General features: G+C 69.9%; 55 protein-coding genes, 1 tRNA gene and 1 pseudogene. 29 read left to right on the top strand and 28 right to left on the bottom strand.

Annotated features, from left to right (window positions below):
* The 3 genes and pseudogenes from VB738_RS15030 to VB738_RS15040 all read right to left on the bottom strand — a co-directional run.
* A pseudogene (locus tag VB738_RS15030) lies at positions 1–201 on the bottom strand (DUF4912 domain-containing protein); the annotation flags it as partial.
* 60 nt (positions 202–261) lie between these two features.
* Positions 262–540 carry a hypothetical protein gene (locus VB738_RS15035; protein ID WP_323306522.1) on the bottom strand — a complete coding sequence of 93 codons (279 nt, stop codon included), beginning with the start codon at positions 538–540 and terminating at the stop codon, positions 262–264.
* Between the two features lie 108 nt (positions 541–648).
* Positions 649–1,146 (bottom strand): cupin domain-containing protein, encoded by a 498-nt coding sequence (locus VB738_RS15040; RefSeq protein ID WP_323306523.1) that lies wholly within the window; start codon positions 1,144–1,146, stop codon positions 649–651.
* A 93-nt stretch (positions 1,147–1,239) separates the two neighbouring features.
* Between VB738_RS15040 and VB738_RS15045 the strand changes: the two genes are divergently transcribed.
* Entirely contained in the window at positions 1,240–1,731 is a 492-nt protein-coding gene (locus tag VB738_RS15045) for a LexA family protein (RefSeq protein ID WP_323306524.1), read from the top strand.
* A gap of 19 nt (positions 1,732–1,750) precedes the next feature.
* Here VB738_RS15045 and VB738_RS15050 read toward each other — a convergent pair whose 3' ends face one another.
* Positions 1,751–1,954: a hypothetical protein gene (locus VB738_RS15050; RefSeq protein ID WP_323306525.1), complete on the bottom strand. Its 204-nt coding sequence runs from the start codon at positions 1,952–1,954 to the stop codon at positions 1,751–1,753.
* A gap of 137 nt (positions 1,955–2,091) precedes the next feature.
* On the opposite strand from VB738_RS15050, the gene VB738_RS15055 reads away from it, so the two are divergent.
* On the top strand, positions 2,092–2,373 hold the full coding sequence (locus VB738_RS15055; RefSeq protein WP_106222706.1) for a hypothetical protein: 282 nt from the start codon (positions 2,092–2,094) through the stop codon (positions 2,371–2,373).
* 25 nt (positions 2,374–2,398) lie between these two features.
* On the opposite strand, the gene folP is transcribed toward VB738_RS15055, so the two are convergent.
* From folP to VB738_RS15070, 3 genes are read right to left on the bottom strand one after another with little or no spacing between them, the layout of a single operon-like run.
* On the bottom strand, positions 2,399–3,262 hold the full coding sequence (folP, locus tag VB738_RS15060; RefSeq protein ID WP_323306526.1) for a dihydropteroate synthase: 864 nt from the start codon (positions 3,260–3,262) through the stop codon (positions 2,399–2,401).
* A gap of 25 nt (positions 3,263–3,287) precedes the next feature.
* Positions 3,288–4,049, bottom strand: a complete 762-nt coding sequence (tpiA, locus tag VB738_RS15065) for a triose-phosphate isomerase (protein WP_015108454.1) — start codon at positions 4,047–4,049, stop codon at positions 3,288–3,290.
* A gap of 10 nt (positions 4,050–4,059) precedes the next feature.
* A complete protein-coding gene (locus VB738_RS15070; RefSeq protein WP_323306527.1) occupies positions 4,060–4,278 on the bottom strand; it encodes an RNA-binding S4 domain-containing protein in 219 nt (72 codons plus the stop codon).
* Between the two features lie 39 nt (positions 4,279–4,317).
* Here VB738_RS15070 and VB738_RS15075 point away from each other — a divergent pair, with 39 nt between their 5' ends.
* Both VB738_RS15075 and VB738_RS15080 read left to right on the top strand, forming a co-directional pair.
* On the top strand, positions 4,318–6,057 hold the full coding sequence (locus VB738_RS15075) for an ABC transporter ATP-binding protein (protein ID WP_323306528.1): 1,740 nt from the start codon (positions 4,318–4,320) through the stop codon (positions 6,055–6,057).
* 71 nt (positions 6,058–6,128) lie between these two features.
* Positions 6,129–6,359, top strand: a complete 231-nt coding sequence (locus tag VB738_RS15080; RefSeq protein ID WP_323306529.1) for a DUF6447 family protein — start codon at positions 6,129–6,131, stop codon at positions 6,357–6,359.
* 12 nt (positions 6,360–6,371) lie between these two features.
* Here the strand turns inward: VB738_RS15080 and VB738_RS15085 are convergent, their stop codons facing one another.
* Positions 6,372–7,049, bottom strand: a complete 678-nt coding sequence (locus tag VB738_RS15085) for a DUF3386 domain-containing protein (RefSeq protein ID WP_323306530.1) — start codon at positions 7,047–7,049, stop codon at positions 6,372–6,374.
* Between the two features lie 22 nt (positions 7,050–7,071).
* Positions 7,072–10,395, bottom strand: a complete 3,324-nt coding sequence (gene carB, locus VB738_RS15090; RefSeq protein WP_323306531.1) for a carbamoyl-phosphate synthase large subunit — start codon at positions 10,393–10,395, stop codon at positions 7,072–7,074.
* 122 nt (positions 10,396–10,517) lie between these two features.
* On the opposite strand from carB, the gene VB738_RS15095 reads away from it, so the two are divergent.
* The 6 genes from VB738_RS15095 (at position 10,518) to VB738_RS15120 (ending at position 15,015) form a co-directional block, all read left to right on the top strand.
* The gene (locus tag VB738_RS15095) at positions 10,518–11,153 is read left to right on the top strand and encodes a DUF3318 domain-containing protein (RefSeq protein WP_015108460.1); all 636 of its coding nucleotides are present in this window, start codon (positions 10,518–10,520) and stop codon (positions 11,151–11,153) included.
* Positions 11,146–11,532, top strand: coding sequence for a ribosome silencing factor (gene rsfS / locus VB738_RS15100; RefSeq protein WP_323306532.1), 387 nt, complete (start codon positions 11,146–11,148; stop codon positions 11,530–11,532). Before VB738_RS15095 ends, rsfS begins: the two co-directional genes overlap by 8 nt.
* Before the next feature lie 11 nt (positions 11,533–11,543).
* The gene (locus VB738_RS15105) at positions 11,544–12,062 is read left to right on the top strand and encodes a CGLD27 family protein (protein WP_323306533.1); all 519 of its coding nucleotides are present in this window, start codon (positions 11,544–11,546) and stop codon (positions 12,060–12,062) included.
* Positions 12,063–12,093: 31 nt separating this feature from the next.
* Positions 12,094–13,077 carry an asparaginase gene (locus VB738_RS15110; RefSeq protein WP_323306534.1) on the top strand — a complete coding sequence of 328 codons (984 nt, stop codon included), beginning with the start codon at positions 12,094–12,096 and terminating at the stop codon, positions 13,075–13,077.
* Positions 13,078–13,141: 64 nt separating this feature from the next.
* Positions 13,142–13,218 (top strand) — tRNA-Met (locus tag VB738_RS15115).
* Between the two features lie 114 nt (positions 13,219–13,332).
* Positions 13,333–15,015 (top strand): GMC family oxidoreductase, encoded by a 1,683-nt coding sequence (locus VB738_RS15120; RefSeq protein WP_323306535.1) that lies wholly within the window; start codon positions 13,333–13,335, stop codon positions 15,013–15,015.
* A 239-nt stretch (positions 15,016–15,254) separates the two neighbouring features.
* Here the strand turns inward: VB738_RS15120 and VB738_RS15125 are convergent, their stop codons facing one another.
* Together VB738_RS15125 and VB738_RS15130 are read right to left on the bottom strand one after the other, a co-directional pair.
* Positions 15,255–15,488 carry a DUF2811 domain-containing protein gene (locus VB738_RS15125; protein ID WP_323306536.1) on the bottom strand — a complete coding sequence of 78 codons (234 nt, stop codon included), beginning with the start codon at positions 15,486–15,488 and terminating at the stop codon, positions 15,255–15,257.
* A 405-nt stretch (positions 15,489–15,893) separates the two neighbouring features.
* Complete coding sequence (locus tag VB738_RS15130) at positions 15,894–17,009, bottom strand: sirohydrochlorin chelatase (RefSeq protein WP_323306537.1); 1,116 nt, start codon at positions 17,007–17,009, stop codon at positions 15,894–15,896.
* A 97-nt stretch (positions 17,010–17,106) separates the two neighbouring features.
* Here VB738_RS15130 and VB738_RS15135 point away from each other — a divergent pair, with 97 nt between their 5' ends.
* Positions 17,107–17,757 carry a ParB-like protein gene (locus VB738_RS15135; protein ID WP_323306538.1) on the top strand — a complete coding sequence of 217 codons (651 nt, stop codon included), beginning with the start codon at positions 17,107–17,109 and terminating at the stop codon, positions 17,755–17,757.
* A 19-nt stretch (positions 17,758–17,776) separates the two neighbouring features.
* Here the strand turns inward: VB738_RS15135 and VB738_RS15140 are convergent, their stop codons facing one another.
* Positions 17,777–19,084, bottom strand: a complete 1,308-nt coding sequence (locus VB738_RS15140) for a Rieske 2Fe-2S domain-containing protein (RefSeq protein ID WP_323306539.1) — start codon at positions 19,082–19,084, stop codon at positions 17,777–17,779.
* A gap of 128 nt (positions 19,085–19,212) precedes the next feature.
* On the opposite strand from VB738_RS15140, the gene VB738_RS15145 reads away from it, so the two are divergent.
* The 3 genes from VB738_RS15145 to VB738_RS15155 are packed head-to-tail and all read left to right on the top strand — an operon-like array spanning position 19,213 to position 24,643.
* On the top strand, positions 19,213–21,294 hold the full coding sequence (locus tag VB738_RS15145) for a cation:proton antiporter (RefSeq protein ID WP_323306540.1): 2,082 nt from the start codon (positions 19,213–19,215) through the stop codon (positions 21,292–21,294).
* A gap of 53 nt (positions 21,295–21,347) precedes the next feature.
* The gene (locus VB738_RS15150) at positions 21,348–21,794 is read left to right on the top strand and encodes a universal stress protein (protein ID WP_323306541.1); all 447 of its coding nucleotides are present in this window, start codon (positions 21,348–21,350) and stop codon (positions 21,792–21,794) included.
* Positions 21,791–24,643 (top strand): bifunctional acetate--CoA ligase family protein/GNAT family N-acetyltransferase, encoded by a 2,853-nt coding sequence (locus VB738_RS15155; RefSeq protein ID WP_323306542.1) that lies wholly within the window; start codon positions 21,791–21,793, stop codon positions 24,641–24,643. The genes VB738_RS15150 and VB738_RS15155 overlap by 4 nt, the downstream gene beginning before the upstream one ends.
* Here the strand turns inward: VB738_RS15155 and VB738_RS15160 are convergent.
* The gene (locus tag VB738_RS15160; RefSeq protein WP_323306543.1) at positions 24,546–24,770 is read right to left on the bottom strand and encodes a Nif11-like leader peptide family natural product precursor; all 225 of its coding nucleotides are present in this window, start codon (positions 24,768–24,770) and stop codon (positions 24,546–24,548) included. The genes VB738_RS15155 and VB738_RS15160 overlap by 98 nt on opposite strands.
* 205 nt (positions 24,771–24,975) lie before the next feature.
* On the opposite strand from VB738_RS15160, the gene VB738_RS15165 reads away from it, so the two are divergent.
* Positions 24,976–25,428, top strand: coding sequence for a hypothetical protein (locus VB738_RS15165; protein WP_323306544.1), 453 nt, complete (start codon positions 24,976–24,978; stop codon positions 25,426–25,428).
* 9 nt (positions 25,429–25,437) lie between these two features.
* Here the strand turns inward: VB738_RS15165 and VB738_RS15170 are convergent, their stop codons facing one another.
* Positions 25,438–26,388 carry a hypothetical protein gene (locus VB738_RS15170; protein ID WP_323306545.1) on the bottom strand — a complete coding sequence of 317 codons (951 nt, stop codon included), beginning with the start codon at positions 26,386–26,388 and terminating at the stop codon, positions 25,438–25,440.
* Positions 26,385–26,951, bottom strand: a complete 567-nt coding sequence (locus VB738_RS15175; RefSeq protein WP_323306546.1) for a hypothetical protein — start codon at positions 26,949–26,951, stop codon at positions 26,385–26,387. The genes VB738_RS15170 and VB738_RS15175 overlap by 4 nt, the downstream gene beginning before the upstream one ends.
* A gap of 146 nt (positions 26,952–27,097) precedes the next feature.
* Between VB738_RS15175 and VB738_RS15180 the strand changes: the two genes are divergently transcribed.
* Both VB738_RS15180 and VB738_RS15185 read left to right on the top strand, forming a co-directional pair.
* Positions 27,098–27,472: a hypothetical protein gene (locus tag VB738_RS15180; protein WP_323306547.1), complete on the top strand. Its 375-nt coding sequence runs from the start codon at positions 27,098–27,100 to the stop codon at positions 27,470–27,472.
* Between the two features lie 3 nt (positions 27,473–27,475).
* Positions 27,476–28,369 carry a transglutaminase family protein gene (locus tag VB738_RS15185; protein ID WP_323306548.1) on the top strand — a complete coding sequence of 298 codons (894 nt, stop codon included), beginning with the start codon at positions 27,476–27,478 and terminating at the stop codon, positions 28,367–28,369.
* On the opposite strand, the gene VB738_RS15190 is transcribed toward VB738_RS15185, so the two are convergent.
* From VB738_RS15190 to VB738_RS15225, 8 genes are all read right to left on the bottom strand, one after another.
* A complete protein-coding gene (locus VB738_RS15190) occupies positions 28,348–28,560 on the bottom strand; it encodes a hypothetical protein (RefSeq protein ID WP_323306549.1) in 213 nt (70 codons plus the stop codon). The genes VB738_RS15185 and VB738_RS15190 overlap by 22 nt on opposite strands.
* A 190-nt stretch (positions 28,561–28,750) precedes the next feature.
* Complete coding sequence (locus tag VB738_RS15195) at positions 28,751–29,089, bottom strand: RNA-binding protein (RefSeq protein WP_323306550.1); 339 nt, start codon at positions 29,087–29,089, stop codon at positions 28,751–28,753.
* A 222-nt stretch (positions 29,090–29,311) separates the two neighbouring features.
* Complete coding sequence (locus VB738_RS15200) at positions 29,312–29,638, bottom strand: hypothetical protein (RefSeq protein ID WP_015108481.1); 327 nt, start codon at positions 29,636–29,638, stop codon at positions 29,312–29,314.
* Between the two features lie 25 nt (positions 29,639–29,663).
* Positions 29,664–30,428 carry a fatty acid desaturase gene (locus VB738_RS15205; RefSeq protein WP_323306551.1) on the bottom strand — a complete coding sequence of 255 codons (765 nt, stop codon included), beginning with the start codon at positions 30,426–30,428 and terminating at the stop codon, positions 29,664–29,666.
* Positions 30,429–30,523: 95 nt separating this feature from the next.
* Positions 30,524–31,480 (bottom strand): orange carotenoid-binding protein, encoded by a 957-nt coding sequence (locus tag VB738_RS15210; protein WP_323306552.1) that lies wholly within the window; start codon positions 31,478–31,480, stop codon positions 30,524–30,526.
* 191 nt (positions 31,481–31,671) lie between these two features.
* Positions 31,672–32,439, bottom strand: coding sequence for a phycobilisome rod-core linker polypeptide (locus tag VB738_RS15215; RefSeq protein WP_323306553.1), 768 nt, complete (start codon positions 32,437–32,439; stop codon positions 31,672–31,674).
* A gap of 73 nt (positions 32,440–32,512) precedes the next feature.
* Positions 32,513–32,827, bottom strand: coding sequence for a hypothetical protein (locus VB738_RS15220; protein ID WP_323306554.1), 315 nt, complete (start codon positions 32,825–32,827; stop codon positions 32,513–32,515).
* A 284-nt stretch (positions 32,828–33,111) separates the two neighbouring features.
* Positions 33,112–33,939 (bottom strand): transglutaminase family protein, encoded by an 828-nt coding sequence (locus tag VB738_RS15225; RefSeq protein ID WP_323306555.1) that lies wholly within the window; start codon positions 33,937–33,939, stop codon positions 33,112–33,114.
* A 225-nt stretch (positions 33,940–34,164) separates the two neighbouring features.
* Between VB738_RS15225 and VB738_RS15230 the strand changes: the two genes are divergently transcribed.
* The 5 genes from VB738_RS15230 to VB738_RS15250 are packed head-to-tail and all read left to right on the top strand — an operon-like array spanning position 34,165 to position 37,979.
* Positions 34,165–34,449 (top strand): galactose oxidase, encoded by a 285-nt coding sequence (locus VB738_RS15230; protein WP_323306556.1) that lies wholly within the window; start codon positions 34,165–34,167, stop codon positions 34,447–34,449.
* A 58-nt stretch (positions 34,450–34,507) separates the two neighbouring features.
* Positions 34,508–35,506, top strand: coding sequence for an ATP-binding cassette domain-containing protein (locus VB738_RS15235; RefSeq protein ID WP_323306557.1), 999 nt, complete (start codon positions 34,508–34,510; stop codon positions 35,504–35,506).
* Positions 35,503–36,315 carry an ABC transporter permease gene (locus VB738_RS15240; protein ID WP_254992156.1) on the top strand — a complete coding sequence of 271 codons (813 nt, stop codon included), beginning with the start codon at positions 35,503–35,505 and terminating at the stop codon, positions 36,313–36,315. Before VB738_RS15235 ends, VB738_RS15240 begins: the two co-directional genes overlap by 4 nt.
* Positions 36,315–37,103, top strand: coding sequence for an ABC transporter permease (locus VB738_RS15245; protein ID WP_323306558.1), 789 nt, complete (start codon positions 36,315–36,317; stop codon positions 37,101–37,103). The genes VB738_RS15240 and VB738_RS15245 overlap by 1 nt, the downstream gene beginning before the upstream one ends.
* Positions 37,104–37,979, top strand: a complete 876-nt coding sequence (locus tag VB738_RS15250) for a PfkB family carbohydrate kinase (RefSeq protein WP_323306559.1) — start codon at positions 37,104–37,106, stop codon at positions 37,977–37,979.
* On the opposite strand, the gene VB738_RS15255 is transcribed toward VB738_RS15250, so the two are convergent.
* Positions 37,966–38,373 carry a VOC family protein gene (locus VB738_RS15255; protein ID WP_323306560.1) on the bottom strand — a complete coding sequence of 136 codons (408 nt, stop codon included), beginning with the start codon at positions 38,371–38,373 and terminating at the stop codon, positions 37,966–37,968. The two genes, VB738_RS15250 and VB738_RS15255, sit on opposite strands and share 14 nt — an antisense overlap.
* A gap of 51 nt (positions 38,374–38,424) precedes the next feature.
* Between VB738_RS15255 and VB738_RS15260 the strand changes: the two genes are divergently transcribed.
* From VB738_RS15260 to VB738_RS15270, 3 genes are all read left to right on the top strand, one after another.
* On the top strand, positions 38,425–39,078 hold the full coding sequence (locus tag VB738_RS15260) for a methyltransferase domain-containing protein (RefSeq protein ID WP_323306561.1): 654 nt from the start codon (positions 38,425–38,427) through the stop codon (positions 39,076–39,078).
* A 7-nt stretch (positions 39,079–39,085) separates the two neighbouring features.
* The gene (locus tag VB738_RS15265; protein WP_323306562.1) at positions 39,086–39,679 is read left to right on the top strand and encodes a pyridoxamine 5'-phosphate oxidase; all 594 of its coding nucleotides are present in this window, start codon (positions 39,086–39,088) and stop codon (positions 39,677–39,679) included.
* Positions 39,680–39,749: 70 nt separating this feature from the next.
* The gene (locus VB738_RS15270) at positions 39,750–39,962 is read left to right on the top strand and encodes a DUF2973 domain-containing protein (RefSeq protein ID WP_323306563.1); all 213 of its coding nucleotides are present in this window, start codon (positions 39,750–39,752) and stop codon (positions 39,960–39,962) included.
* Positions 39,963–39,968: 6 nt separating this feature from the next.
* Here VB738_RS15270 and VB738_RS15275 read toward each other — a convergent pair whose 3' ends face one another.
* The 3 genes from VB738_RS15275 to VB738_RS15285 form a co-directional block, all read right to left on the bottom strand.
* Positions 39,969–40,745, bottom strand: coding sequence for a hypothetical protein (locus tag VB738_RS15275; RefSeq protein WP_323306564.1), 777 nt, complete (start codon positions 40,743–40,745; stop codon positions 39,969–39,971).
* An 82-nt stretch (positions 40,746–40,827) separates the two neighbouring features.
* Entirely contained in the window at positions 40,828–40,971 is a 144-nt protein-coding gene (locus tag VB738_RS15280; RefSeq protein ID WP_254957045.1) for a chlorophyll a/b-binding protein, read from the bottom strand.
* 76 nt (positions 40,972–41,047) lie between these two features.
* A complete protein-coding gene (locus VB738_RS15285; RefSeq protein WP_323306565.1) occupies positions 41,048–41,254 on the bottom strand; it encodes a hypothetical protein in 207 nt (68 codons plus the stop codon).
* A gap of 182 nt (positions 41,255–41,436) precedes the next feature.
* Here VB738_RS15285 and VB738_RS15290 point away from each other — a divergent pair, with 182 nt between their 5' ends.
* From VB738_RS15290 to VB738_RS15300, 3 genes are read left to right on the top strand one after another with little or no spacing between them, the layout of a single operon-like run.
* Complete coding sequence (locus VB738_RS15290) at positions 41,437–41,574, top strand: hypothetical protein (RefSeq protein WP_323306566.1); 138 nt, start codon at positions 41,437–41,439, stop codon at positions 41,572–41,574.
* Between the two features lie 22 nt (positions 41,575–41,596).
* The gene (locus tag VB738_RS15295) at positions 41,597–43,138 is read left to right on the top strand and encodes an FAD-binding domain-containing protein (protein WP_323306567.1); all 1,542 of its coding nucleotides are present in this window, start codon (positions 41,597–41,599) and stop codon (positions 43,136–43,138) included.
* A gap of 32 nt (positions 43,139–43,170) precedes the next feature.
* The gene (locus tag VB738_RS15300) at positions 43,171–43,839 is read left to right on the top strand and encodes a DoxX family protein (protein WP_323306568.1); all 669 of its coding nucleotides are present in this window, start codon (positions 43,171–43,173) and stop codon (positions 43,837–43,839) included.
* Between the two features lie 56 nt (positions 43,840–43,895).
* Here VB738_RS15300 and VB738_RS15305 read toward each other — a convergent pair whose 3' ends face one another.
* Complete coding sequence (locus tag VB738_RS15305) at positions 43,896–45,341, bottom strand: hypothetical protein (protein WP_323306569.1); 1,446 nt, start codon at positions 45,339–45,341, stop codon at positions 43,896–43,898.
* A 549-nt stretch (positions 45,342–45,890) separates the two neighbouring features.
* Here VB738_RS15305 and VB738_RS15310 point away from each other — a divergent pair.
* Positions 45,891–52,309, top strand: a 6,419-nt coding sequence (locus tag VB738_RS15310; protein ID WP_323306570.1) for a cadherin-like domain-containing protein, incomplete at its 3' end; no start/stop codon positions are given.

The raw sequence follows: 52,309 nt of genomic DNA on the forward strand, positions 1-52,309 counted from the left end.
GGCGGCCACCGGCCGGGGGGCAACCTCGGGCGTCACCGCCGCCGCCATTTCGGCACGCCCAGCCGAGCGATCAGCGATGGACTCGGCCAGGGAATCCCTGTCCTGGGCGCTGTAGCGCTGGATCCCCAGGGTCCTGGCGAGCTCGCGCAACTGGCGCATGCTCAGGCTGGCCAGGTTCGCGAGCGGGTTGGTCCTGGCCATGCTATTTCAAGAATCGTTACAGGCCATGATCGCCGACGGGATCGAGCGGGATCGCTCCCGTCAGCGGATCGCGACATCGCCGGAATGGGCCGGATCCGCCGGGCGCAGCAGCACCACCCCCCGCATGGGTTCGGCCGACGGTCGCTCCGGGGGCCGGGTCGGACGTTCCGGCAGCGACGCCAGCACGGCCGAGACCGCCAGCAGCCCCCCCAGCAACAGCCAGAGGCGCCAGCGACGCGGCAGGACCAGGGCGCTACGCCCCCCCCTGCCCCCGGCGCCGTGTGCCGTCGGCGATCCGGCGGGCCCTGCCGAGGCCCAGCGGCTCTCCGCAGCGGGCACAGACCATGCGACCCGCCAGGCTGCGGTCGGCTCGCACGGCCCAACTGCCGCACCTCGGACAGCCCATTCCTCACCCGATCCATCAGTTCCCCATGGTGACGGAATGACCTAGAGCAACGACGGATCGGCGCCGGCGGGCCGCTCGGCCGGTGGGAGATCGGCCATCAGCCGGAAGTCCTCGAACGCGAAACCCGGCCCCACGCAGCAGTGCAGCAGGCTCCATCGCCCCCGGCTGCGTGCCGCCTGCCACCAGAGCGCCGGCACGATCTGCAGGGGCCCGGCCCCCGGTTCACCGGCGACGTCGGTGGCGGTGAGCGGGCCCAGCAGCAGCCGCTCGGCCGTGCCGCCAGCGGGCGGCAGCCGCCAGAGGTCGAGGGGATCGCCGCCGGCGTGGTGCCAGACCTCATCCGCCCCCGCCACCTGATGCCAGCGGCTGAGCTGGCCCTCCGTCAGCAGGAAGGCGATCACCGTGAGTCCGGCGCGCTGCCGCCCGTCCTCGGCCCGGCACACCTGGCCGGGTGAGCGGTGCAGCTCCCGGTACCAGCCCCCCTCCGGGTGGGGCTGCAGGTCGAAGCGGGCGATCAGCGCCTCCGGAGTGGAACGCATGGCCGGGCAGGCGGGAGAGGGTCGCTGCCGATGATCCCGCGGCGACGGCCAACCGGAGTAGAACATATGTACCACTTCTTTTCTCTCGGCCCGATGCGTCCCCTGCCTCCCCAGGCACCGCTGCCCCTGCGGGAGGGGGCAGAGGCCCTCTTCTGCCTGCTGGCCACGGAGGCCGTCAGCGCCGGTTTCCCCAGCCCCGCCGACGACTACGTGGAGGCCCGCATCGACCTCAATCTGGAGCTGATCCCCCGCCCGCTGTCCACCTTCTTCATGCGCGTCAGCGGCGATGCCATGCGGGGCGACGGCATCGTCGACGGCGACCTGCTGGTGATCGACCGCAGCGTCGACCCCCGGCCCGGCATGGTGGTGGTGGCGGTGCATGCCGGCGCCTTCCTGCTGCGCCGGCTGGCCCGGCGCGGCGCCGCGCTATGGCTGGTGGCCAGTGACGGCACCAGTCCGCCCCTGGTGCTCACCGGCGACGAAGGGGGCGGCGCGGAGGGTCGCGACGGCGGTGGCGCCGAACTCTGGGGCGTCGTGATCCACGCCGTGCATCACCTGGCGGGTGCCCCCTCCCGGCGTCACTGATCGGCGTCAGCCAGCGGCGTCAGGGGTCGGCGCGGCGGGGCAGGGCGCGCGGATCGGCGGGCAGCACGGGGGGGGCCATCAGCAGGCCGCGCCGGCGCAGCTCACGGCGGAACTCACCGGCCAGTCCGTCCGCCATCCAGAGCTTGCGCAAGTGGCCGAAGATCACCACACAGCGCAGGGCGATGGTGACGCAGACGAGCACCTGCAGGCAGAGTTTCAGCACGGTGGGAGCAGGTGCGGCGCTGTGCTGCGGGCAGCCTAGGGGCGCCGGCGGCGGCCGGCAGCACCGGAACGGCGGCAACGGGCCATCCAGGCGTCATGCTGGGTCGGTGGGCGGCAACGCCGCCGTGACCTGCTTCGATGATCGAGCCCCTGCCGGAGCTGAGCACCGCCGAACTGGAGACCCTGCTGGCGGCCCTCGATCCGCTCCTGGACGGCTTCGGCGAAGGGGGCTCCTGCCTGGATGACGCCAGCGCCTTCCTGGAGCGACTCGGCATCGGCCAGCAGGGCGACGACGGGGGCAGCCCCTCCCCCCTGCTCCAGTGGCTGGAAAGCTGGCGGGCCGCCGGTGGCAACCGGGCGACCCTGCGGCTGATGGTCCAGACCCTGCTGACGGGACGCCAGGAGGAACCGCCGGCCTGATGGAGCGCAGGATCTGCCGGACGGATCAGGCGCGCCAGAGGGCATCGGCCATGCGGGCCGTCTGCACGATCGGCCCGACGTCGTGCACGCGCAGCACATCGGCACCGGCGGCGATGGCCTGACCGCAGACCGCCGCGGTGCCCCAGAGGCGGGCCCGGGGGCGGGGCTCGGCCAGCACCGCACCGATGAAGCGCTTGCGGGACGGCCCCACCAGCAGGGGAAAACCCTCGGCCCGCAGCAGGGCCAGGCCCCGCAGCAGGGCGAGGTTATGGGCGGTGGTCTTGGCGAAGCCCAGCCCCGGATCCCAGAGGATCCGCTCCGCATGCACCCCCGCCGCCAGGGCCCGATCGGTGGCCCGCAGCAGCTCCTGCCGCACCTCGGCGACCACGTCGCCGTAGCTGGCCAGGCCATCCATCGTGCGGCTGTCGCCGCGGCTGTGCATCAGCACGCAGGGGCAGTCGGTGGCCGCCACCACCGCCAGCAGGTCGGGATCGCGCCGGCCGGCGCTGACGTCGTTGATCCAGTGGGCTCCGGCCGCCAGGGCGGCTTCGGCCACCGGGGCGCGGAAGGTGTCGATCGAAAGCAGGGGGCCGCCGGCTTCCGGGGGTGGCAGGGACGCCAGGATCCGCCCCAGGGCAGGCAGCACCCGGGCCTTCTCGGCCTCGGCATCGATCTCGCTCGCCCCGGGCCGGGTGCTCTGCCCCCCCAGGTCGAGCAGGTCGGCCCCCTGGCGGTGCAGCAGGCGGGCCTGGCGCAGGGCCGCATCGGGGGCCTCGTAACGGCCGCCATCGCTGAAGGAATCGGGGGTGAGGTTGAGAACCCCCATCACCAGAGTGCGATCCCCCCAGCGGAAACCGGGCGGGACGGCGACGGGGCCGGCGGGGCTCACGGCGATTGCAGCGGCGGCCCGGGCCTCAGGCCGCCACCGGCACCTGGTAGTTGGCGATGCGGGCGAAGCTGACCGGATCGAGGGAGGCGCCCCCCACCAGCACCCCATCGATGTCGCTCTGGGCCATCAGCATGTCGATGGTGGCGGGGTTGACCGAACCGCCGTACTGCACCACCACCTCGGGATGGCCCACCCAGCCGCGGATCAGGCCGCAGATGCGGTTGGCCTCCTCGGCGGCGCAGGTCTTGCCGGTGCCGATGGCCCAGATGGGCTCGTAGGCCACGATCAGTCGCAGGGGATCGATGCCCTCCAGCCCCTGCTCCACCTGGCGGTGGATCACCCGCTCGGTCTCGCGGGCCTCGCGCTGGTCGTCACTCTCACCCACGCAGAGGATCGGGATCAGCCCCGACTTCTGGGCCGTGCGGGCCCGCAGGTTGATCTGCTCGTCGGTTTCGCTGAAGTACTTGCGGGGCTCGCTGTGGCCCACGATCGCGTGGGTGACGCCGTGCTCGAGCAGCATCGGCGCCGAGATCATGCCGGTGTAGGCGCCGCTCTCCTCCCAGTGCACGTTCTGACCGGCGATGGCGACACCGGCCCCGGCCAGGTGACGGCAGAGGGTGGGGATCGCCGTGAACGGGGGGGCCAGCACCACCTCACGGTCGTCGGGCAGATCGGCGATCAGGGGCCGGAAGCTGGCCGCAAACGCCCGCGCCTCGGCGCAGGTCATGTGCATCTTCCAGTTGCCTGCGATGACGGCCTTGCGCACGTGGTCTCCCGGCAGCGACATTCGAGGCAGGTTAAGGCGTGGGGCCGCCGTCTCCCCCGCGCTCCCGCCGCGGGGAGAGCATCAGCACCTCCCGGCCGTCGATGGCGACCGCATCCCCCGGGGCCAGCTGGCGACCACGCCGGGTCTCGATGGCACCGTTCACGGTCACGTCCCCCCGCTGGATGCGCTGCTTGGCCTCGCCGCCGGTGCCGACGAGGCCCTGCCATTTGAGGAACTGATCCAGCTTCACCGTCGGGGGGCGCCCGGAGAGCGCTGATAGGGTTCGTCGATGCTTGCACCCTCGCCGGCCGGCTTCCGCAGGCTCTGGCCGCTGCTGAAGCCCCACCGGCGACCCCTGCTGCTCGGGGGGTTCTGCATGCTGGTGTTCGTGGGCTGCTGGCCCCTGTTGGCCTGGCTGGCAGGCCAGCTGATCCCGGCCATCGGCGCCGGCGATTTCAGCAAGGTGCTGCGCAGCGTGGCGGCGGCCCTGGCGGTGTTCCTGGTGCAGAAGATCGCCCAGTTCGGCCAGGACACCCTGCTGGCGGGTCCCGCCCTGCGGGTCAGCCAGGAGCTGCGCCGCCAGCTGTTCGCCCGCCTGCAGCGGCTCGACTTCGGCGCCCTCGAGAAACTCTCCGCCGGCGATCTCACCTACCGCCTCACCGAAGACGCCGACCGGGTCGGTGAGGTGATCTACAAGACGATCCAGGACACCACCCCCAGCGCCCTGCAGCTGGTGGTGGTGCTGGGCTACATGATCTGGCTGGACTGGCCCCTGGCCCTGGCCACCCTCCTGCTGGCGCCGCTGGTGGCGCTGATGGTGAGCGCCTTCGGGGCCCGGGTGATGACCGCCGCCGAACGCAGCCAGAAACAGGTGAGCGACCTGGCGTCCCTGCTGGGGGAAGCGATCGGTGGCCTGCCCCTGGTGCGGGCCTTCGCCGCCGAACCCTGGCTGCAGGAGCGCTTCGACACCGAGATCGACCTGCACCGCCGCGCCCGCTACCGCACCCTGGAGCTGCTGGCCCTGCAGCATCCGGTGGTGGGCTTCATCGAAGCAGCCGGGATCCTCTCGGTGCTGCTGATCGGTGCGGCGCGCATCAAGGCCGGCGGCCTCGACAGCCAGGGTTTCAGCAGCTACGTGGCGGCGCTGCTGATGCTGATCGATCCGATCTCCCACCTGACCACCAACTTCAACGAGTTCCAGCAGGGCCAGGCCTCGCTGCGGCGGCTGCGGGCAATCGAGAACGAGCCGGTCGAGCCGCCCGACCACCCCGGGGCCAGGCCCCTGGGAACCGTGTCCGGGGAGCTGGTGCTGGACGGGGTGAGCTTCGGCTACCAGAGCGGCAGTCCGGTGCTGCGCCAGCTCGATCTCCACATCCTTCCGGGCCAGGTGGTGGCGCTGGTGGGGCCGTCCGGCGCCGGCAAGAGCACCCTGTTCTCCCTGCTGCTGCGCTTCAACACCGCCCAGAGCGGCCGGGTGCTGCTCGATGGCCAGAACCTGGCCGACCTGCGGGCCCGGGACCTGCGCCGGGCCGTGGCCCTGGTGCCCCAGCAGAGCAGCGTGTTCTCCGGCACGGTGGCCGAGGCGATCGCCTTCGGCCGTCCCGCCAGCGCCGATCAGATCCGCCAGGCCGCCAGGCTGGCCAATGCGGCCGACTTCATCGAGAGCCTCCCCGGCGGCTACGACAGCCGCCTCGAGGAGCGGGGCAGCAACTTCTCCGGCGGCCAGCTGCAGCGGCTGGCGATCGCCCGGGCCGTGCTGGGCAACCCGGCGGTGATGCTGCTGGATGAGGCCACCAGCGCCCTGGATGCGGAGGCCGAGGAGGCCGTGCAGCAGGGCCTGCAGCAGGCCATGGCGGGCCGCACCGTGCTGGTGATCGCCCACCGCCTCGCCACCGTGCAGGAGGCCGATCTGATCGTGGTACTCGACGGCGGTCGCATCGTCCAGCAGGGCAGCCACGACGAACTGATGGCGAGCGGCGGCCGCTACCGCGAGCTCTGCGAACGCCAGTTCATCCGCCTGGAGGCCTGAGGACAGGCGTCACCCCCGGCGGGAACAGGCGGTCCTGCCACCTACGCTGGCTCCGCACCGAGCATCAAGCCTTGCAGACCCCCAGCCAGCAGCCCCCCGTGCTGACCTTCGAAGGCAAGCGTTACGACCTCAACGGCCTGCCCGACGACGTCAAGGAGATGGTGCGGGGCATGCAGGTGGCCGATGCCCAGCTGCGCATGCACGAGGACACCCTCAAGGTGCTGGCGGTGGGCCGCCAGGCCATGGCCATGCAGCTGAACGAACGGCTTCAGGGGATCCCGACCCTGGAAGAGCCGGGCTGAGGCCGCCGGGGATCAGCCCAGGGGGGCCAGATCCTCGAACCGGAACACCTGGCGGCCGGCCGGCGTGTCGCCGTGGGCCTCCGTCTCCACCACCCGCTCGCTCAGCACCCAGGGGCCAACGCCGGCCAGGGGCACGAAGGTGTCGGTGAAACGGCTGGTGCCGCCACGGGCCTCACCGGTGGCGGGGTCGCTGTAGCGGCTGGTGTAGGTGTGGCTGAGGTAGCCGCTGCCGGTGTCGGTGACGCTCTCGGTGAAGATCGTCACGACGGTGCCGTGGATGTGGCGGTGCACCATCGTCACCACGTTGTCCTTGATGCGGTAGCAGTCGCCCTCGGCCTTACCGCCCATGATCACCTCAGTTCCCACCGAATCGGTCCCGCCGGCGGTGAAGGTGTTGGCGCCGTGGGTCTGCTCGAAGGGGCGCCGCACCCGGTGGATCGCCACCTCCCACAGCTGGGAGGCAACCGCCTTGTGCACGTCCTCGTCGGCGATGCCCTCCACCGTCGCCTTGAGGTCGGCGCCGACCTGGAAGGTGCCCTCGAGGCGCCGGCCGTCCTGCTCCCAGACGCAACGGCCGCCATAGCCGCCGAAGCCCGGCTCCCAGGTGTAGCGGTTCTCGTAGGCGGCGCGGAAGGCCTCGCGCAGGTCGGAGCCGGGGGCGATGGGCTGGGCGGCCAGGGTGCTGGTCACGGGGTCACAGGCGATCGGGCGATCACCCTACCCAGGGCGGGTGGATGTCCTGCAGGGCCGCCACCTCCACCTGCTGCTGCTGCTGCAGGGCGGCGATGGCCTCCACCGCCGCCCGGGCCGCAGCCATGGTGGTGACCGTGGGCACGGCGTAGTCGAGGGCGGCCAGGCGCAGGTAGCGATCGTCGTGGGCGGCCTGGCGGCCCACCGGTGTGTTGACCACCAGCTGCACCAGGCCGGAGCGGATCGCATCCTCGATGTTGGGCCGGCCCTCGTGCACCTTGAGCACCGGCTCCACCGCCAGACCGGCCTGGCTAAGCATCGCGGCGGTGCCGTTGGTGGCCGTGAGGCTGAACCCCGCCGCCAGCAGGGCGCGGGCCACCGGCACCAGGGCGGGCTTGTCGCGGTCGTGGGTGGAGAGGAACACGCTGCCGCTGGTGGGCAGGGGTTCACCGGCGGCGAGTTCGGCCTTGGCGTAGGCCAGGCCGAAGCTGGCGGCGATCCCCATCACCTCGCCGGTGGAGCGCATCTCCGGGCCCAGCAGGGTGTCGGCGCCGGGGAAGCGCTTGAAGGGCAGCACGGCTTCCTTCACCGTCTGCCGCGGCGGCCGCGGCTCCGCCAGCAGACCCAGCTCCGTCAGGGTGCGGCCGGCCATCAGCTGGCTGGCGATCTTGGCCAGGGGCACACCGGTGGCCTTGGCCACGAAGGGCACGGTGCGGGAGGCCCGCGGGTTGGCCTCGATGATGAACACGGTCTCGGTGCCGGCGCCATCGCGCTGCACGGCGAACTGCAGGTTGATCAGGCCGCGCACCTCCAGCGCCAGGGCCAGCTCCGTGCTCCAGCGGCGGATCGTGGCCAGGGCCTCGGGCCCCAGGGACACCGAGGGCAGGGCGCAGGCCGAGTCGCCGGAGTGGATCCCGGCCGGCTCGATGTGCTCCATCAGGCCGCCGATCACCACCGTCCCCTCCCGGTCGCAGAGGGCGTCGACGTCCACTTCGATGGCGTTCTCCAGGTACTGGTCGATCAGCACCGGATGGTCGGGCTCCACCTGCACCGCCTCCACCATGTAACGGTTGAGTTCCTCCTCGTCGAAGACCACCTCCATCGCCCGGCCGCCGAGCACGTAGCTGGGACGCACGACGACGGGGTAGCCGACGGCCGCCGCCACCGCCCGGGCCTCGCCGTCGTTGCGGGCCAGGCCGTTGCGGGGCTGGCGGATCTCCAGGCGCCGCAGGATCGCTTCGAACTGCTCCCGGTCCTCGGCCCGGTCGATCGATTCGGGCGAGGTGCCCCAGAGCCGGGTGCCGGTGGCGCGGCCCTCCTCGCTCGCCAGCCAGCGCAGCAGGGGGATCGCCAGCTTCAGGGGCGTCTGGCCGCCGAACTGGACGATCACCCCCTCGGGTTTCTCCGCCTCGATGACGTTGATCACGTCCTCCAGGGTGAGGGGCTCGAAGTAGAGACGGTCGCTGGTGTCGTAGTCGGTGGAGACCGTCTCCGGGTTGCTGTTCACCATCACGGTGGCGAACCCGGCCTGGCGCAGGGCGAAGGAGGCGTGGCAGCAGCAGTAGTCGAACTCGATGCCCTGGCCGATGCGGTTGGGCCCGCCCCCCAGGATCATCACCTTGCGGCGGGTCTCGGGGGTCACCTCGTCCTCGGGCGCCAGCAGGGTGAGGGAGCCGTCGGCCTCGAGCCGCTCCAGGGGCCGCTCGTAGGTGGCGTAGTGGTAGGGGGTGGAGGAGGCGAATTCGGCGGCGCAGGTGTCGACCGTCTTGAACACGGCCCGCACCCCCAGCGCCTGGCGCCGGCGGCGCACCGTGAGTTCGTCGCTGCCGGTGGCCCAGGCGATCTGGCGGTCGGAGAAGCCGGTCTGCTTGAGCTCCAGGAAGGCCCCGGCGTCGATGGCCTCGAGGGAACGGCCCCGCAACAGGGTGGTTTCGACCGTCAGGATGCGGCGCAGCTTGGCCAGGAACCAGGGGTCGATGGCGCTGAGCCGGTGGATCTCGTCGTCGCTGCGGCCGGCCACCATGGCGGCGCGCACGTCGTGGATCCGATCCGGGGACGGGGTACGCAGGCGGCGCTCAAGCTCGGCCGGATCCTGGGGGTGGTCGGGGCGGTCGCAGCCCCAGCCCGCATGGCCCGTCTCCAGGGAGCGCAGGGCTTTCTGGAAGGATTCCTCGAAGCTGCGGCCGATGGCCATGGCCTCCCCCACCGACTTCATTGAGGTGGTGAGCACAGCCGGGGAACCGCGGAACTTCTCGAAGGCGAAGCGGGGGATCTTGGTGACGACGTAATCGATCGTCGGTTCAAAACAGGCCGGCGTGGCCCCGGTGATGTCGTTGACGATCTCATCGAGGGTGTAACCCACCGCCAGCCGGGCGGCGATCTTGGCGATCGGGAAACCGGTGGCCTTGCTGGCCAGGGCTGAGCTGCGGCTGACGCGGGGATTCATCTCGATCACCACCACATCCCCGTTGGCGGGGTTGATGGCGAACTGGATGTTGCTGCCGCCGGTGTCGACACCGATCTCACGGATGATGGCGATCGACTGGTCGCGCAGCCGCTGGTACTCCCGGTCGGTGAGGGTCTGGGCGGGCGCGACGGTGATCGAATCGCCCGTGTGAACCCCCATCGGGTCAAGGTTCTCGATCGAGCAGACGATCACCACGTTGTCGGCGGTGTCGCGCATCACCTCGAGCTCGAATTCCTTCCAGCCCAACAGGGATTGCTCGATCAGGATCTGGGAGACGGGGCTGGCCTCCAGGCCGCTCTTGCAGAAGGCCTGGAATTCCTCCGGGTTGTAGGCGATGCCGCCGCCCGATCCCCCCAGGGTGAAGGCCGGCCGGATGATCCGCGGGTAGGTGCCGATCGCATCGCCGACCCGGATCGCCTCCTCCAGGTCGTTGGCGATCCCGGACGGACAGACGGCCACGCCGATCCGGGCCATCGCCTCCTTGAACAGCAGCCGGTCTTCGGCCTTGCGGATCGCCGCCAGATCGGCACCGATCAGCTCGACCCCGTAGGCCTCCAGGGTGCCGTTCTCCGCCAGGGCGACGGCCAGGTTGAGGGCGGTCTGGCCGCCCATGGTGGGCAGCAGGGCATCGGGGCGTTCCACCTCGATCACCCGGGCCACCACCTCGGGGGTCAGGGGCTCGATGTAGGTGCGATCCGCCAGGTCCGGGTCGGTCATGATCGAGGCCGGGTTGGAGTTCACCAGCACCACCTCGTAGCCCTCGGCCCGCAGGGCCTTGCAGGCCTGGGTGCCGGAATAGTCGAACTCGCAGGCCTGGCCGATCACGATCGGTCCCGACCCCAGCAGCAGGATGCGCCTCAGATCCGTGCGGCGGGGCATAGGGCGTGGTCGGGCAAACCCGCCCAGCCTCTCACGGTCGCCGTCCCGACCGGCCTGTGCGGCCCTCTGGCACGGCAGGCAATCGCTAATCTGACGGGATACCTTCGCCCGAGACGCCGCCGATGAGCGAACTCCAGCGCCTGAAGGGGTTGCTGCCCCCTGAGATGCAGAGCTGGGTGTTCGTGGAAGCAGCCGCCTCCGTCGACCCGCCCCTGATCACCATCGAGGAGATCGGCCGCGACGAGGTGGAGATTCAGGTCGATCTCGAGAAATGGGACGCCCTGGCCCTGGATCACCGCAACCTGCTCTTCTGGCACGAGGTGGGCCGCATCCAGAATGACGCGATTCCCCGGGACGGCTGGGAGATGGCCGCCCTGGCCATCGGCCTGGGCGGTGCCATCGGCGAGCTGTGGGTGCAGGACGGCCTGCTGCTGGTGATGGCCCTGGGGCTGTCGGGCTTCGCCGGCTACCGCCTCTACCTCAAGAACAACTCCGAGAAGCGACTCCAGGACGCGATCCTTGCCGACGAGCGGGCCATCGATCTGGCCTGCCGTTTCGGGTACAGCCTGCCCAACGCCTACAAGAGCCTGGGGGGTGCCCTCAAGGAGCTGGTGGAGCAGACCCGCAAGAAGCGTCGTCGCACCTTCTACGAAGACCGCCTTGAGGCCCTGCGCAAGAGCGCCGGCAAGGCGCGGGCCGAGATGGCCCAGCAGCAGGGCTCCCGCCAGTCGGTCACCAGTGAGAACGTCTATGGATAGCCGCGACCTGGCCCTGCTCGCCGCCGAGGCCTGCGACGACCGCAAGGCGGTCGACATCCGACTGATCCGGGTGGATGAGGTCTCCTCCCTGGCCGACTGGTTCGTGATCTGCAGCGGCCTCAGCGACGTGCAGGTGAGGGCCATCGCCCGCTCCGTGGAAGACCGGCTCGAAACCGACGCCTCCCGCCTGCCCCTGCGGCGCGAGGGCCAGAGCGAAGGCCGCTGGGTGCTGCTGGATTACGGCGAGCTGATCGTGCACGTGCTCACCCCCCAGGAACGCAGCTACTACGACCTTGAGTCCTTCTGGGGCCATGGCGAGCAGGAGCGCTACGTCGGTGCCCCCCTTGAGGTGGGCGGCGCCGGCCCGGTCAGCGGCTGAGGGACGCAGCGATGGCCGCCGGCGTTCCGAGCCTGCCCAGCCAGGACACCCCCTGCCCGGTGCCCCCGGCCCAGCGGCCCCTGCAGGAGTACGACCAGCTCAGCCGCTCCTGGTTCTTCCACTGGCCCGCCAATGGCCCGGCTGGACTGTGGCGGGCCCTGGCCCTCTCCTGGCTGCTCTCCTTCCCCCCGGCGCTGCTGGTGGCCAGCGGCAGCCTGACGCTCCGCCATGAGCCCGTTCGGCTGGTGATCGCCGCGGCCACCGCCGCCGTGCTGCTGCCGATGGTGCTGCTGCTGCGCCAGTGGCTCGGCTGGACCTACGTGCAGCAACGGCTGGTCTCCGAGCGGGTGGAGTACGAGGAATCGGGCTGGTACGACGGCCAGGTGTGGGAGAAGCCGATCACCTGGCGCCAGCAGGATCTGCTGGTGGCCCGCCACCAGGTGCAGCCTGTCCTGGCCCGCCTGCGCCGGGCGGTCGCCATCGCCATCACCCTGATGCTGCTCGGGTCGGGGCTCTGCCAGGCTCTCTGAGGTCGGCCTCCGCGGATCCGCTTCCTCCCCCATGACCCTGTCCTCCAGCTTCGCCGGCCCGGGCCGCCCCGGCATCCCCCCCCTGGAGGTCCGCCTGCTGCGCAACGGCATCGTGGAGTCCCGGCACCGGGTGCATGCGGTGGTCTGCGACCAGCGGGGCCGGGTGCTGATGCGCGCCGGCGACCCCCAGCAGCTGAGCTTCGTGCGCTCCGCCCTCAAGCCCTTCCAGGCCACCGTCTTCGTGGGCAGCGGCGCCGCCGACCGGATGGGGGCCGGGGAGCGGGGCCTGGCGATCGCCTGCGCGTCCCATGCCGGCACCGCCCTGCATGCTCGGGAGGCGTTCAAACTGCTCTGGGGTGCGGAACTCGACACCGAGGACCTCCAGTGCCCCACCCCTGCCGGCGCCAGCAGTCCGCTGGAGCACAACTGCTCGGGCAAGCACGCGGCGTTTCTGGCCGCGTGCCGGCAGATGCACTGGCCGCTTGAGAGCTATCTCCAGGCCGACCATCCCCTCCAGCAGGCGGTCCTCAAGCGGGTCGGGGAGCTGCTGGGGCTGCCGGGGGCCGAACTGATCAGCGCGCGGGACGACTGCGGCGCCCCCACCCTGCAGCTGCAGCTGGCCCAGATGGCCCTGCTGTTCGCCCATCTCGGCGGCGGCGAGCAGGCCGACCTGGAGCGGCTCAGCCGGGCCATGCTCGCCCACCCGGATCTGATCGCCGGGGACGGGCAGTTCGACACCGAACTGATGCGCCTGGGCCACGGCCAGGTGCTGAGCAAGGGGGGCGCCGAAGGCATCCAGTGCCTCAGCCGGGTGGGCGAGGGCATGGGGGTGGCCATCAAGGTGGACGACGGGGCCCGGCGGGCCAAGCAGGCGGTGGCCCTGCACCTGCTGGAGCAACTGGAGTGGCTCACCCCCACCACCCTGGTGGACCTGCGCCAGCGCTATCTGGCACCGGCCGACCACCTGCGCCTGGAGGTGATCGGCGAGCTGCGCTTCGACGGGGCCCGTCCCTGAGGCGGGGGCATCGCCTGATACACTTTCCTGGTGCGACGCGGTCATCCGCCGACCACTTGTGCGACGCGGGGTAGAGCAGTCTGGTAGCTCGTCGGGCTCATAACCCGAAGGTCAGGAGTTCAAATCTCCTCCCCGCCACCAAATCCACAACCCTCCAAGGTTGTCTCCCACCAACCCTCCAGCCAGCCGCTGGGGGGTTGTTGTTTCTGAGGCCGCCGCCGCTCCTGCATGATGCCGGGACCGGTCCGCCTGCCGATGTCCGCCGCCCCATCCCCCACCACCACGGCATCCCACGGCGGCGACCTGCCCTGGGACGCCGTGGTGGTGGGCGCAGGGGCCAACGGATCGGTGGCCGCCATGGTCCTCGCGGAGGCGGGCCTGCGGGTGCTGGTGCTCGAGGCGGGGCCGGACCTCTCCGCCCGCCGGGCCCTGGGCAGCGAACCGCTCAACAGCCTGCGCCGTCTCGCCCACCTGAGCAGCGGCCGCCAGCGCCTGCAGCGGCACCATCCGGGCTTCTGGAAGCACAACCCCGAGCTGTTCGTCGACGAGCGGCAGAACCCCTACAGCACCCCGCCGGACGCCCCCTTCCTCTGGACCCGGGGGCGCCAGGTGGGCGGCAAGAGCCTCACCTGGGGAGGCATCACCCTGCGCCTGTCGGAGGCGGAGTTCCAGGCGGCACGGCGCGACGGCCATGGCCCCGCCTGGCCGATCGGCAGCGCCGAACTGGCCCCCTTCTACGACCGGCTCGAGACCCTGCTGGGGGTGCATGGCCAGCGGGACGGCCTGCCCCAGCTGCCGGATGGACGGTACCTGCCGCCCCTGCCGTTCACGCCGGGGGAGACGCACCTGCAGGCGGCGATCGGTCGTGCGCTGGGGCTGCCCCTGATCCACTCCCGCGGTTTCCGCCTGCACAAGCCCACAGCAGCGGCGCCCTGGCCCCCTTCCAGCGCCCAGGGCCGCTGCCTGGCCAGGGCCCTGGCCACGGGCCGGGTGCAGCTGCGAAGCGGCGCGGTGGTGAGCCATCTGGAGTTGGACGGGACCGGCCGGCGGGCCGAAGCGGTGGTGCTGGTGGACGCGACCAGTGGCCGGCGGGAGCGCCTCGCCGCACCCCTGGTGGTGCTCTGCGCCTCCACGATCGAAACCGTGCGGCTGCTGCTGCACTCAAGCGACGCCGTGCGCAGCGGCGGCCTCAGCGACCCCTCGGGCCGCCTGGGCCGCTACCTGATGGACCACATCTCCACCAGCCGCTTCTTCTCGATCCCCGCGATCGAAGCGCCCCCCGAACCGGCCGAGCTCTCCGGGGCCGGCAGTTGCTTCATCCCCAACACCGTGAACCTCGACGAAGGCAGCTCGGAAGCCTTTCTGCGCGGCTACGGCATCTGGGCGGCCCTGCAGCGCTTCGATCCCCCCGCCCTGCTGCGGCGCCGGCCCGGGGAGGCGGTGGGCTTCCTGATCGGCCATGGGGAGGTGCTGGCGCGGGAGGGGAACCGGGTGAGCCTGGAGACCTCCCAAACCGACGCCTGGGACCTGCCCATCCCCCACATCGACTGCCGCTGGGGAGCCAACGAGGCTGCGATGGTGGCCCACATGCAGGCGCGCATGGCGGCGGTGGTGGCCGCAGCGGGGGGTCGCATCCGCCCGATCGAGGAGCTGTTCGTGCTGCCGGTGCTGGAACCCCTGATCCGCAACAGCCTGGCGGTGCGACCGGAGCCGCCGCCACCGGGGTACTACATCCACGAACTGGGCGGGGCCCGCATGGCCGAGCGCCCCGAGGAGGGGGTCGTCGACCCCTGGAACCGCTGCTGGGGAGCCAGCAACGTGCTCGTCACCGATGGGGCCTGCTGGCCCAGCGCCGGCTGGCAGAGCCCCACCCTCACCGAGATGGCGATCACCTGGCGGGCCTGCGCCGCCGCCGCCGCCGGCATGCGGCGCCACTGAACGGAACGCTCCGGTCAGGGAGCCGTCACAGCAAGGCCCAGCTGGTGTCGATCACCACAATCTTGCTGGCAGCCCATGCGCACAATGACGGGGCGACCTCCAAAGGGTCGGGCAAGGGAGAAAACCATCGGCGGGGGTTGGCACCTCCGCTTTTTTTTGGCCTCTGTCTGGCTCGCCGGCCCCCTGCCACACCGGTCGCCTCAGCCGTTCCGGTTCCATCCGCCAAGGCCGCCGAGACCTCAGGGCTTCTGGAACAGCCCATCGAGGTAGTGCTGGGAGACCACGGGCTCCTGGCAGCCGTTCTGGAACAGGAAGCCGGCCAGGGCGGAGGTGATGACGCTGTACTGATCCCAGTGCGGATGGGCGTCGATGAATTCCCGCATGCCGGCGTAAAGCACCTCCGGCACCTCGGCTTCCAGGCTCACACTCGCCTCTTGGCCGCCGCACCCCGGGTGCTCAGGATCCATGGCCATGCTGGTGGGATTCAGCTGCGTTCGCTCCAAGTACGCCACAGGGGATGGCCGGCGTCAAAAACCGGCTCCCGGGGGGCCCCGTCGGTGTCGGGGGATGAGACTCGCGGCCCCGGCTGGGCTGGGGGCGAGGTGTTGCAGAACACGAGAGCGGCGGACGGCTAGTGGCGGACCCTGTCAAGGCTGTTCCAAGCCATCCATGACTTTCCCCAGTCACGACGGCCCGAAGCGGCCGGAAGGGCGTGATCTGTGGAAAAGTGCCGCAAAACGGGGGAAAACGTCACCGCGGTGGGGGAAAGTCCCGAACCATCGGAACAAGTGATCAGAACTCAGTCTCTCTGGACGCAGACAGAGATGAGACCGGCGAGGCCGGACGGGCACGTCCCGTCCGCCCAGCAGCCCCGTCCTTCAGTCGCTCGGCCGCCGCAGGGTGCGGGGACCCAGCGGGTGCTCGGCATGGGGATACACGGGGTGGTGGTGATGGACCTCCTGGCCGTGGCCATGGCCCGCCCCCGTGCCCCCCAGCGGCACGGGCACGCCATCGGGCTGACACGCTCCAGTGCATTCCCGCTCGCAGAGGGTGCAGCTCTCCACCAGCCCCTCGACATGGTGGTGGTGGCTGTGCTGGGGCGCCCCCACCTCCCGCTCGAAACCAAGCACCTGGGCCCGGTACTTGCAGAGCGAACAGTTCATGGCCACATCGCCCCCGAGCACCTCGGCGACCCGCTCCCGGAAGGTGTCCAGCACCAGGGGATGGTCGCCCAGGTAGCCGGCCTGGACCAGCTCCAGTTCAGGATGGTCGGCAGCGACCCGCTCGCTGTGCTGGCGGATCCGGCTCACGAGCACCCCGGAAAACAGGAAGTACGGGAAGACGACGATGCGCTGGAAGCCGAGCTTGACGGCCTGGCGCAGGCCCGGCTCCACCAGGGGGAAGGTGACCCCGGAATAGAGGGTTTCCCCCCAGCCGAAGCCGAAGCCTTCCACCAGCATCCGGGTGACCTTGGCCACGTTGGAGTTGGCATCCGGATCGGAGGAGCCACGCCCCACCACCGCCAGCAGGGTGTCGTGCAGCGGCACGGGGCTGCGCCCGGCGGCGAGGGCGTCGGCGTCGGCGCGCTCGAGGGCGGAGCGGATGCGGGCGCCCGCGGCCTGGATCATCTTGAGGTCCACCCCCAGCTCCCGGCCGTAGTCGATGCGCAGCCCGGTTTCGGCGGCGTAGGTGTTGAGCACCGAGGGAATGTCGTTCTTGGCGTGGCCGGCGGCGAACAGCATCGCCGGCACGGCCAGCACGTGCTGCACCCCGCGCCGGCGGAGAGCGTCCAGACCGTCCCGCAGGATCGGCCGGGCGAATTCCAGGTAGCCGTGGTCCACGGGCACCGGGGCAAGGTGGTGCTGGAGCTGGTGGGCCAGGGAGGCGAATTCGGCCACCGCCAGACGGTTGCGGCTGCCGTGGCCACAGACCAGCACCCCGATCGGGCCGTGGGGTCCCTCCGGAGCGATGGCTCGGTCAGGGGCGGTAGTCATGAAGGTCCGTGGCTGGCTCGACCCTATTCCCGGGGCTGAAGCACGGCGGTGGGGTCCGGCGCGGAACGGTCAGGATGGGGCTCAGCCACCGGCACCCATGAGCCTGCACCTGCCCCCGTACCGGCCCCTGCCCCCTCCGGGTCCGAAGGCGGACCTGCTCAGTGTCCCCATCGCCGATCTGCGGCCCACCCAGATGTGCGTGGGTCTGGCCGAAGTGCGCAGCCGCCAGCAGGACTTCTCCCTGGAGACAGCAGAGCAGCGCCTGCGCTACCTGCGCGGCAAACCCGTTCCCCTCGTGCGCGGCGCCGGCAACGCCCTCTGGATGGTCGACCGCCACCACCGCCTGAGGGGGTTGATCGAGCTGGATCCCGACGCCATGGCCTACGGCTACCTGGTGCTCGATCGGCCGGCCGAGCCGCCCCAGGTGGTGCTCACCGAACTCCAGGCCCGGGGCTGGCTGTACCTCTACGACGGCCGCGGCCATGGCCCCTTGGCCCCCGCAGCCCTGCCCCAGGGTCTGCTGGCGCTGCAGGACGACCCCTACCGCTCCCTGGTCTGGCGGCTGAAGAAGGAGGGCATGATCGATCCGGCGCCCCTGATCCCCTTCCACGAATTCCGCTGGGGAGCCTGGTTGCGCAGCCGCCCCCTGCCCCCCTTCAGCTCCGCCAATCTGGTCCCGGCCCTGGCGGCCGCCCGTTCCCTCGTGCGCTCCAGGGCCGCCTCCCACCTGGCCGGCTGGAAGGGCTGAACCTGCAGACCCGGCCCGCTCAGTCGGGCCGGTTGCGGGGCGGTTCGCCATCCCCGGCCAGCAGCAGTCGCTCCCAGCGATCGAAGCGCCGCGCCAGCAGCACCGCGGCCGCCGCCAGCACCAGGCCCGCGACCAGCACCGAGAGCGTCTGCCACCAGGCGATCGCCAGCACGGCCAGCCAGGGAATCGCCTGCACCAGCGGCCGCCAGCGACGCAGTCCCTCCAGGGCGCCACGGCAGGCGGCACAGTGCTGCCCGTGGCAGTGCCAGCGGTCCATCAGCGCCGCCCGATCGAGCCGGGGGGGCAGGGGCTGGCCGGGGAAGGGGTCGCCGTCATGGTCGTTGACCCAGTCGTGCAGGGCCTTCACATAGACATCGGCGCCCGTGGCCAGGAAAAACGCCCGCTCGGCCCCGCCGCTGCGTCCCCGCTGCTCCAGCACCCGCTCCTGCCAGTGCAGAAACACCTGGTCGTCCTCCAGCACGGTGTGGTTGGCGATGTGCTGCAGCCACCGGGGCCGCAGGCCCAGCAGCAGGGGAGGCAGCCGGGACGTGAACTGGAAGGGGAAGCGGGCGAACAGGCGGCACTCGCCGCGGCGGATCGGCGTGGCATAGACCACCGTGAGGATGCGGGCGAAGCCGGGCGCGGTGAGGTCGTGCCACATCAGGCCGGGGGCGGCGTAGGTGGTGTGCTGGCTGCCGAGCTTGCCCCGGCGGGGGCCCTCTTCCCACAGGGCCGTGAACCCCTCCGGACCGGAGCTGGTGATCGTCGCCCCCACCGGGGCGGCGTTCTCCCGCTTGCCCACCGTGCGGTGGTGGGTGAAGGGCACGTGGCTCACATCGAGCACGTTCTCCAGCAGGGTGAGGGCATCCATGGGCAGGTCCCGGAAGGTGTCCTGCACGAACCAGCCCGGCTCGTCCAGGACCGGAACCAGCGGCAGGGGCACGGCCGCGGCCTCGGCAGCCTCACCGGCGAACACGAACAGCAGGTCCTGGGCCTCGGCGGTGGCGTAGGCCCGGCAGCGGGATCGCACGGCGCTGGGGCTGGCCCCCGGCTCGGCCTGGGGAATGGCGGTGCAGTGGCCGTCGCCGGCGAAACTCCAGCCGTGGTAGGGGCACTCCAGCTCACCGCCGGCATTGATCCGCCCCTGGCTCAGGGGCACCAGGCGGTGCGGGCAGACATCGGCGAAGGCCCGCCAGACCTGGCCGGCGCGGTCCCACCACAGGACCAGGTCCTCGCCCAGGAGGGTGAAGGCGGTGGGCCTGGCGGGATCGAGATCCCGCAGATAGGCCACCGGATACCAGTGCTGGCGCCAGGCGGACTGCGTCATGGTGCCGATTCTGGTGGGAGGCGCCCGCAGGTGCGGGCCCGTTACGAGACGACGCGGGGAGTGCAACCGCTGGAGGCGGCGCTCCTAGGAAGGCCTGGAGGACCACCCTGCCGTCCCTCTCCATCCCCGTGGGCACCTTCCTGGCTGGCAATCCCCTGGCGATCTTCGCCCTGCTGCTGGTGCTGAGCGTGCTGGTGCCACCGCTGGTGCGGCCGCTGCGGCTGCCGGATCTGGTGGGACTGCTGGCGGCGGGGGTGGTGATCGGTCCCCACGGCCTCGCCTGGCTTGTCTCGACCAACGAGACCGTCCGGCTGCTCTCGGACGTGGGGGTGATCTATCTCCTGTTCATCGCCGGGCTGGAGATCGACCTGGGGGAGTTCCGGCGGATCCGGGCCCGGTCCTTCCGCTTCGGCCTGCTCACCTTCACCCTGCCGATGCTGGCCGGCACGGTGCTCGGGTTCATCTACGGCTACCCGGCGGTGAGCGCCGTGCTGATCGGCTCGATCCTGGCCTCCCACACCCCCCTGGGATACCCGATCGTGCGCAGCTTCGGCGCCATGCGGGAGGAGTGCGTCACGGTGGCGATCGGCGGCACGATCTTCACTGACATCGCCGCCCTGGTGGTGCTGGCCCTCTGCGTCAGCCTGGGGCAGGGCCAGCTCAGCGCCGCGGGGGTGGTGGGCCTGCTGCTCAAAGTGGCCGTCTACGCCGCCGCCGTGCTGCTGCTGATCCGCTGGCTGGGCCGCGGCCTGATCCGTCGCAGCGTCGACGGCGACAGCCGTCTGTTCGTGGCAGTGCTGCTGGCCCTCTTCCTGGCGGCGGTGGGAGCGGAGCTGGCCGGCGTGGAGAAGATCGTCGGCGCCTTCCTCGCCGGCCTTGCCGTGAACGGGGTGCTGCCGAACGGCCGTGTCAAAGAGCAGGTGGTGGTGGTGGGGGCAAGCCTGTTCATCCCCCTGTTCTTCATCGATCTGGGCCTGCTGCTCGATGTGCCGGTGTTTCTGAGCACCATGACGGGTTCGGCCTTTGCCGTCGCCCTGATCCTGTCCCTGATCGCCAGCAAGGGGGTGGCCTCCTGGTGGTCGGGTCTGCTGTACCGCTACGACGGACCCCAGATGCTCACCCTCTGGTCGCTGTCGCTGCCCCAGGTGGCGGCGACCCTGGCCGCGACCTACGTGGGGTTCCGCCAGGGCCTGCTGGATGAGCGGATGCTCAACAGCGTGCTGGCCCTCATGGTGGTGACCGCGACCCTGGGCCCGATCCTGACCACGGTGGCGATGACCCGGATGGCCAGCCGCCGCTCCCGGAACCTGAGCCTGCAGGAGAGCGGCCAGCTGGCTCTGGTGCGTCGGGCCCTCCGGGTGCTGGTGCCGATCAGCGACGCCCGCAGCGAGGAGTTCCTGCTGGCGCTGGCCGGGCGGCTGATCGACGGCGAAGCGGGCCGCCAGGGCTCGGTGCTGCCCCTGGCGGTCGTGTCGCCCAGGCAGGCCGGGGCGGGCCGCGGGCCCCATCCCGTCGTGCACCGGGCCCTGGCCGAGGGGCGCCAGCTGCTGGAGCGGGCCGACGCCTGCACGGCGGCGGCGGGGGTGCCCAGCCGCTCCCTGCTGCGGGTCGACAACGACATCCCCGGCGGCATCGCCCGCACCGCCCTGGAGCAGGGGGCCGACCTGGTGCTGGTCGGGGTGGCGCCCGGCCCCCGGCTGGGGCGCTGGCTGTTCGGCGATCTGGTGGCCGCCATCTGCCGTCAGGCCCACTGCCCGGTGGTGATGGCCCGGCTGCGGGAGGATCCGGCCGGTTTCCGCCGGTTGCTCGTGCCGGTGAAGGACCTCTCCGCGGGCGCCCTGGAGCAGTTCCAGCTGGCGGAGCGGCTGCTGAGCGCCTGCCCCGCCGGGGAGGGGGCCGCCATCACCCTGCTGCACGTGCACGAACCCTGGCTGGCCCAGGCGGAGCGGGACCGGCTGAATCGCCAGCTCCAGGACTGGGTCCCGTCCACCGCCAGGGCCGGCGGGGCCGTGCCGGTGACGGTGGAGCTCCTGGCCGACCCGAACGTGGCCGACGCGATCGAGCGCAGCAGCGAGAGCCACGATCTGGTGATCCTGCGTTCCCTGCGGCGCCTGGTGGAGGGGCTGCCGATTCCCGCCAGCGACCAGGCCACCGGACTGCTGCGGCGGTTGGGCTGCTCGGTCCTGGTGATCAGCGATCCACTCCACTGACCCCGGCACTGACCAGGGGCCATGACTAGACAGAGGGAAGACCCGCAGTTCCCATGCCCTACAGCCACCTTCTGGTGCCCAGCGACGGCTCCGACCTCTCCATGCAGGCCGTGCGCCATGCCGTGGCCCTGGCCGCGGCCCTCGGCGCCCGCATCACCTTCTTCCATGCCCAGGCCAGCGTGCCGGTGCAGGTGGTGGGGCTCGGCGAGATGCTCGATGCCACCACCATGGAGGCCCTGATGAGCGCCAGCCGCAAGGACGTGGAGCGCATCCTGGAGGACTCCCTGTCGGTGGCCCGGCAGGCCGGCGTCAGGGCCGATGGCGAGAGGGTGATGAGCGACCTGCCCCACCAGGCCATCGTCGAGGCCGCCACCCGATTGGGGTGCGATCTGATCCTGATGGCCTCCCATGGCCGACGAGGCCTGGTGGGGATGCTGATCGGCAGCGAGACCCAGCGGGTGCTGGTCCAGTCCCCCTGTCCGGTCCTGGTCTACCGATGAGTGCCCTCGCCTCCGGTGGGGGCGACGGCGCCTCCGATCGGGCCTACGACATCCTGCGCTCCCAGCACCAGCCGCTGGCGGCGCTCTTCGCCCCCCGCAGCGTGGCGGTGATCGGGGCCTCCGACCGACCGGGCAGTGTCGGCCGGGGGGTGCTGTGGAACCTGATCAGCCATCCCTTCGGCGGCACCGTCTACCCCGTCAATCCGAAGCGCGCCAGTGTGCTGGGGATCCGGGCCTACGCCACGGTGGCGGAGGTGCCAGAGCCGGTGGACCTGGCGGTGATCGCCACCCCGGCCGCGACGGTGCCAGCGCTGATCGAGGCCTGCGCGGCAGCGGGGGTGAAGGGGGTGATCGTGCTGTCGGCGGGCTTCCGGGAGATCGGCGCCGCCGGCATCGCCCTGGAGTCCCGCATCCGCGATGGCCTGCGCCGCTCCGGCATGCGGCTGGTCGGCCCCAACTGCCTGGGGCTGATGAATCCCCGCACCGGCCTCAACGCCACCTTCGCCGGCACCATCGCCCGGCCAGGCCACGTGGGCTTCCTGAGCCAGTCGGGGGCCATCTGCACCGCCGTCCTCGATTGGAGCCTGCAGGAGAACGTGGGCTTCAGCGCCTTCGTCTCGATGGGCTCGATGCTCGATGTCGACTGGGGCGATCTGATCACCTACCTGGGCGACGACCCGGAGACCCACAGCATCGTCATTTACATGGAGTCGATCGGGGATCCCCGCTCGTTCCTCTCGGCGGCACGGGAGGTGGCCCTCACCAAGCCGATCGTGGTGATCAAGGCGGGACGCACGGCAGAGGCGGCCCAGGCGGCGGCCTCCCACACCGGCGCCCTGACCGGAAGTGACGCCGTGCTCGATGCCGCCTTCCGGCGCTGCGGCGTGCTGCGGGTGGACAGCATCGCCGACCTCTTCGACCTGGCCGAGGTGCTCTCCAAGCAACGCCGCCGGCCCCTGGGGCCGCGGCTGACGATCCTCACCAACGCCGGCGGGCCGGGCGTGATCGCCACCGATGCCCTGGTGCGCCACGGCGGCGCCCTGGCCTCTCTGCCGGTGGCGACCCTGACGGCCCTCGATGCCGTGCTGCCGGAGCACTGGAGCCGGGCCAACCCGATCGACATCCTCGGGGACGCCGACCCGGAGCGCTACGAGCGGGCCATCCGCCTGGCCCTGGAGAACCCCGACAGCGACGGGCTGCTGGTGGTGCTCACCCCCCAGGCCATGACCGACCCGACCGGCACCGCCGAACGGCTGGTGGCCCTGGCGGCGACCACCACCAAGCCCCTGCTGGCCAGCTGGATGGGCGGCCAGGATGTGGAGGCGGGGGAGCGCCTGCTCAATGCCGCCGGCATCGCCACCTATCGCTACCCGGACGCGGCGGTGCAGCTGTTCGATGCCATGTGGCGCTACAGCGACAACCTGCGCGCCCTCTATGAAACGCCGGCCCTGGTGCCGGAAGGGGAGCCCCACGCCGACCGCCGACGGGTGGAGGAGCTACTGGGCGCCGTCCGGGCGGAGGGGCGCACCCTGCTCAACGAATGGGAAGCCAAGCAGGTGCTGGCCGCCTACGGCATCCCCACGGTCCCCACCCACATGGCCGTCAGCGCCGAGGCGGCCACGGCCGCCGCCGACGCCATGGGCTACCCGGTGGTGGTGAAGCTGCTTTCCGCCGAGCTCACCCACAAGACAGACGTCGGCGGTGTGCAGCTGAACCTGCGCAACGGGGAGGCGGTGGCCCAGGCCTACCGGGCCATGGAGAGCGCGATCGTCGCCCGGCACGGGGCGAGCGCCTTCGGCGGGGTGACCGTCCAGCCGATGCTGGAGCTGACCGGGACCTACGAACTGATCGTCGGCAGCAGCATCGACCCCCAGTTTGGGCCGGTGATCCTGTTCGGCACCGGCGGCCTGCTGGTGGAGGTGTTCCGGGACAGTGCCGTGGCCCTGCCGCCGCTGAACACCACCCTGGCCCGGCGGCTGATGGAACGTACCCGCATCTACACGGCGCTGCAGGGGGTGCGGGGACGCCCCCCGGTGGACCTGGAAGCGCTCGAACGGCTGCTGGTGCGCCTGAGCCGGCTGGTGCTGGAACACCCGGCCATTCTCGAACTGGACATCAATCCGCTTCGGGTGGCGCCGGGAGCCGGGGAGGGAGCCCTGGTGGCCCTCGACGCCCGGGTGCTGCTCCAGGCGTCCTCCGGGGCCACCTGCTTCACCCCCAGGCCGGCGATCCGGCCCTACCCCAGCGGGTACGTCCGCGACTGGCGGCTGCCCGACGGCTCAGCGGTGTCCCTGCGGCCGATCCGGCCGGAGGACGAACCCCTGGTGGTGGCGTTCCACCGCACCCTCTCGGAGCAGAGCGTCTACTTCCGCTATTTCCATCTGATGACCCTGGGCCACCGGATCGCCCACGAGCGGCTCACCCGGATCTGCTTCACCGACTACGACCGGGAGATGGCCCTGGTGGCGGAGCGGGCGGGGGAGAACGGCGCCCCCGCCACAGTGCTGGGGGTGGGGCGGCTCAGCCGGATCCACGACGAGAACGCGGCCGAGTTCGCCATGCTGATCGCCGATCCCTGGCAGCGTCAGGGACTGGGCACCGCCCTGCTGGGGCTGCTCCTGGAGATCGGCCGCCAGGAGGGACTCGAGCGGATCTGCGCCGAGATCCTGCATGAGAACCGGGGCATGCAGCACGTCTGCCGGAAGCTGGGGTTCCGGCTCCGGCCCACGGCCGAATGCGTGCACGCCGAGATCAGCCTCCTGGAGCCGGCCGCTGGCCTGCCGGAACCGGCCGGGAGTCCATGGCCAGCCGGTGCAGCTGCCAGGCCCGCTGCAGATCCACCCGCGTGACGTGGTAGCCCAGCCGGCGGGCGGCCAGGACCAGCTCCGGGCAGGAGCGGCAATGGCGCAGCCCGCGGCGGATCACCTCATCCGTCTCGGCCTCGTCGACGAGGCGCTCCAGTTCGCTCCAGCTCATCGGGTTCTCCCACCCTCCCGTTCAAGCTGGCAGCGGCGGGGCGATCCGACCAGACGTCGGACAGCAAGCGATGCAAAGACCGGGGCCATGGCTGGAGTCGCATCCTGTCGGACATCGGCCGGGAGCCGTTCATGGATCGGTCACATGGCTTCGCTTGATTGATGTCAGCCCCACCTCAGGGGTCGCTCCTCACAACGCGAACACCATGAACACCTTCCTTCGTCAGGGGTCCCGCCGCCTCGCGGGCCTGCTGGGCACCACCGGCGTCCTGGCCCTGGTCGCCACCCCTCTGGGAGCCTGGGCCGGTCCCTGGGGCCCGTCCGGCGCTCCCCGCCAGGTCAACAGCCGCCGTGTTCCCTACCCCGTACCGACCCTGCCCAGCCCCTCCTCCTATGGCGATGGCTACGGCGGCGGCTACCGGGCCGACTACGACGTCGATCGCTACCGGGCCAACGTGCCGGTGTCTCCCGACTACATCCAGGCCCAGACGGCCCAGCGCTGCAACGTGGGTCGGCTGGTGGGCGGGATCATCGGCGGTGGCCTGGGCTACGCCGCGTCCCGCCAGGATGGCCGCACCTGGGCCGTGCCTCTCGGGGCCCTGCTGGGTCAGCAGATGGGCTGCAGCATCGGCTCCCAGCGGGCTCCCCTGCCCTGGTGAACCCCTGGCTCAGGAAGCGGTCCCGAAGGCCACCTGACAGGCGGCATTGAGGAGTTCCGCTTCCTGGGCATTCCCCGGCACCTGGCCATTCAGCAAGCCCGACTGGCAGTCGGCCGACAGCTGATAGACGCTGCCGTTGGCACTGACGTCGAAGGCCACGGTGCTGGTGCCGGTCGGCTGGACCGTGCCGAACAGCAGCTGGTACTGGGTGTTGGGAACCACGATCACGGTCTGGTTGCTGGCCACCGCCGCATCCACCGCGCTGTTGATGATCGCGGCCGTTGCCAGGGTGCCCACTCCCCAGGCGGCGGCACTGGCCCCCCACCATCCCCAGGACGGTGTGGCCCAGCCGCCGTACCAGCCGTGGTTCCAGGGTCGGGCCACGCCCCAGCCCGGACGGGCCCAGCCGGGCCGCACGCCGATGGCGTTGACGTTGACGGCGCGGTTCCAGTTGCGGTTGACGCTGACGCTGCGGTTGATGTTCCGGTTGACGTTGGCGTTCCGGTTCAGGTTGGCGTTGACGTTGCGGTTGAGGCTTCCGGCTCCGGCGGGCCTGTTCAGGCCGGGGTTGCCGACCACCCCACCGGGGCGCGCCGCAGGACGATTCAACGAGGGGCCGCCCAGGCCACCGCCGGCGACGCCGCTGCTCCAGCCACCGGCGGGCCGGCTGACGCCCCGGTTGAGACCGCCGGCCCCGCCGGATCCCTGGAAGCCGCTGCGGCCCAGCGAGCCGCCACCACCGGCGCGGCCAAGACCACCGCCGCCACCGCCAACTCTCGCGCCGCCACCACCGCCTCCCATCCGGGCCCCGCCGCCGCCGCCGCCCATCCGGCCACCGCCGCCGCCCCGGGCGATCAGCGCCGGGCCGTGGGGGGAGGCGAGCTCCAGGGCCAGGCCAGCCCCGACCGGCGAGGCGATCACACCAGCCAACAACAGGGCGAATGCGCTCAGGGTGTTCATTTCAGCAACAGGGCGCAGGCGTCGTCGTAGCAGCTGGCATCCACCCGGCCGTCGGAGCCGAAGTGCACCATCACCAGATCACGGCCCTGGAGGCGGGTATTGGCGCGATCCTCCCGAACACTGTTGAGGTAGTTGGGGTTGACCACGCAGAGGTCCTTGCCGTTGAAGCAGACCGTGTTGGTGGAGAAACGGGCCGAGGCACCACGCAGGGGCCGCCAGTTTCGGGCGTCGTGGGCCCAGATCGCCATGGTCACCGGCTCCGCGGTGATGCGAACGGTTTCAACGCTGGTGCCGATGCGGTGGCGGTAGAGGGTGGCCCCGCCGCTGTCCACCGCCTCCACGGTGCAAGGCACAGGGGCGGCGCCCTGGAGCGCACACTGGGTCGACAACCTGTAAAGGACCTTGGCGGAGGGAACCTGCTGGGCGAGGCTCGCCGGCGCAACGGCCAGCAGCACACCGGCCATCAGGCCTGCCGTGGGGATGACCCCCGCCGGGATCGGGCACCGGTTTCGGCGGCCTGTGGGGTGATCGCTGGGGAGCAGGGGGTTCCGGCGGAGAAGCATGGGACGTCAGGGCAGCCGCAGGCGCCGATGGGTGGGTAGCGATGAACACATCGTGGCCATGGTGGGCCTGGACTGGCAACAACCGATGGCCGCTGCTCCCCAGGCCCGACCTCGCTAGCGTTGAAGCAGCCACAGACAAACCATCGATGGCCGTTCTCAACCGCTGCGCGATCGCGGTGGCGCCCCGGCAGCCGATGGTGGACTGGACCCGGCCCTTCTGGACCCGCGAGGACATGGAAGGGCTGGGGGAGGACCACAGCCTCTACCTGATCCCCACCTACGACAGCGAGCTGGAAGCCCAGGACCGGCTGCTGGACAGCTACGGCCAGATCTTCGCCGCCGAACTCGATCTCTGGTGCCGCGACCGCAGCCGCTGGCCCCATCCCCGCAGCCTGGAGCTCTTCGAGGCCTGGTTCTCCGTCCGCTTCTTCCCCCTCATCGAGGACCTGGACACGGCGCCGCTGCACACCTACGTCATCGATGACGACCTCCAGGACGTCCTGCGCGAGGCCATGGGCTGAGCGATGTTCTTCCGCATCCACCATCGCCTCAGCTACACCTACGAGCGGCCCGTCTTCCTGGAGCCGATGGCCGTGCGGCTCACCCCCCGCCAGGACGGCAGCCAGAGGATCCTCGAGCACCACCTGCGGCTGCAGGAGGCACCGGCGGGCCTGACCCGGGTGATCGAGCCCGATGGCACCGACGCGATGGTGGCCTGGTTCCAGCAGGAGCGCGACCAGCTGACGATCACGGTGGACATGCTGGTGGAGACCCTGCGCAGCAACCCCTTCGACTGGATCGTCACCCACCGGGAGGCCCAGCAGCTGCCGGTGAGCTATCCCGAGGCGGAGGCCCGTTCCCTGGCGGGCTGCCTGCAGGATCGGACCGATCCGGAGGTGCGGGCCTGGGCCCAGGCCATCGCCGACCGGGTCGACGGATCGGCTACCGCCTTCCTCAGCGCCCTCGCCGACGAGATCCACCACGGCTTTCACCATGTCGGCCGGCTGGAAGGGGAGCCCACCGATGCGGCCGAGACGCTCCGCACCCTGACCGGAGCCTGCCGGGACACCGCCATGCTCTACGTCGCGGCCTGCCGCAGCCAGGGACTGGCGGCGCGGTTCGTGAGCGGCTACTCGATGCACCATCCCCCCGAGGTGAGCGAACACGAGCTGCACGCCTGGGCGGAGGTGTACCTGCCCGGAGGGGGGTGGAGGGGATTCGACCCCAGTCTCGGTCTGGCGGTGGCCGACGGCCACGTGGTCCTGGCGGCGGCGCCCGATCACCACCTGGCGGCGCCGGTCAGCGGCCGGTACCGCGGCACCGGCGTGGGCTCCAGCCTGGCCTACCTGATCCGCCTGCAGGCCGCCGAGGAGCTCGGGGAGCTGGGGGCTCCGCCTCAGCCGATGATCCCGAGCTGAAGCCAGCAACCGGCCGGCGCCAGCTTCTCGACCACCACCGGGGCCCGGTGGGTGAGCACCAGGCTGTGGGCATACCGTTCGGCCTCATCGCGGTGGTCGAAGGTGGGGCCGGTCACCTCGTTGGGCACGGTGGTCTCGTTCTGGTCAGCGGGACGGACCCGGTAGCGGCCGCGAGGGCTTGGATCACTCATGGGCCCAATCTGCTCCCCGACCACGCCAAGCGGCCCCAGCAGCAGAGTGTCTTTCGATCCGTGCCGGACTCCCCACAAGCAAGATCGCCGGCTGGCCGGAAGCGAACCGACCAAAAAAACCGCCCCCGGAGACCCAGGGGCGGTGAAGAAGGTAACTTGGCCCACCAGGGGCCGTTGACCCGGCAATGACTCAGTAGCGGCTGCGGCCGCCGCCACCACCGCCGTAGCCACCACCGCCGCCGCCGTAGCCGCCGCCGCCGGAGCGACCGCCGCCACCGCCGCCACCGGTGCGGGGCTCTGCCTTGTTGACGCGGATGCTGCGACCCATCCACTCCACATCCTGGAGATCATCGATGGCCTTGGTCTCGTCGGCGTCGTTGGTCATTTCGACGAACGCGAAACCGCGCTTACGACCCGTGTCGCGATCGAGGGGCAGGGTGCACTGGCGAAGTTCGCCGTACTGGGCAAAAAGGTTCTTCACGTCTTCCACTTCGGCGTCGAAGGAAAGATTTCCGATGTAAATGGTCATGAACCTGAAAAAAACTATGAACCGATCCTTCGACAGCCCTTTTAGAAAGTGATGAGCTCGCTGGAGAGAAATCTTGGAATCTTCCCCACCCTACAACCCCCGAGGGCTGGGCCCCCAAGGCTCGCAGGTCGGGACAACCGGCCGGGCGGCGGCGGCTTCGGCCTGAAGCAGGCATGTCAGGCGATCCGAGCGGAGCCGTGCAGCAGATCTGCGGCGGCCCGCTTACATGCGCGACATCGCCGTGATCTTGTTGAGCTTGTCCCGCTCGAGTCCTTCGAGTTCCTCGACCTGCAACAGGCCATCCTTTACCAGGCTGGCAAAGACGAACAAAAGGCCGGGGAGGCGAAAGTCGAAACGTCCTTCGATTTCATGGCGCTGGATGCTGAGAAAGTCATGCAATTTCCAGCATTCCTCGACGGAGTCCATCCGGCTGGCATGGGCCTGGACGGCCCGGATGATGCCGATCGCGGCTCTGGAGTGGGCCTTGTCGAAGGCGCGGCGTGCCACCTGCTGCTCCTGATCCGTCCACTCCAACACCGCACTCACCATGGGTCTCAACAGCTGAATTTGGACGTTAACCCCCGGGACTGAGCGGCCGCGAGCCGTTGGCAGGGCTGTAACCATGGCCGGGACCATGGCCGGGACGATCGGAAATGCGACGTCGCAACTGCGGCAGCCGGAACCATGGCACCGCCGGATGGGCATGGTGCTCCCGGTGGTACCCGAAATGAAAACAAGCCAGCAGGGAGAGAAGGTGGGGATAGCCCAGACTTCGGATGGCATGGCATCCGGCAAGGGTGGATCCGTCACCGCGGTGAGGAAGATAGGTTCCGAACAGAAACAGCTGACACGAACTGAGAACCAGCGGCAGCACCCAGAACGTGGGGATCGCCAGCACCAGCCGGGGCTCCAGCCGCATCAGCACTCCGCCCACAGCCAACCAGCTGGCCAGGAGCAGGACCAGCTGGGGCACGGACAGGTAGTTGCCCATGAACCTGGCGTACCAGCGCAGAGCCCCATCGCCGCTGACCCTTCGGTAGTCCGGATCAAGACGGCTGCCCGGGAAACGATGATGGCGGAGGTGATGGCGGCGGCAGCGACCATAGGGAAGCCCGGCGTAGAGCATCAGGGCCAGCCGACCCAGGGCGTCGTTGAGCCGCGGACGCCCGGGCACCAGGGTGCGATGCATCGCATCGTGGCCGAGGATGAACAGGCCGGTCTGCAGGAACGTGCGCAGGGCCATGGCCAGCCCGACCGCCGCCGGTGTCCAACCAGCGGGATCCGCCAGCAGAGCCAGCACCAGGGTGACCAGCCAGGCCCCGAGGATGCCCGTTCCCAACAGAAGACCTGTGCCTCCCCAAGCCGGGAAGACCGGAGTGGCAAGCGCCCCCCCGGTCACGGGACCCGCCGTCGCGGGGAATGTGGACAGATTCCTCAGCGGGCGAACTTGAGCAGTTCGGCGGGGGAGGCCAGCAGATCGATCGCCACGAAGTAGATCTTGTTGTCGGGATCGAGAAGGAAACGCCAGGCCACGTTCATGCCGACACCGGCTCCGAACCAGGGGGTCTGCACCTTTCCGGTCACCTTGATCTGGGTGAAACCGCCATCGGAGGGCTCGCTGACGCCGGTTTCGGGCAGCAGCTTGAGGTTCTGGCAGTCCTCGCGGAAGAAACGCAGGATGGCGTCGGTACCGACGATGGGCCGCTGGAAGGGAGGTTGCAGGGCGCCGTCGGGGAGGAACAGCTGGATCAGCTGGTCGAAGTCGTTGGCATTGAGCAGATCCATGTAGGAGAGGATCGTGGCGTTATCGACGCCGGCGATCGAGACCCTGGTGCGCTGCTCGGGCGCTGTCGGCAGCACGATCGGCTCGGCGATGCGCTCGCTGCCGTCCACCTTGCTGGGATCGAAGCCCATGTCGACGACGAAGTTGCGCAGCACGGTGATCTGCTGACCCGCATCGATGCCCTTGAGCGAGGAGAGCACCGAGGCGGCGTTGGCGGAGAGCTGATAGCCCTCGGGGATGGGAGCCACGAGGCCCTCCTCCATCCACTCACCCAGGCGATACCAGAAGCCGAGCTTGATGTTGACCGACCAGATCGCATAGGTGCGGCAGATGTCGGTGTCCGACCGGTTGGCCAGATCCACCATCACCTGGCTCTGCTCGGCGAAGGTCATCGCCTTGATCCGGTTGAGCACCGGCTCGGCGAACTGCATGCGGGCCGCACCAGGGGCGGCGATGGTGATGGTCTTGCCCATCTCGAGGTAAGCGAACCAGATCAGCGCCAACTGGTCCTCGGCGCTGAGGAGGCTGAAGCGGGCCGTCAGGGCCGGCACCACATCGGCCGAGAGGGTGTCCGGAAAGATCTGGGTCGCTTTTTCGAGCGTGAACATGACAGGCACCTCCGGAAGGTCAAGAAATCTTTACAAATCCTAATACATGGCGGTGGCGGCGACGGCGTTGCGACCACCTGAAACCAAGGAAAGCACGATTTCGTGTCCGTCAGCACAGCAAGTTGGACTCAGCTCCATCTCACCGTGCTGCGGATCACGACCTCCCGGCGATCCCTGCCGGCGGGCGGCGCTCAGGGCGCTCCGGTGCTGAGCATGGCCGCCGCGGTCCACAGGACCAGGCCGGTGATGGCGAAGCCGCCGGCGGTGACCAGCCCCTGCCAGATCTGGCGGGCCAGAGGCGAGGGCTGCTCCCCGAGCCAGGCGGGCCGGGGGGTGCCGGGGGACCAGGGGTTGGCACCGCGGGGCGCCCGGCTGGCGATGACATCGCGCCAGCGGCCGTCGTAACGGGGCGCCTGCTGGTTGAAGGGCCGTTCTCCCTGGGCCCGGCCCGGCAGCACCCGCGAGCGCTGGTAGGGCACGGTGTCGTAACCGAACGCCTCGAGGTACTCGGGCGAGTCGAGCAGGGTGTCCACCAGGGCCATAAGCCCGTGCTGGGCGATCAGGATCGAGTAGCGGATCCGTTCCTGTTCGCCATACACCGGGCGCCCCAGAACCCTGCCGACAAGTTGTTCAACCAGACGATAGTTGCTGTTGCAATCATAGAAACCCTCTCGGAATCGCCTGGAAAGCAGCAGACCGCGGATGAAATCCCTCATGGTGATCTGTCCGCTGCGCAGCTGGGATTCCAGCACGGCTTCACGGTCCACCTTGAAGGCGTGAAAGAAGATCTGGCGGTAGGCCTGCTCGATCTGGACGTCGAGGCTGAGGCGGTCACCGGAGGCCTTGCGGGTCTCCAGGGTGGCGACGGCCTGGCGGGGGGATTCCTCACTGGCGATCGCGAAACTCGGCACCCTGGCGTTAAGGCTCGAGGGTCGGGCGGCTAGCAGAGGAAGGGCCATGGAGGGATTCAAGGAGAATGACCCGGAAAGATAACCGTCAACAAATCTGGCCTTGGGCAAGCCGCCGGATCCCTCACACAGCTTTACTTTTCGGGCCCGCCACCGGCGGAGTCTGCAGGGGTGCGGGGCGCTCGCTGGGCTCGCAGTCCAACCTCAGGACCCGTTCGAGGGTCTGGTTGCGATAGTTCCTCAGGCAATACTTGCAGCCGCCGGTGGTCTGGAGATGACGCTCCGGTGTGATCACGATCTCCCGGACAGGATGCTCCAGACAGCGAATCTTGACGGGGCTGCGGTAGCTCTTGTAATTAATCTGGGAATAATCGTATCTGCCGCCGAATCGGGACAGGGCTCGCTCCAGAAACGTGGCTTCATCGATCCGTAAACCCATTGGTCGATCCGCGTGAGTCAGGGAGAAAAAACCCAGGCTGAATCCCTCAGGCAGAATACCGGCCTTGACCCACGGAGCCCATGGACGGGGCCCACGGGGTCCGGAAACCAGGCTGCTGGCCCAGCCAACTGTTGACAGGGACTTTCGTCAGGAACCTTTGGGCGGGCTCAATGGTGACTGAGTTCAGGGGGATTCTGTCGCCGAAGTCCGGCAGGCTGACCCAACGCATGAATTCTCCACACTTCTCCGCGGCCCGGCCCCCTCCCGGGTAGGCACCTCCGCGGTCAGGGGCAGGAAGATTCGGGGCTGGCCAGCTCTTCGGTGATGACACGGAAGCCGGTGAGCTGGTGGTCGCCGAAGGAGCGCAGGAAGGGCACATCCGCCGCATCCCGACCCCGGGCGATCAGCACCCGGCCGATGCGGGGCCGGTTGTGGCGGGGGTCGAAGACATGCCAGCGATCCTCGAGAAACGCCTCGAACCAGGCCGAGTAGTCGATCGGTTCGGGCTGGGGCATGGTGCCCGTGTAGCCCAGGTAGCCGGTGCAGTAGCGGGCGGGGATGTTGAGGCAGCGGCAGAGGCTGATGGCCAGGTGGGCGAAGTCCCGGCAGACGCCCCGCCCTTCGCGCAGGGCGTCGTGGGCGGTCTTGTCGCTGCGGGCGGCGCCGTAGTCGAAGCGGAGCTGCTCGTGCACCCAGTCGCAGATGGCCTGCACCCGCGACCAGCCGGGCCGGACGCCACCGAAGCGCCCCCAGGCGACCTGGGCCAGGCGGTCGGTGTCGCAGTAGCGGCTGGGGTTGAGGTAGGGGTAGGTGACGATCGGCAGCGCCCCCACCGGGCACTCGCCCACCTCCGGTGCCACCGGATCGGGAAGGCCGGGGTCGGCCACCACCACCTCGAATCCCAGGGTGGTGCTGCCGGTGGAGGCCACGAAACGGCAGGCTCGGTTGCCGTCCGCATCGGTGAGCACCTCGGCGATCCGGTCGGGGCTCAGCCGCAGCCGCTCGGGACCGCGGCGGTCCTCCAGGCGGCTGCCATGGGGATGGACCAGGGCCAGCACCGGCGTCGGCGCCCAGCAGGAGAGGGTCAGTTCGCAGCCGAGCCGGATCAGCATGGAGCAGGCATGGCGAACGGCGCGACCCGATGGTCGATTGTGGCCCCCCGGCCGGGCTTCTGTGACGGCGATCCAGAACGGGACCTCCGTGGCCCGGTCCGTAGGCGTCGCCGCTGCGGCCCCGCTGCGGTCTCGCTGCAGCTGTACTGCGGCGCCCCTGCTCAAGGGTGTCGCTGGCCGCCAGGGGCGATCCCTGCTAGTACGGGTGTATCACTTTCACTGGCCATGTCCTCTGCCCCAGCCCCCGCTCCGCGCCCAGCTGCGCAGCCTGCTCCAGATCGCGACGCCTGGCCCTATCTCGGGCCGGAGCAGCTGCTCCCCAGCCGCAGCCGTCACGTCTGCCTCACCTGCCAGTGGTTCCGTCATCACGCCGACGCCGACGCGGTCCCCCTGCTGAGCTGCCAGTGGCATCAGGCCCTGATCTGCCACGGCGACCATCTCACCCAGCGCTGTCCGAGCTGGCTCGAGCCGCTGCAGCGCAGCTCCGGCTGGTGCCCCGAAGCCGCCTGAGGTCCAGCTCCAGTCGGGGCGGCCCTCGATAGGGTGGGCCCTGCCCGCCCCCGTCCGCATGGCCCCCGACCGCATGGCCATCGTCAGCGCGCAGGGCCTCGGCAAGACCTACCGGGTGGCCGACAAGCAACCCGGACTGGCCGGCACCCTGCGTCACTTCGTGAACCGCCGCGAGCGCCTGATCGCAGCCGTGCAGGAGGTGAGCTTCTCGATCGAGCCGGGCGAGTTCGTCGGCTTCCTGGGGGCCAACGGCGCCGGCAAGACCACCACCCTCAAGATGCTCACGGGGCTGATCCACCCCACCAGCGGCACGGTGGAGGTGGCCGGCTGCCAGCCCCAGCGCCGCGAGGCGGACTTCCTGGGCCAGATCACCCTGGTGATGGGCCAGAAGCAGCAGCTGATCTGGGATCTGCCGCCGCTGGATTCTCTGCGGGTCAACGCCGCCGTCTACGGCATCCCCCCGGCGGAGAGCCGCCGCCGCATCGCCGAGCTGGCGGAGATGCTCGAGCTGGGGGACGAGCTGCGCCGGCCGGTGCGCAAGCTCTCCCTCGGCCAGCGGATGAAGGCGGAGCTGCTGGCGGCCCTGCTGCACCGGCCATCGGTGCTGTTCCTCGACGAACCCACCCTGGGGCTGGATGTCAACGCCCAGGCCCGGGTGCGCAGCTTCCTGGCCGATTACAACCGCCGCTTCGGGGCCACCGTGCTGCTCACCAGCCACTACATGGCCGACATCACCGCCCTCTGTCCGCGGGTGCTGCTGATCCACGAGGGCCGCCTCTTCTACGACGGCAGCCTCGAGACCCTCACCCAGCGGCTGGCGCCCTGCCGGGAGGTGCGCCTGGAGCTGCATGCGCCCCTGGGGGCCGAGGCCTTCGCCAGCTACGGCGAGGTGGAGACCATCGAGGGCCGGGAGGTGCGGCTGCTGATCCCGCGGGAGCGGCTCACCGAGCAGGTGGGACGGCTGCTGGCCGATCTGGCGGTGGTCGATCTGTCGGTGTCCGACCCGCCGATCGAGGACATCATCGGCCGGCTGTTCCACCAGGGGGCCCTGGCATGAGCCGCCCCCTGCGCCAGCGGCTGGCCCACGCCCGCCGCATCGCCACCGTGCTGCTCTCCAGCCAGTACGCCTACATGCTCGAGTACCGGGCCGAGATCGTGCTCTGGGCGCTCTCGGGGGTGCTGCCCTTCATCATGCTGGGCCTGTGGAGCGCCGTCGATGCCGCTGGCGGGCTGGGGATGGACTCCCTGCAGCTGGCCCGCTACTTCCTGTCGGCCTTCGTGGTGCGCCAGTTCACGATCGTGTGGGTGATGTACACCTTCGAGGAGGACAACCTCAACGGCCGGCTGTCGCCCTACCTGCTACAGCCCCTGCCGCTGGTGTGGCGCTACGTGGCCGCCCACCTCTCGGAGCAGGCCACCCGACTCCCCTTCGTGGCGATGCTGGTGGGACTGTTCTTCCTTCTGTATCCCGCTGCCTTCTGGTGGCCCTCCATCTCGTCACTGCTGCTGGCGGTGCTGGCCACCCTGGCCGCCTTCGCCCTGCGCTTCCTGATGCAGTTCACCCTGACGATGGTGTGCTTCTGGAGCGAGAAAGCCACCGCCCTGGAGCGCCTCCTCTATCTGCCCTACCTCTATCTCTCCGGGCTGGTGGCCCCCCTGGCCCTCTATCCCGAGTCGGTGCGGACCTTCGCCTTCTGGACCCCCTTCCCCTACATGGTCGATGTGCCCGCCAGGATCCTGGCCGGTGAGTCCGTGCCGGTGCTGCAGAGCTTCGCGGCCATGGCCGCCTGGGCCGCCCTGCTGCTGCCGATCAACCTGCTGCTCTGGCGGCGGGGCCTGCGCCACTATTCAGCGATGGGGGCGTGATGGGCCGCTATCTCACCACCCTGCGGGTGTTCTGGATCGCCTCGTTGACGGCGGAACTGGAATACCAGGCCAATTTCCTGATCGAGCTGGTGGCCACCGCCGGCAATCTGGTCGGCAGCATCTTCGTGCTGTCGCTGTTCTACGGGCGTGGCCAGTCGCTGGGGGGCTGGAGCTGGGAAGGGGCCCTGGTGGTGCTGGGCATCTACACCCTGCTGGAGGGGATCACCAGCACCCTGCTGCAGCCCAACCTCAGCACGATCGTGGCCCACGTGCGCACCGGCAGCCTCGATTTCGTGCTGCTCAAGCCGATCGACAGCCAGTTCTGGCTCTCGGCCCGCACCTTCTCCCCCTGGGGTCTGCCCGGCATCGCCCTGGGGGCCGGCCTGATCGGCTACGCCGCCTGGAAGGCCGGCGCCACCCCGACGCCCCTCACCCTGCTGGGGGCGGCCCTGATGCTGGTGGCCAGCCTGATGATTCTGTACAGCCTCTGGTTCGTGCTGGCGGCCAGCAGCATCTGGTTCGTGAAGATCTGGAACGCCACCGAGGTGCTGCGCAGCGTGCTGGTGGCCGGCCGCTTTCCGGTGAGTGCCTTCCCAGCCGGCCTGCGGGCCTTCTTCACCTTCATCGTGCCGGTGGCCTTCCTCACCACGGTGCCGGCCGAGGCGATCCTGGGGCGGGCCTCAGGCCCCTGGCTGCTGGCCGGCGGCGCGGTGGCCATCGCCGCGGTGGTGCTGAGCCGCTGGTTCTGGCAGTTCGCCCTGCGCTTCTACACCTCCGCCTCCAGCTGAATGGAGCCCCTCGTCCCCCTGCCCCTGGCGGAGTTACCGGCCCTGCCCCCGCTGGCCCTGGCGGTGGTGGGCCATGTGGAAATGGTGAGCTTCATTGGCGTGGACCATCTGCCGGCGGCCGGCGAGATCCTCCATGCCGCCGACTTCTGCGAGCTCCCCGCCGGCGGCGGCGCCGTGGTGGCCGTGCAGATGGCCCGACTGACGGGAGAGCGGATTCCCTTCTTCACGGCCCTGGGCGACGACCCCCTCGGGCGCCGAGCCGCCGAAGAGCTTGAGGGCCTGGGGCTGGAGCTTCACATCGCCTGGCGGGAGGCCCCGACCCGGCGGGGCCTCACCTTCATCGACGCCGACGGCGAGCGCACCATCACGGTGATCGGCGAGCGGCTGATGCCCACCGGCGCCGATGGATTGCCCTGGGAGCGGCTGGCTCAGACCGACGGTGTGTTCGTCACCGCCACCGATGCCGGCGGGCTGCGGCTGGCCCGGCGGGCCCGGGTGCTGGCCGCCACGCCGCGGCTGCGGCTGCCGACCCTGCGGCAGGCGGGCGTGACCCTCGACGCCCTGATCGGCAGCGCCACCGACCCCGGCGAGGCCTACCGGAGCGAGGATCTCGATCCGCTGCCCCGGCTGTGCATCGGCACCGAGGCCGATCGGGGCGGGGTGCTGATGCCCGGCGGCCGCTATGCCGCCGGGCCGTGCCCGGGGCCGGTGCGGGATGCCTACGGCGCCGGCGACAGCTTCGCCGCCGGCGTCACCACCGCCCTGGCCGCCGGCTGGGATCTGCGGCAGGCCATCAGCCTCGGCGCCCACTGCGGCGCGGCCTGCCTCGATGGCCGCGGGCCCTACGCGACTCAGCTGCGTCTCATCCGCCGCTGACCAGCAGCAGCAGGCGGTTGCCCTCCGGATCGGCCAGCCAGGCCTCGGCCCCGAAGGGTTCCTGCCGCGGCGGCTCCATTGGCACCGCCCCCAGGGCCAGCACCACGGCGAGCCAGTCGTGGAGCACCTGCAGGGGGGGCGCCTCCCCCGCCGGGCGCGAGAAGCAGAGGGACAGCCGGCCCTCGCCGCGGGGGCGGGGACGCCGCCGTGAGGGGACGTAGATCTCCAGCCGGCCCTCGCCCGGTCCGAGCAGGCGCCAGTGGCTGGGGCTGGATCCCGGCAGCGGTTCCGTCCCCAGCAGGGCGCCGTAGAAGGCGGCCAGCCGCTCGGGGTCGTCGGCGGCCAGCACCAGGAAGGGGGGTGGAACGGCAGGGATCATGGCGGGAGGCGCCACCTCGGGCGCCGCGATTCGCCACCATGGCAGCAGAACGGACTCCCGAGGGCCATGGCGGTGCTGGTGTTGAACGAGGCGGAGCGACGCAAGCTGGACGGCTCCGACGACACCCTCTTCTATGCCGAGCCCCGCTACGTGCAGCACCTCGACGGCGCCTTCCGGCGCCGGCTGACGGCGCTCTACCGGGAGCGGATCCCCCCCTGTGCGGTGGTGCTGGATCTGATGAGCAGCTGGGTGAGTCACCTGCCCGAGGACATCACCTACGAGGAGGTGATCGGCCACGGCCTCAACGGGGCTGAACTGGCGGCGAACCCCCGCCTGGATCGCCACTGGCTCCAGGACCTCAACCAGGACCAGCACCTGCCCCTGGCGGATGCCAGCGTCGATGCGGTGCTGATGGTGGCGGGCTGGCAGTACCTGCAGCGGCCTGAGCCGGTGGCGGCCGAACTGCTGCGGGTGGTGCGCCCCGGCGGCCAGGTGATCGTGGCCTTCTCCAACCGGATGTTCTTCCAGAAGGCGCCCCAGGTCTGGACCGACGGCAGCGACCGGGATCACCTCGCCTACATCAGCCGGGTGCTGCAGGCCCAGGGCTGGCCGGCGCCGCAGCTGATCGCCGAGCCGACCCGGGCTGAGGGCCCCATGGGCTGGCTGGGGGGACAGGGAGATCCGTTCTTCGCCGTGGTGGCCGAAAAGCCTGCGCCTTAGGCACCCCATGCCCGACGCCATCCCCACCCCAACCCAGGACGGGCCCCTCCCCCCATGGCGCCCGCTGCTGCGCGGTGCCCTGGAACGGCAGGGCCGCTCCCCCCAGGCCCGCTGGCTGCAGCTGGCCAGCCTGGCCGCGGATGGCACCCCGCGGGTGCGCACACTGGTGTTCCGCTGCTGGTCAGGGGCCGTGGCCCTGGATCTGCTCACCGACCGCCGCAGCGCCAAAAGCGGCGAACTGAGCGGGAAGGCACCGCTGGAGCTTTGCTGGGTGCTGCCCAAGCCCCGCTGCCAGTTCCGCCTCAGGGGCCAGCGACTGCCGCTGGGTGGTGAGGAGGAACGGCAGGCCCTGGATCGCCACTGGCAGGCCCTGACCCCCACGGGCCGGGCTCTCTGGGGCTGGCCGGCGCCGGGGGAGCCGCTGCAGGCGGACGCACCGTTCCCCCGAGAACTGGGGGAGGACGCCCCGCGGCCGGAGCACTTCGAGCTGCTGCGGGTGCGGCTGCAGCGGGTGGAACTGCTGGAGCTGACCGGTCACCCCCAGCGGCGGCGCCGCTGGCTGGCCGACAACGGCTGGCAGGAGGAATGGATCAATCCGTGAGGGTTTCTGCCGAGGGCAACGGCCACGTTTAACAGATCTTTACATTAGCCTGGGCCAAAGCGAGAGACCCATGCTGGAAGCCCTGTTCCCGATTGTTTATATGGTCAGTTTTGCGGTGATCGCCGGCGGCGCCTTCGCCCTGATGACCCAGAACCTGCGCAGCGTCTCGTCCATGCCTGCCAAGCGGCCATCCCATCCGGAGGCCCCTGCCCCGGGCGAGGAGGTGCTGTACGTGGACCTCAGCCGCGAAAGGCTCGAGCAGCTCTACGAACAGGCGAGCTGAGTCGGTTCAACTGGGAAACACGGTGATGCTGGACGTTTCCCGGTAGTTGTCGTCCGCCATGCTGTCGACCCGGAAAGCGGTCCAGGTGGCAAAGGGCTCGGGATCGCTGGCGGTCACGGGCCATTCGATCCGGCGCCTTTGGTAGGTCAGCCCAACACAGGTCAGAGCCTGGTCATCGGCCATCAGCGACCAAAGCAGTCGCAGGTCGCTGCGCTGGTAAGGAATACTCTCCGGCTGAACGCAGGGATCGGCGGGATAGCCGGGCGAGAGCTCAAGCGAGCGCTGGTTCTCCCAGCAGAGGTAATCGCCGTTTTCGGTGGGATAGAACCAGCAGGTTTCGTTGTCGGCCTCCCGCAGGGAGAACTGGTCGAGGCAGCGGATGGAGGCGACGGCGAGGCGATCCGCCGGATGGCCGGTTCGTCCCTGCTGCTCAGGTCCGCTGAGCTCGTAGGCACCCAGCCAGAGGGAGCGGGGCTCCAGATGGGGCACCAAGGCATCGCAGATCAGCCGGCGGACGGAGCCCGTCTCCTCCGGGGAGGTGAGATCCTCCCGGCAGGGATCGCTGCGAAGGGGCACGAACGGATCGGCACCACTGACATTGGCCTGACCGGAAGCGACCAGCTCATCGAGGCTCCGCTCAGGTGGCGTCGTCGTGCGGAACATGCGCAGGGCAATGCCGCTGCCGACGCCAAGCCGCTGGGCTGCCAGGAGGTCGGCCCAGGCAGCGCCGTCGCCGGGCAGGGCGCCTTCCGGGGCCAGTACGAAGACAAGAGCGTGCGCCATGGCGGATCGGGGTGAACGCTTCAGACATCAAAGCCCGGATGGCAGGGCCACCCGGGCTGAAGCAGGCGAACCTTCCGGGGAATCAGCCGAGGCCGATCTGGGCAAGGATGCCCTGGCCGGTGAGGATTTCGGTGCCGAGGCCGATCACGAAACCGAGCATGGCCAGACGGCCGTTCCAGGTTTCAGCGAAGGCGACGAAGCCGAAGCGGGAGGTGGAGTCGGTCATGGAAGGTGGTTGTTTGCGAAACTTGAAGGGAGTGTAAACGATCGTGAAGCGTTGTGACTGTCGTCCGCGATGCCGTTCACGGCCCAGGGGTGGATCCATCCCTCCAGCCCTCCAGGCGGCAGCCCAGCTGGATGTCGCCCTGATCGAGCAGGCGACCGAGCCGGAGGGCGGTGGCCTCCTCCAGGCGGGAGAATCGGTCCTGCCCATGGGTGAGCCAGGAGAGTTCGGTGGGGGTGATGATCCCGGTGGCCAGGGATTCCAGGTAGAGCTCGCCGACCGTCATGGCTGATGTAACGGAACGTAAAGATTGTGGCGCGCCGTGGCGGCGACCGTGGTGAGTGTCCCAAAGGAGTCATGGACGCGGCCAGGACGGTCGATCCTTTACATTTCTTAAGACGTTCTTCGGGGACGGGTTCGCTGACCCGTCCTTTTTTTTGATCAAACCCCCCTGGGCCCAGGGCCAGGATGCAGGTTCAAGCCGCGGGCAAGCCGATGGACGTGGACACCGTGCTGCCCCTGGCCGGGGCCGCCGTGCTGATCGTGATGGTGGTGGTGGGCGTGGTGGTGGTGGTGCTGAGGCCCAGCGACCTGCCGAAACGCTGAAGCGAATTCCTAGCCTGCCTTGATGGCGCTTCAGGTGGTCTGGTTCAAGCGCGATCTGCGCCTCGCCGACCACTGCCCCCTGGTGGAGGCGGCCCGGCGTGGACCGGTGCTGCCCCTCTACGTGGTCGAACCGGATCTGTGGCAGCAACCGGACAGCTCAGCCCGCCAGTGGAGCTTCTGCAGGGAGGCGCTGCAGGAGCTGCAGGAGGCGCTGGCCGGCCTGGGCCAGCCGCTGGTGGTGCGGGTCGGCGATGTGGTGGCGGTGCTGGAGGCCGCCCACCGTCGCCACGGCATCGCCGCTCTCTGGAGCCACCAGGAGACCGGCAACCTCTGGACGTTCGCCCGGGACTGCCGGGTGGCCGCCTGGGCCAGGGATCGGGGGATCCCCTGGCAGGAATGCGCCGGCTTCGGCGTGATCCGGGGCTTGAAGGATCGCCGCGGCTGGGCCCGGGCCTGGGAGCAACGCATGGCCGCACCCCTGCTGGAGGCACCCATCGCCCTGCCCCCCCTGGCGGGAATCGCCCCCCGTGAGCTGCCCAGCGCCGCCGAACTGGGCCTGGCGCCGGACCCCTGCCCGGGGCGGCAGCCTGGAGGCCGCCAGGCCGGCCTGGAGCTGCTGGCGGGCTTCCTGCGTCAGCGGGGGCGGGGCTACCACCACAGGCTCTCCAGCCCCCTGACGGCCTTTGAAGCCTGCTCACGACTGTCGCCCCACCTGGCCTGGGGCACCCTGTCGATGGGGGAGGTGACCCAGGCCACCCGGGCGCGGCGGGCCGCCCTGGCGACCGTGCCCGCCGAGGCCGCCGCGGGCTGGCCCCGGGCCCTGGATGCCTTCCTGTCGCGCCTGCACTGGCACTGCCACTTCATCCAGAAGCTGGAACGCGAGCCCTCGATCGAAATCCAGGAGCTCGATCCCGCCACCCGGGGACTGCGCGGCACCGATGCCGAACGGCTGGCGGCCTGGTGTGCGGGGCGCACCGGCGTGCCGTTCGTGGATGCCTGCATGCGCGCCCTGCACCACAGCGGCTGGATCAACTTCCGCATGCGGGCGATGCTGCTGTCGTTCGCCAGCCATCACCTCTGGATCGACTGGCGTGACAGCGGCCTGCACCTGGCGCGCCAGTTCGTGGACTACGAGCCCGGCATCCACTGGAGCCAGTGCCAGATGCAGAGCGGCACCACGGGCATCAACACGATCCGGATCTACAACCCGATCAAGCAGGGCCTCGACCACGACCCGGAGAGGGTGTTTCTGGGGCGCTGGCTGCCGGAACTGGCCGGGGTGCCGGCGATCTGGCGGCATGAGCCGTGGCGGATGGATCCGGCCACCCAGGCGGCCAGCGGCTGCCGCATCGGCTGCGACTACCCCGCCCCGATCGTGGATGTGGCCGGCGCCGCCCGGGAGGCCCGGGAACGGCTCTGGGGCCTGCGACGCCAGAGCGGCTTCGGCGCCGCCGCCGCCGCGATCCAGGAACGGCACGGCTCCCGGCGGCGGCGGGTTGCCGACGGCCAGCTCTGCCTCGACCTGGGCCTGCACGGGGAGGGCGCTTCACGTTCCGTTACCTGAGGCGACAGAATCTTCATAATTCCCCCGCCGCCATGACCACCACCCTCCTGCTTGAGATCTTCGCGGGCTTCTTCACCGCCTTCATCGCCCTGTGGATGCTGGCGCTCAACCGCCCGACGGCCGTCGCTGCCGTGCCCATCAGCGTCGGAGACAGCGCCCCTGCCCAGGACTCTTCCATCGCCGCGACCGTGCGCCAAGGCCTGATGTCCTATTTCCTGCGGGAAGGGCGCCTGGCCAACACCGGCCTGCTGATCCTGCGCCTGGCGATCGGCGCAATGATGATCCACCACGGCCAGGACAAACTGGCCGATCCGCAGGCGTTCGCCACCAATTACGTGGTACCCCTGCACCTGCCCTTCCCCCTGTTCTTCGCCCACGTGGCGGGTTACTCGGAGATCCTGGGCAGCTGGCTCCTGATCCTCGGCCTGCTGTCGCCCCTGGGGGCCCTGGCCCTCACCGGCACCATGACCGTGGCCGCCTACCACCACATCCTCACCAGCGGACTGAACATCTACGTGCTCGAGCTGGTGGTGCTGTATCTGGGCGGCAGCCTCGCCCTGCTCCTGGTCGGTCCGGGCCGCTACTCGTTTGATGCCGGCATCGTCGATGGGCTGTTGGCTGATTCCAACACCTCAGCGACGAACGCCCCGGCTGTCAGCGAGGCGTCGGTGTCTTACGGCATGGCGGCCGAAGCCAGCTGAACCTGCCCACGTTTCCGGTGGCCTGCCGCTCGAGCGTCCGTCGGGCCTGGTCCTGGTCAGAAAGGACCAGGACCAGCAGACGGTGCCACCTGTTCCAGGGACCGTTGCTCAGACGGCTTGGCCGTGACTTGGCTCCGGGGAGCTCCGCCCCAGCGCAACTGGATGCCCCCTCCCAGATCCCAGGAGGTGCCACCTCCGAAGAAGCCCGCCCCCCCTCGCACATAGAAGGTGGTGTTGTCTCGGAGGGTGTAGGCCAGGCCGCCCTGCAGCCCCAGGCCGCTGCCCTGAATCACGGAACCGGCGGGCAGGTTGTTGGCCAAGCCGAAACCGTCGGTCACCCGGTTGGAGGGCGCCTGGCCCAGGAAACCGGCCCCGAGCCAGCTCAGGCGCAGGGAGGGAGTGACCAGATTGGGGCCATCCTGCAGGGTCGCTCTCCAGGTGAGGCCAAGGTCCGCGGTACCGACGGTGCTGGCGGAGGACGGAACATTCCAGAGGCGGTTGGTGGGCAGATCTGCCACGGAGACTCCGCCGAGGGAGAGGCTCGTCAGCGTCAGCAGGGCGCTGGGCTCGAGGATCTGACTCTCCGACAGCGTGATCCTGCCGCCGAAACGGGTGGCCAGGTTGAAGGCGCTGCCTCCCACCGACGGGGTGCTGCTGCGGATCCCGAACGTGTTGCTGCTGTTGATGGCGAAGGGCTGATCCGCCTGCAGTCCATCGCCGCCGGCCGCCAGGCCGACGAACCAGCTGGGCTTGACGACCTGCACCAGAAGCCCTCCACCCCCCAGCTGCGTACGGGCGGAACGGCCGCCGAACTGGGTGCCACCGGTGGCAGCAAAGGAGCCAGCATCGGCCGAGATGCTGCCGAACCGTCCATAGGCGCCGATCACCAGATCGCCGACGGCGTAATTCAGCAGCAGACCCGTCTGGGCACCACTCAAGGAGGAGTTACCTCCCGAAGCCCCCTGGATCAATGGACCACCGAAGCCGTTGCCGAACAGGCGCAGCCGCCAGCCGTCGCGTTCGCTGAAGTAGCCACCCGGCTTGAGGCTGAAACGAAAAGTCGAATCTGATTCTCCCTCCGGAACCGGCACGGCCAGCGTGGAGGTGCTTCGCACTTTCTGGGGGAGGATCTCCAGCAGATCCCGGCTGAAACTCTGCCAGCCGATGCCTGCGCCAAGGGGAATCAGCCGGGCATCGAGCCGGTCGACATCGACAAGCAGGGGGCGGGGGCGGGCCGGGGCGACGGCGGCCGGGGCGGGGGCCGGCGTGGTATCAGGTGCTGTGACCGGCGGGGTGACCGGGGGCGTGACCGGCGGAGTGACCGGCGGAGTGACTGGGGGTGGCAGGCAGAACTCAGCCTCGGTTCCGTCGGGGCACAGGACCGCGTGGGCCTCGCCGGCCCCGAGCATGGCGCCGACAACGACGGGCACGAGCAGGGCGAACCGAAGGCCTGGCCTCCGGTGGGGAAGGCGCATCGCCGAACCGGCGCTGGTGGGTGCCACTGGCTCTGAACCGCTGACCCAGGTGCTCCCCGAACCGGAGGCAAGACGGTTTGGAATCCCTGGATGGTTGACAGTTTCCACCGCCGATGAAGAGGACAGCGCGACTGGACGCAGGGGCGTTTCAGCAGACGGCTGAGGACAGCAACCAGACAGCATTCAGAACAGATAAGCAATTTGAATTTATAGCGAGGCCGAGACGCGTAGGCAGGGCAGCCGTGACTTGTTTAGGTTATTCTAGTCATTCTCTAATGGTTTCCCAAGATCCATGCTCCCCCCAATCAGCTGGGTTCCGAAGGAATTTCGGCAGGCTGAGGCGCGAGCTCTCCACGACCTGCGAAAGGGCCATTCGGTACGATGGGCTCAACTTCATGAAGCGAGAACCTTCATGACATCCCCAGAATCGACGTACTGATGGCTGAACTGGAACAGCGGGAGGATCCGCAGAGGTCAGAGTCGTTTGCTGGGCAACAACATCTTTACCTTCAGAAAAGTCTTGATCAACCCCTGACTCACGGTGTTGAGAGGCTGTGGGACTCCACTGTTTCCTGGGTGAATGAGCAACTTGATATCCTGTCGTTTCGGAGTGATTATGAAAGCCTGCTGAGCGAGGCCTTCGGTTTCGCAGGCACTGACCCCGAGCGTTTCAGAAATCGCGTCATCGCCCTGAGTCAACGGCTGCGGGGGCCTGGCCTTCGCCTGGTGATCGAGCTGCGCGGCGGCACGGAACTCGCCGGAGCCCAAGGCGCCTACACGGCCTCTGATCAAGAAGAACGGGAAAGGATTTACGTCAATGCCAACTGGCTCTCCCTGGCCACCTCCGCAGAGGCCATCCAGCGTGTCCTTCTGGAGGAAGTGGGCCATGCCATCGACCACTGGCTGAACGGCCCCCTGGACTCCCGAGGCGATGAAGGTGCCCTGTTCGCCGCTCTTGTCAGTGGCGCTCCCCTGGGCTCGGAGCAGCGGGCGGCGATCCTGGCGGAGAACGACCAGCACCAGATCCTCATCGATGGTCAGCTGCTGATGTCGGAATTCGCCAGCGCCCCGGTGCTGAGCGACAGCTTCGTGGGGACCCGCATCACCGCCGAAGACACGCCCCTGGCCATTACCGGTTTCAGCGTGGCCGACAGCGACAACGGTGTGCCGGGGCCGATCACGCTGCGGCTGCGGATCTCCACCACCGGGGGCACGGCCACCCTGGCCAGTACCGCCCTGATCACGAGCGGCAGCAACGGCAGCGCCGACCTCACCCTGGAAGGCAGCCTCTCCGCCATCAATGCGGCGATCGCCAGCCTCCTGTTCACGCCGGCGGAGAACGCCAACAGCGTCAACTCGCCGGTGGCGCCCAGCCTCACCCTGACCGCCACCGATCTCACCAACGGCGACGGCCCCATCAGCCTCTCCACCGGGCCGATCCAGGTCACCCCGGTCAACGATGCGCCCACCCTGATCACCAACCCCCTGGTGGTGGCGGAGGGCGGCACGTCCACCTTCACGGCCGCGAACTTCCAGCTCGCCGATGAAGACAATCTGGCCGAGCAGGTCATCTACCGGATCACCTCCTTGCCGGGCAAGGGCCAGCTGAAGCTCAACGGCAATCCCCTGGTGGTGGGCTCCACCTTCTCCAGCAGTTTCCTCGGCAGCTTCACGTACACCCACGACGGCTCCCAGGTGCTGCCCGGCGGCATCCCCGGCAGTGGCAGTGATTCCTTCACGGTGTCCGTCGATGACGGGGCCGGCGGCCGCATTCCCTCGGCCTCGGTGCCAATCAGCCTCACTCCCGTCAACCAGGCTCCGGTCGTCAGCGGCTCGATTCCGGTCTTCGAGGGTCAGCGGGGGGTGCCCATCAGCTTGACCATCAGCGACGCCGACCAGGCCTCGGGCGTGCCCCCCACGGTCGTGATCACCTCCCTGCCCCTGCGCGGCACACTCCGCTACAACGGCACCCCGATCACGGCGCCGTTCACCCTTCCCTCCCTGGTGGGGCTCACCTACGACCACGACGGCAACGACCTCAACGGCGGCTTCCCCCCCAACGAGAGCTTCGGTATCCGCGTCAGCGACGACGGCGGCGGCCAGGGGACCGGCGGGGTGCTCAGCAGCAACGCCGTCATCAGCCTTGCGGTCCAGCGGGTCAACGACGACCCCACCCTCACCGCCAACAACCCGATCGTCACCCCCACCGGCAGCACGGTCATCACCGGTGCCGCCCTGAGGGTCAGCGATGCCGATTCCCTCACCCCCAACCTCACCTACACCCTCACGGCGGCACCGGATCCGGCCCGGGGGCAACTGCAGGTTTTCCGGGGCGGCACCTGGGTGGCCCTGCTCAGCGGCGGCAGCTTCAGCCAGGACGACATCGACGCCGGGCGGCTGCGTTTCAACTTCCTCAACGGCACCGCTTCAGGCACCACTGCAGGCTTCAGCTTCACGGTGAAGGACGGCGCCATCGGCCTGCTGCCCGCCGGCTTCACGCAGACCCGCGACGGCGGCATTCACACCAACAGCACTCCCCAGCCGCTGCCGGGTGATCCGCTGACGCCTATCAGCTTCAGCCTCACCTACCTCAATCCTCTGGGAACCCCCAGCAGCGGCGGCGGCAACGCACCCGCCACCCTGCCGCCCAATATCGCCCCCACGCTGAGCACCAACACCCTGCTCCGCAGCAGCGAAGGCGCCATGGTGACGATCCGGGCCACGGATCTGGCGATCAGCGACAGCGACAGCAACCCGGCCGAACGGGTCTACCGGCTCACCGCCGCGCCAGCGGGAGGCAGCCTGCGGCTCAACGGTGTCGCCCTCAACACCCTGGACGGTTTCACCCAGGACGACATCAACAACGGACGGCTCACCTTCGAGCACGACGGAGGGGAAGTCTTCGACGCCGGCTTCAGCTTCACCATCAGCGATGGCCGCAGCGTGGTCGGCAGCGGGGCTGGTGATTTCCGTTTCGCCCTGCGGGTCACCCCCGTCAACGATGCCCCCAGCGCCAGCGTCAGTGCCAGCCCGAGCCTGCTGGTGGAAGGTGGCACCCTCACCTTCAACAGTGCCAACCCCGGGCCCCTGCTGGGTGCGGCGGATCGCCGCGACATCACCATCGCCGACGTCGATGGCTCGGGGCAACAGGTGTTTGCCGGCGCTACTGGCAACCCCAATCCCGGCGCCGATCCGCTTTGGGATCCCGGCAGCTTCTCGCTGCCGGACACCGCGGACCAGCGACGGCTGCGGATCGACACCCTGCCGAGCGATGGGGTGCTGGAGTTCGACGTCACCGGCGGCGGCGCCTGGACCGTGATCGGCGATGGCAGCGGCGGCAGCCTCAATCGCGCCACGCTCCGCATCAGTCAGAGCCAGCTGGCTGCGGGCCGGCTGCGCTACCGACATAACGGCAACGACGGGCCAGCGGAGCTGGCCGACAGCTTCAGCTTCACCCCCCTCGACCGTTTCGACGCCACCGGTGCTCCGGTGACGGTGCCCCTGACGATCGCACCCCTGAACGATCCGCCGGTCGCCAGCCAGAACGCGCCCCTCAGTCTGGCGGAGGGCTCCCGCGCCGTGATCAAGGGCAGCAACGGCACCGCAGGCAACGAACCGCGGCTCGTTTACGGCGATTCCGACAACAGTCCTGTGCAGCGGCAGTACCGGATCACCTCACTGACCAGCAACGGGCGCCTGTTCCTCAACGGGCGTGCCCTTGGCCTGAACAGCGTGTTCACCCAGGCCGACCTTGACGCCAACCTGATCACCTACCTGCACGACGGCACGGAGACCAGCAGCGACGCCTTCAGCTTCACGGTCAGCGACGGGGGGGGAGACAACCCGATCAGCGGCGCCACCAACAACGTTCCTGGCACCTACGTCATCAGCGTCACCCAGGCCAACGACCTGCCCAGCCTGAGCGCCCCCGTTGCCCTTGAAGTGTTCGGCAGCGGCGCCACTCCGGTGGCGGTGGCCGCCGCCGGCCTTCTGCAGGCCAGCGACAGCGATCTGGACACGATCGTGGCCGGAGAAACCGATCTGCTGCGGATCGAGGCCCAGCTGCTCGATGGGGTCAATGCGGTGGTGCCCTCCGGGCTGATCTCCTTCACCTCAGCCAATCCCAGCTCAGTGCGGGCGTTCCTGAGCGGCAAGGGCAGCAACAGCCTGGTGGTGCAGGGCACCCGCAGCGAAATCAATACGGTGCTCGCCAGCCTCACGGTGGCCTTTGGCGCCGACCTGGACGCGAGCGCCCTCAAGCTGCGGGTCAGCGTCGATGATCGCCTCTACAGCGCCACAGGGGTGCTTGGGGTGGGGGCCAACGGGGGCCCGGTGAACCAGAACGATGGGGCCGGCAATCCGCTACCCATCGGCGCCGCCAACAACCGCATCAGCCGCGACATCGCCCTGACGGCCTCCAACCTGAACGATCTGCCCACGATCAGCAACCCCACGCTCTTCAGCGTCAATGAAGACGCCAGCGTGAGCCTGGGCGGCTTCGTGCTGGCCGACGCCGACAGCTTCGGCCGCAACGTGAACGTGCAGGTGCAGCTGTTCCGCGATGCCGCCCGCACGGTCCTGGCCAATGCCGGCACCGAAGGGCGGCTGCTGCTGGGGGCCATCGCCGGCCTGAGTACCGCCGCAGGCGACGGCACCAACACGATCACCCTCACCGGACCGCTGGCGGCGGTGCAGACCGCCCTCAACCTGCTGCGCTTCCAGGGGGCCCCCGACTTCAACGGCGCCGGCAGTGGCCTGGGCAACCTCTACCTGCGCACCAGCCTCACGGATTTCGGCCACGCCAATGTCCCCGCCGGCAACCGAGTGTCCGTCGACAACGGCGTGCGCATCACCCCGGTCAACGATGCGCCGGTGCTGGCGGTTCCCGCCAACACCGTGCTCGCCAGCGGCACCTTCCTCAACATCAGCAGCGGCTTCGCCGTCCAGGACACGAGGGACACCAGCCAGGGGGCCACCGATGACATCCGGGTGACCCTGAGCGCCACCGATGCCGGCAGCCCCTACGGCTCCCTGCTGATCCAGAACGCCAACGGCGCCAGCCTGACCACCAACGGCACGGCCAGCGTGCAGGTGCGGGGCACCCGTGCCCAGGTGCAGGCGGCCCTGAACACCCTCCGCTACACCCCGGCCAATCCCAACGTGGATCGGGTGGTGACGATCACCGCCACCGCCTTCGATCTTGATAACGGGGCCGAAACCGTGGGTGTGGCCGGGAACAACACCGCCACCGGCGCGTTCACCATCAACGTGTCCTCCACCAACGAGGCACCGGTGCTGACCGTGCCGGCGACCCGCAGCGTGGTTGAGGACAGCAGCGCCAACAGCTTCACCGGCGCCAATCGGATCAGCTTCTCCGACGCCGACGACTTCGGCGCCCTCGAGCGGCTCACCGTGGCTGTCAACCGCGGCAGCATCAACCTGGTCAGCCGCACGGGGCTGACCGTGACCAGGGGCAACTACGGCACCGGTTCGGTGACGGTGACCGGCACCAAGGCCAACCTCAACGCGGCCCTGGCCTCACTCACCTACACACCCAGGGCCAACTTCCACGGCGGCGCCACCTTGACGGTGACCGTCAACGACCTGGGCAGTACCGGCAGCGGCGGCGCCCGGCAGGACGTGAAGACCGTGGCCCTGACGGTGACCCCGCTCAACGATCGGCCCGTCGCCACAGCCAATGTCGTCCTCCCCGCCGTCGCGGAAGACGTCGCCGCCAGCGCCATCGCCGGCACCACCCTCAGCAGCCTGGCTTTCCGCTACTCCGACGCCACCGACAACCAGACCGCCAGAGGGGGCGGCAACACCGCCACCCCCTTCTCCTTCCTCGCCGTCGTCGGCTCCACCAGCTACACCCCTGCCCAGGGCGTCTGGCAGATCTCCACGTCCGCTTCCCCCAACCCCGCCGCCCCTGGCGACTGGATCACCATCCCCAGCTCCGGCCTCTCCACCGGCGCCGCCCTGGTCTTCAACGCCGCCAGCCGGGTCCGCTTCCTGCCCGCCGCCAACTTCCACGGCACCCCCGGCCGCCTCCTGGTGCGTCTCGCCGATGCCAGCACCGCCCTGGCCACCAGCAGCACGCCCAGTACCACCTACAACCTCGCCACCGCCGGCGGCACCACCGCCACCGGTGCCTGGAGTTCCGTGAATCGCTCCATCGCCACGAGCGTCACCAACGTCAACGACCGGCCCACCGCCACCGCCGCCACCCTCGCCGCCACCAGCGAGGACAACCCCAACCCGCCCGGAGCACGCATCTCCAGCCTCGGTTTCGGCTTCAGGGATACGGCCGACGACCAGCGCGCCGTCAGCGGCGGCGCCAATGCCGCCTCCGCCTTCGGCGGCATCGCCATCACCGGCAACACCGCCACCGCTGTCCAGGGCGTCTGGCAGTACAACCTCAACGCCGGCGGCGGCTGGGTCAGCATCGCCGCCCCCTCCGACAGCGCCGCCCTGCTGCTGCCCACCACCGCCTCGCTCCGCTTCCTCCCCAGCAGTCCCAACTTCAATGGCACCCCGGGCGGCCTCACCCTCCGCGTTGCCGACACCCCGCTGGCGTTCAGCCCCAACACCAACCTCACGGCCCTGCTCGGTCCCACCGGCCGCTACTCCGACCCCACCTCGCTCAGCACCGCCGTCACCGCTGTCAACGACGTGCCGGCCTTCACCAAAGGAGCGGATCAGACCCTGCTGGAAGACGCCGGCGCCCAGAGCGTGATCGGCTGGGCGACGGGCCTGAGCCGTGGCGGCGGCAGCGATGAAGCCGGCCAGGCCCTCAGCTTCCTGGTCACCAACAACAACAGCGCCCTGTTCAGCGTCCAGCCCAGCATCGACGCCAGTGGTCGCCTCTCCTACACCCCGGCCGCCAACGCCAGCGGCACCGCCACCGTTTCCGTGCGCATCCGCGACAACGGCGGCACCACCAATGGCGGCGTCGACACCAGCGCCATCCAGACGTTCCAGATCACCGTCACGCC

The organism is Cyanobium gracile UHCC 0139 (assembly GCF_034931325.1).
In the GTDB taxonomy this organism is placed as follows: domain Bacteria; phylum Cyanobacteriota; class Cyanobacteriia; order PCC-6307; family Cyanobiaceae; genus Cyanobium; species Cyanobium gracile_B.

Bases quoted from the DNA above. Each gene is read 5' to 3' on its own strand.
- VB738_RS15220 (WP_323306554.1), bottom strand. From the start codon at position 32,827: ATGGGTTTACGGATCGATGAAGCCACGTTTCTGGAGCGAGCCCTGTCC.
- VB738_RS15180 (WP_323306547.1), top strand. From the start codon at position 27,098: ATGGCCGTTCTCAACCGCTGCGCGATCGCGGTGGCGCCCCGGCAGCCG.
- VB738_RS15230 (WP_323306556.1), top strand. From the start codon at position 34,165: ATGTCCTCTGCCCCAGCCCCCGCTCCGCGCCCAGCTGCGCAGCCTGCT.
- VB738_RS15195 (WP_323306550.1), bottom strand. From the start codon at position 29,089: ATGACCATTTACATCGGAAATCTTTCCTTCGACGCCGAAGTGGAAGAC.
- VB738_RS15165 (WP_323306544.1), top strand. From the start codon at position 24,976: ATGAACACCTTCCTTCGTCAGGGGTCCCGCCGCCTCGCGGGCCTGCTG.
- VB738_RS15075 (WP_323306528.1), top strand. From the start codon at position 4,318: ATGCTTGCACCCTCGCCGGCCGGCTTCCGCAGGCTCTGGCCGCTGCTG.
- VB738_RS15055 (WP_106222706.1), top strand. From the start codon at position 2,092: ATGATCGAGCCCCTGCCGGAGCTGAGCACCGCCGAACTGGAGACCCTG.
- VB738_RS15250 (WP_323306559.1), top strand. From the start codon at position 37,104: ATGGAGCCCCTCGTCCCCCTGCCCCTGGCGGAGTTACCGGCCCTGCCC.
- VB738_RS15300 (WP_323306568.1), top strand. From the start codon at position 43,171: ATGACCACCACCCTCCTGCTTGAGATCTTCGCGGGCTTCTTCACCGCC.
- VB738_RS15280 (WP_254957045.1), bottom strand. From the start codon at position 40,971: ATGACCGACTCCACCTCCCGCTTCGGCTTCGTCGCCTTCGCTGAAACC.
- VB738_RS15190 (WP_323306549.1), bottom strand. From the start codon at position 28,560: ATGAGTGATCCAAGCCCTCGCGGCCGCTACCGGGTCCGTCCCGCTGAC.
- VB738_RS15210 (WP_323306552.1), bottom strand. From the start codon at position 31,480: ATGTTCACGCTCGAAAAAGCGACCCAGATCTTTCCGGACACCCTCTCG.
- VB738_RS15215 (WP_323306553.1), bottom strand. From the start codon at position 32,439: ATGGCCCTTCCTCTGCTAGCCGCCCGACCCTCGAGCCTTAACGCCAGG.
- VB738_RS15270 (WP_323306563.1), top strand. From the start codon at position 39,750: ATGCTGGAAGCCCTGTTCCCGATTGTTTATATGGTCAGTTTTGCGGTG.
- VB738_RS15185 (WP_323306548.1), top strand. From the start codon at position 27,476: ATGTTCTTCCGCATCCACCATCGCCTCAGCTACACCTACGAGCGGCCC.
- VB738_RS15140 (WP_323306539.1), bottom strand. From the start codon at position 19,084: ATGACGCAGTCCGCCTGGCGCCAGCACTGGTATCCGGTGGCCTATCTG.
- VB738_RS15120 (WP_323306535.1), top strand. From the start codon at position 13,333: ATGTCCGCCGCCCCATCCCCCACCACCACGGCATCCCACGGCGGCGAC.
- VB738_RS15045 (WP_323306524.1), top strand. From the start codon at position 1,240: ATGCGTCCCCTGCCTCCCCAGGCACCGCTGCCCCTGCGGGAGGGGGCA.
- VB738_RS15150 (WP_323306541.1), top strand. From the start codon at position 21,348: ATGCCCTACAGCCACCTTCTGGTGCCCAGCGACGGCTCCGACCTCTCC.
- VB738_RS15160 (WP_323306543.1), bottom strand. From the start codon at position 24,770: ATGAGCTGGAGCGAACTGGAGCGCCTCGTCGACGAGGCCGAGACGGAT.
- VB738_RS15155 (WP_323306542.1), top strand. From the start codon at position 21,791: ATGAGTGCCCTCGCCTCCGGTGGGGGCGACGGCGCCTCCGATCGGGCC.
- VB738_RS15175 (WP_323306546.1), bottom strand. From the start codon at position 26,951: ATGCTTCTCCGCCGGAACCCCCTGCTCCCCAGCGATCACCCCACAGGC.
- VB738_RS15225 (WP_323306555.1), bottom strand. From the start codon at position 33,939: ATGCTGATCCGGCTCGGCTGCGAACTGACCCTCTCCTGCTGGGCGCCG.
- VB738_RS15130 (WP_323306537.1), bottom strand. From the start codon at position 17,009: ATGACTACCGCCCCTGACCGAGCCATCGCTCCGGAGGGACCCCACGGC.
- tpiA (WP_015108454.1), bottom strand. From the start codon at position 4,049: ATGTCGCTGCCGGGAGACCACGTGCGCAAGGCCGTCATCGCAGGCAAC.
- VB738_RS15240 (WP_254992156.1), top strand. From the start codon at position 35,503: ATGAGCCGCCCCCTGCGCCAGCGGCTGGCCCACGCCCGCCGCATCGCC.
- VB738_RS15040 (WP_323306523.1), bottom strand. From the start codon at position 1,146: ATGCGTTCCACTCCGGAGGCGCTGATCGCCCGCTTCGACCTGCAGCCC.
- VB738_RS15245 (WP_323306558.1), top strand. From the start codon at position 36,315: ATGGGCCGCTATCTCACCACCCTGCGGGTGTTCTGGATCGCCTCGTTG.
- VB738_RS15105 (WP_323306533.1), top strand. From the start codon at position 11,544: ATGGCCGCCGGCGTTCCGAGCCTGCCCAGCCAGGACACCCCCTGCCCG.
- VB738_RS15290 (WP_323306566.1), top strand. From the start codon at position 41,437: ATGCAGGTTCAAGCCGCGGGCAAGCCGATGGACGTGGACACCGTGCTG.
- VB738_RS15095 (WP_015108460.1), top strand. From the start codon at position 10,518: ATGAGCGAACTCCAGCGCCTGAAGGGGTTGCTGCCCCCTGAGATGCAG.
- VB738_RS15170 (WP_323306545.1), bottom strand. From the start codon at position 26,388: ATGAACACCCTGAGCGCATTCGCCCTGTTGTTGGCTGGTGTGATCGCC.
- VB738_RS15275 (WP_323306564.1), bottom strand. From the start codon at position 40,745: ATGGCGCACGCTCTTGTCTTCGTACTGGCCCCGGAAGGCGCCCTGCCC.
- carB (WP_323306531.1), bottom strand. From the start codon at position 10,395: ATGCCCCGCCGCACGGATCTGAGGCGCATCCTGCTGCTGGGGTCGGGA.
- VB738_RS15235 (WP_323306557.1), top strand. From the start codon at position 34,508: ATGGCCCCCGACCGCATGGCCATCGTCAGCGCGCAGGGCCTCGGCAAG.
- VB738_RS15285 (WP_323306565.1), bottom strand. From the start codon at position 41,254: ATGACGGTCGGCGAGCTCTACCTGGAATCCCTGGCCACCGGGATCATC.
- VB738_RS15265 (WP_323306562.1), top strand. From the start codon at position 39,086: ATGCCCGACGCCATCCCCACCCCAACCCAGGACGGGCCCCTCCCCCCA.
- VB738_RS15110 (WP_323306534.1), top strand. From the start codon at position 12,094: ATGACCCTGTCCTCCAGCTTCGCCGGCCCGGGCCGCCCCGGCATCCCC.
- VB738_RS15260 (WP_323306561.1), top strand. From the start codon at position 38,425: ATGGCGGTGCTGGTGTTGAACGAGGCGGAGCGACGCAAGCTGGACGGC.
- rsfS (WP_323306532.1), top strand. From the start codon at position 11,146: ATGGATAGCCGCGACCTGGCCCTGCTCGCCGCCGAGGCCTGCGACGAC.
- VB738_RS15295 (WP_323306567.1), top strand. From the start codon at position 41,597: ATGGCGCTTCAGGTGGTCTGGTTCAAGCGCGATCTGCGCCTCGCCGAC.
- VB738_RS15200 (WP_015108481.1), bottom strand. From the start codon at position 29,638: ATGGTGAGTGCGGTGTTGGAGTGGACGGATCAGGAGCAGCAGGTGGCA.
- VB738_RS15125 (WP_323306536.1), bottom strand. From the start codon at position 15,488: ATGGCCATGGATCCTGAGCACCCGGGGTGCGGCGGCCAAGAGGCGAGT.
- VB738_RS15135 (WP_323306538.1), top strand. From the start codon at position 17,107: ATGAGCCTGCACCTGCCCCCGTACCGGCCCCTGCCCCCTCCGGGTCCG.